This is a genomic window from Arthrobacter sp. 05N425 (genome assembly GCF_056397125.1).
In genome coordinates this window covers 1-55,819 of the sequence record NZ_JBFTMU010000008.1, presented here as the reverse complement: position 1 = coordinate 55,819, position 55,819 = coordinate 1, and the positions used below count along the sequence as shown (strand labels likewise).

Below are 55,819 nucleotides of genomic sequence, written 5' to 3'. Positions count from 1 at the left end.
AAGTGTACTACAGCAGACCTGCCCGAATGGACCGTCTCGGGGTGCCCGCGGAGGGGGCTCCGAGTGTGGCTCCGGCGGGAAATCCACATAGCCTTCGAGGGGACTTTCCGGGCCCGGGCCGGCCGCCGCAGGCTGGCAGCATGAAGGCTTCTCTCTTATTCGCAGCATTGCTGCTAGTCCCGGCCCCGGCAACAGGACAGCCGGCTTCCCCGCCCGGGAGCTGGAGCTGGCCGCTCTCCCCCAGGCCCGCGGTGCTGCGCGTCTTCGACCCGCCGGACCGGCCCTGGCTCAGCGGCCACCGCGGCGTGGACCTGCAGACTGCGTACGACGGCGCTCCGGTGACCTCGCCGGCGGCGGGCACGGTCGCCTTTGTGGGCTTTGTGGTGGACCGGCCGGTGGTCACCATCGACCACGGCAACGGCCTGCGGAGCAGTTTCGAACCCGTCGAAAGCACGCTGCGGCCCGGCGACGCCGTCGCGGAGGGGTCGGTGCTGGGACGGGCGCTGCCCGGCCACTGCGGCGGGACGCCCTGCATCCACTGGGGCGTGCGGCGCGGCGACGATTACCTCAATCCGCTGGCCTTCGTGATGGACCTGCGGCCCTCCATCCTGCTGCCGCCCGTGAATCCCGGTTCGGGACAGGGCGGCTCCGGATGAAGGGCCGCAAGGGTGCTGCGCGGGACGGCCGGCGTGCACGGCCGGCCGCGGACCGATTAGACGATGGCCGAGATCCCCGTGATTGCCCGGCCGGTGACGAGAGTGTTGATCTCGTGGGTGCCCTCGTAGGAGTAGATCGCTTCGGCGTCGGAGAAGATCTTGGCCATCTCGTAGTCCGTGACGATGCCGTTGCCGCCGAGGAGGCTGCGGCCGATGGCGACACTTTCGCGCATCCGCGCCGTGGTGAACGCCTTGGCCAGGGCCGACTGCTCGTCCTTGGCCTCGCCGGCGTCCTCAAGCTGGGACAGGCGGACCATCATGCCCATCGAGCTGACGACGTTGCCGAGAATCTGCACGAGCTGGTGCTGGACCAGCTGGAAGGAGGCGATCGGGCGGCCGAACTGGCTGCGCTCGACGGCGTAGCGGCGGGCGACGTCGAACGCGGCGAGCTGCTGGCCGACGGCCTGCCACGCGACGGACAGGCGGGTAACCTTCAGGACCTTGTTGGTGTCCCGGAAGCTGTTGGCGTTGGCCAGCTTGAAGAAGTCCGGCACCACGACATTCTCGAGGGTGATGCCGGCGTTCTGGACGGTGCGCAGCGAGATCTTGTTCTCGATCTTGGTGGCAGTGTATCCCTCGGTCTTAGTGTCCACGAGGAAGCCCTTTACCTGGTTGTCGGCGAGGTCGCGGGCATAGATGACCACCCAGTCGGAGAAGGTGGCGTTGCCGATCCAGCGCTTGGCTCCGTTGAGGATCCAGCTGTCACCCTCGCGCCGGGCGGTGGTGCGCGTGCCACCGGCGACGTCGGAGCCGCCCAGCGGCTCGGTCAGGCCGAAGGCGCCGATTTTCTTCAGGGAGTAGATGTCCGGCAGCCAGGCGTCCTGCTGCTCCTGCGAGGCGAGCGCCTCGATCGAGCCGGTGAAGAGCCCGTCGTGCACGCCCAAGAAGGTGGCGATCGAGGTGTCCGCACGGGTCGCCTCGGCATGCAGGATCCCGGCGAAGAGGTTCGAGTAGCCCTGGCGCTTGACCGGGCTGACCAGGTCGATCTCGGCCAGCTTCGGGATCAGGTCCATCGGGAACTCGCCGCGGTTCCAGCAGTCCACGGCGATCGGCTTCACCTCACGAGCCAGGAACTCGCGCACCTCCGCCAGCCGGTCCTTCTCCTTGCCGCTGAGCAGCTGTTCGAAAGCGAAGAAGTCGCCATCGGCGTAGGGGAGGTTGTTGATGTCGATTGCAGCTTTGGACATGTTGTTCCTTCACTTGTGATCGGCAGCGATCAAAAGGGCGCGGGCTTCGCGCCGCGGATATGTTACTCGTGAGTAACATATCCCAGCTTTCGGCCGGGTGGCAAGTGACGGGGCACACGGCTGGCTGGCCATGGATCCTCCCGGCAGGAGGCGAGGGGTGCGCCCGGATACCGGGTCGCAGCGGGATGGCTGCCGGATGGCAGGGGGTCGCCGGGCCGGCCGCTGCGCGGGGCCGCTGGGCGCGGTCGCTGCGCGGGGCCGCTGGGCGCGGTCGCTGGACCGGCCCCTGGGCCGGGAGACAAAAAGGGCCGCAGCTGACGAAGGACGTCCGCTCCGGCCCCGGGGACACGGCGTGTCCAGGGAACTGTTGATGATGTAGGGCTACTCGGACTTGAACCGAGGACCTTAGGATTATGAGTCCCGCGCTCTAACCAGCTGAGCTATAGCCCCGTGGGCCGGAACGGTCACGCCCTGACGGGCCCGACCATTCCGGGCAAAAACACTCTAGCAATAGTAGTCGCCCCGGCTCGGGCAACGACCGCCTACGGCGATCCGGGCCGCTTAGACGACCAGGTCGTCGTAGCTGGCGCCGCGGTAGATGTCCTCGAAGGTTTGCAGGGTGCGTTCGATGCTGTGGCTTTCCACCATGCTTCGGCTCGCCTTGCCCATGGCCGCACGCTCGTCCGCCGGCAACGACAGCACGCGTTCGATCTTGGCCGCCAGGTCGTTGCTGTCATTCGGCGTGAACAGGTAGCCGTTCTCGCCGTCGTGGACCAGGTGAGGCAGGGCCATGGCGTCGGCCAGCACCACCGGGGTGGACGCGGACATCGCCTCCAGGGTGACGAGGGACTGCAGCTCGGCGGTGCCGGGCATGCAGAACAGGTCCGCGCTCAGGTAGGCCCGGCGCAGTTCCTCGTCGCTGGCCAGACCAAGGAACTTCACACGGTCTTGCAGGCCCAGCCGTTCCACCCGTGCCTCGAGTGCGGGCCGGACCTCGCCGCCGCCGACGACCTCCAGGTGGACGTCGAGCGCCGCCGGCGTCTTGGCTACGGCGTCGATMAGCACGTCGATGTGCTTTTCTTCGGCGAGGCGGCCGACGAACAGCACGGTGGGGCTGGCGTGCGGCGTTGATTCCTCGCCCGGCTTCAGTTCGTAGGCTGCGGCATCGATGCCGTTGGACAGGGGCAGGACCTTGCGCAGGAAGGCGTGCTGGTGCATGGCCTTGGCGGCGAGCGGCGTCGGCGTCGTGACGACGTCGGCCTGGCCCATGACCTTGCCCATGTCGCGCCACGACACGCGGCCGACGATGTCCTTGAACCACTGCGGGAAGGGCAGGAACGGGTTGAGGTTTTCGGGCATGAAGTGGTTGGTCGCGACGATCCTGATGCCGCGCTTGACCGCCTCGTAGAGGACGTGTTCGCCGATCATGTAATGGCTTTGGATGTGCACGACGTCCGGCTGGATCCGGTCGAACAGCAGGCCTATTTCCTTCTTGATCTCCCACGGGAAGGTGATCCGGAAGTACTCGTGGGTCGGCACCGAGTGCGAGCGGAGCCGGTGCACGGTGGCCTCGTCGCGGAACTCGCTGAAGCTCTTGCCCTTGCTGGGCCGGCACGCCAGGACATGGACGTCATGCCCGCGGCCGGTCATACCCTTGGCCAAGCGGTAGCCGAACTGTGCGGCACCGTTGACATCCGGCGGGTAGGTGTCAGCGGCAATCAGGATGGTCAGCTTTTTGTCGGCTTGGTCATTCTCGGGCATGGTCACGGGGATAGCTCCTGGTGGTCACGGTGCGGTCAGCGGGGCTGTGGTGGCCGGCTGGCCATCGGCACAGGCGGCGGGCCTGCGCCAGAAGTCTGTGGCGCCGCCCTAGGACAGCCGTCCCGCGGCTTTCCGCGCGTCCTTCTTGCGCTTGGTGACCTCGGGGTGGTGCCTTGAAAGGGCGATCACTCCCACGATAGCAAGGAGTGCGGCCGCGCCCATGGCAATCGCCGTCACGGCGTGGACGTCGGGCCGCAACTCCCCCAGGATCACGATGCCGATCGCGATGCCGATAATCGGGTCGATGACGGTCAGTCCGGCGATCACGAGGTCGGGCGGACCTCCGGAGTAGGCGCTCTGCACAAACCATGAGCCCAGCCCGCCGGCGGCAAGGATGGCGACCAGCGTGTACCACTGGACGTTGAGCAGGAACTGCCCGTTCGGGTCGACCAGGTGCTTGCCGATAATGCGGGTCAGGACCGCCACGAAGCCGAACAGGACGCCGGCGCCGAGGATGTACACGAAGGCGCTCATCCGGTGCTTGAAGAGCAGCGCCAGTGTTCCAAAGAGGCTTACGGCCAGGGCCAGCAGCAGCACGATGGTCAGCTCGTCCGAGCCGCTGACGTGGTGGTTTTCCTGGGTGACGTTCACAGCGAGCACCACGAACAGGGCCGAACCGGTGACGCACGAACTGATGGCCACGACGGTGGCCCGGTTCATGCTCAGCCCTTGGTCTTTGGCATTGATGATGGTGGTGATGACGAGGGCGATCGCTCCGATCGGCTGGACCACGGTCAGTGGCGCCGAGACCAGGGCGACGGCATTCATCGCCGTCCCGACGCAGAGCAGCATGAGCCCCAGGACCCAGCGCGGGTTGCGGATCAGGCGGAGCAGTCCGTGGGAACTGAGCGCCAGCCCTCCGGTGTCTGCCTTGACCGCACTCCCTTGCCGTTGGGCGCCGAAGGCCAGGAAGAAGGCGCCAAGTACCGCCAGCACAACCGCAAGCCAGACCATCAGCGGAGGCCGCCGTCGTCGATGTCGCCCTCGCTGGCGTGCTGACCGCGGGCGTTGCCGGCTTTGAGGTCCCGGCCCTTGCGGATGATGGCCCAGAAGTAGTTGTAGGCCGCGATCCAGTGCCCCACGAGGCCCAGCCCCAGGAAGATCCAGGCAGCCACAAAGTAGGCGTCGGTCCCGGGGACGGGCAGCTTGGAGAGCACCAGCAGGGGGGTGCCGACCAGCAGCAGGGCGGTGCGGATCTTGCCGGTCCGGCTCACGGGCAGGTCCGGGTGGCTGTGGAAGTAAAACAGCGAGATGGAGAGCAGCACAAGGTCAGGGACGAGCAGCGCGGTCAGGTACCACCACTCGACGACGCCGGCGATCACGAGGGTGACGGCCACCGCGATGAGCGAGAGCCGGTCCGCGATGGGATCCATGATGCGGCCCAGCTTGGACATCTGGTTGAAACGGCGGGCAATGTAGCCGTCCACCCAGTCGGTGCTGCCCATGACCGCCAGCACCAGGGCGGCGGCGCCGTATTCCTGCTTGGCCAGGACCAGCCAGATGAAGAGCGGGACGCCGAGGAACCGGACCACGGTCAGCAGGTTGGGAACGGTGAAGACCAGGTCGTGATGGATCTGGGGCTGTCCGGGGCGTGTGCCAGCGCCGATGAACTTCATCCGTTCCCCCTTTCCACAGCCGGCAACGATTTAGTGTCGGAGTTCAGGGCGAAGCCTAGCCCTTGAGGAGTCGGCGCAGCAGGAACACGAGCGCCGTTGTGGAAGCTGCAAGGGCGGCGAGCGGCTTCCAGCGCTTGCCGAGTTCGGCAGCGGCTCCAGACCTGTTGGCCGTGGCACCGGGGGTGGCGGCCCTTTCGGCCGAGGCCTTGGCCTGGCTGCGGAACCCGGCGATCTTGTCGTCCACGAGCTCCCTGCCCTCCTCCAGCTTGTGCTGGGTGGCGGTGAGGAGGGCCTGGGCCTGGGTCTTGACGTCGAGTTCCTGGCCGAGCTCGTCGCGCACGCCGGTGAGGTGCCGGCGGCGCGTCTCGAGCCGGCGGCGCAGCTCGTCCTCGGTCGGGGCGGGGCCCAGATCGGGCTGTTCTGCGGCCTTCTTGGCTTCCTTTTCGGCCTTAGCCTTTGCGGCAGCCTCTTCCTTGGCGGCTTTGGCTGCCTTGGCCTGCGGGGAGTTGGGGTCAAGGACGGCGGGGTCGAAGGAAGAGCCTTCCTTCGCAATGCCGAGGTCGTATTTGAGGCCGCGGATGGTCTCCTCGGGGAGCAGCGGCATGGCCTTCTTGAACCGGCCGTAGCCGATCAGGCCCACGATCAGGGCAATTACCAGGAAGGCGGCGCAGACCAGCAGGGCCGCGAGCCAGGCCGGCATGACGGTGGCCAGGCCCATGATGGCCGCCACGATGAGCCCGATCACGAGGAAGGCGACAAAGACGAGGGCGACGCCGAAGAAAGCTGCAGCGACCCCGAGCTGGATGCCCTTGCGCTTGAGTTCGGCCTTCGCGAAGGCAATCTCGTCATTGAGTTGCCGGGGTGCCAGCTTGAAGATCAGTTTCAGGGTCTTGGGCAGCGCGGAAAGGCGCAGCCCCCCGTTTGTCCTGCCGGTGTGCCGTCCGCTCATCGGTTCCGCCTAACTGGTTCCATCTGTGATTCCGCTTCCGCTGGATTGCCGGGTCTGCGCGGCTTCGCGCACTCCCAGGTGTCAAAACTACCATTCAGGGTCCGGCCGGCGTCCCGCGCGCGCCCGTCGGGACGGGCGTGGCGGGCTGGGCCGCCGTGCGGCGGCTTACGACGGCGCCCGGCGAGCACCGCGTCGGCGTCGTCGGGCTGCTTGGTGCGGACGACGTCGGGCTGGGCCGTCCCGGGCAGCGGGCTGCGCCGGGTAGGCGCGACGGGCTGCGCCGGGCGGGCGCCGCGGTCGACGTCGGGCGGGAGCCGCGGTCGACGCCGGGCGGGAGCCGCGGTCGACGTCGGGCGGGCCTAGGATTGACCTCTGTGCATACACACAGCAATCCCGGGGACTCCCTGACCCGCCGTCGGAAGCTCCTCTACATCCTGATGCTCGGCGCCTTGACGGCCCTTGGGCCGTTCACGGTGGACCTCTACCTGCCGGCATTTCCTGCCCTGGAGGCGAGCCTCGGTGTCAGCGAGGCCGCAGTGCAGCTGACCCTGACCGGCACGACGGTAGGTTTCGCCCTGGGCCAGCTGGTGGTGGGGCCGCTGAGCGACAAGTTCGGACGACGTCTTCCCCTGATCCTGGCCACCGCGGTGCACATCGGAGCCTCGCTCGGGGCCGCCCTTTCCACCGACATCGGCACGCTGGGCCTCTTCCGCGTGCTCATGGGCATCGGTGCCGCCGGCGGCGGCGTGGTGGCGATGGCGATGGTGCGGGACCTCTTCAGCGGCTACGCGATGGTCCGGATGTTCTCCCGAATGGCGCTCGTCAACGGCCTGGCCCCGATCCTGGCACCGGTCATCGGATCGCAACTGCTGCTGCTGATGCCGTGGCCGGGCATCTTCTTCTTCCTTGCCGGCTACGGCAGCTGCGTGATCATCGCGGCCGTGTTCGTGGTGCGCGAGACCTTGCCGCGCGAGCTGCGCGGCACCACAGGCCTGACGGTCCGCCAGCGCTACGGCGTCCTTTTCGCCGACCGGATCTTCGTTGGCCTGCTGCTGCTGGGCGGCATGAACTTTGGCGGTCTCTTCACATATCTCTCGGCCTCGCCGTTCCTGTTCCAGGACGTGTACGGCTTCTCCCCGCAGCAGTATGGCCTGCTGTTCGGCATCAACTCGCTGGGGATCGTCGCTGGGGTCCAGACCAGCTCCCGGCTCATCAAGCGCGTCCCGCCGCAGTGGATCCTCGCCTGCTCGACGGCGTGGATGTTCCTCATGGCGGTGCTGATCGTGGTCTTCGACCAGCTGGGCTTTGGCCTGTGGGGCGTCATGGTGCCGCTCTGGTTCTACATCCTGGGCGCCGGATTCACCTTCCCCTGCGTCCAGGTGCTGGCCCTGGCCAAGCACGGCGCCCAGGCCGGAACCGCAGCCTCCCTGCTCGGTGCCGCGACCTTCCTGATGGCCGGCATCATCTCCCCCGTGGTCGGCTGGCTGGGCCTCGGCTCGGCGACGCCGATGGGGGCCGTCCAGGCCGGCTGCATCCTCCTGGCGGCCGCGTCACTCTGGCTCGTGGTCCGGCCGCGGACCGTGCCTTCCATCCACTAGCACCGGCCGCCCTTTGGGGGACATGCCCCACGCACGGCACGCGCGGGTGGGTATGCCCCCTGCGGAGACGACAGGGTGGACATGCCCGGTCCCCGCGACCAAGGGTGGACATAACAGGCATATGTCCATGCTTCGAGGCGCAGTAGGGGCATGTCCGGTGGCAGGCACGGGCATCGCGCATGCTCCCAGGGTGGACATGCCCAGTCCCCGAGACCAAGGGTGGACATAACAGGCATATGTCCATGCTTCGACGCGCAGTAGGGGCATGTCCGGTGGCAGGCACGGGCACCGCACATGCCCCCAGGGTGGACATGCCCGGTCCCCGCGACCAAGAGTGGACATAACAGGCATATGTCCATGCTTCGAGGCGCACAAGGGGCATGTCCGGCGCCGGACGGCACCTAGGGGCATGTCCAGCAGCGGAGGCTGGGCTGGGCTGGGCTGGGCTGGGGCCATGCTGCCCTGTTCGCGGCCTGCGGCTGGCGATAAAGTTGTTGTGTGCCTGACTGGCAGGACCCTCCTCCCCTACCGGCCACGTGGCAGCGGTGCGACGACGGTATTCTGCCTCTGTGGTGGGAGCGGCTGTGCTCGCAGACCAGCCCCCAGTCGGCGGCCCTCTATGCGGCCGGGCTGTTCACTGAGGATCGGCGCCGGCCGATCGCGCAGTGGTACAACCCAGCCTACGACTCAGCCCTGCTGGTGGCCCCCGAGACCTCGCCCGAATGGCCGGTGCAGCGCTTCGGCATCTTCTACGCGCCCCCGCGTGGCGGCTTCACCCGCGTCCATTCGTCGGCCCACGAGTGGCACCCGCGGGAGCCGCGGCAGTCCCCCACGGAGGATGAAGCCTTCCAGGCCGCCGTGGCCGAGGCGGAGCGCTTCCTGCAGGTAGAGATGTTCTTCGTCTAGGGAGCACCGGAGAGGGTATCGAGGCAAGAAAAAAGGCCCCGCAGCCGGTTATTCACCGGCCGCGGGACCTGTCTGCTCCTCCTGCTGGACTTGAACCAGCAACCCTTCGATTAACAGTCGAATGCTCTGCCAATTGAGCTAAGGAGGAATGAAGCAGGTATGACATTAGCAAAGGTTTTACCGCTAGGGAAATCGGCGGCGCGGGAGACGGAGGGCGCGCACTCCGCCCCGACCGCATACCCCCTCCGGGTATACAAAAAGTCCCCGTCCCGGTGACCCGGAACGGGGACTGTGCGCTCCTCCTGCTGGACTTGAACCAGCAACCCTTCGATTAACAGTCGAATGCTCTGCCAATTGAGCTAAGGAGGAATGAAGCGGATATAAGCCTAGCAAACACCGTGCCGGGAAGCGAAATTGGCCGCCCAGCGGGGCAATCAGGAGTCCATGCGGAGCGAGCGCCGCTGCATCTCCAGTTCCATGAGTTCCCGATTCAGCCGCTGGAATGCTTCCGGGTCCGCCGTGGCGTCGAGACGCTGCAGCTGGCCCATCTTGTCGGCCTTGACCCGGGTGATTTGCAGCTCGAACAGCCGCGCCAGAATGTCGCGGCAGTAGCGTTGGACGGCTTCGGCGGTGCTGGCTGGCAGCGGCACGACGGCGAGTTCGGACACGAGCGGCCGGAGCGGTTCAGGGACCTCCTGCAGCAGCTGCTCGACCCACCGCGCAGGGTCACCGATGGAACCCGGACCGGAGGCACGGATCGCTTCGTGGATCGCCAGGTAGGCGGGCGTGGAGAACCGCGCCTCGGAGAAACGCTGCCATGTCGCCCCCTCAAGGGTCGAAGGATGCTGGAGTACCACCTCGAGCGCCTGGCGCTCCATCGCGGCCACCGGATCGCGCGGGTCGGGCCGGTTGAAGGCCGGCAGCGTGGCCGACGGCGGCAGGGGCGCCACGCCCGGGGCGGCACCGGGGGCCGTTCCGGCCGGGCGCGTCGGGTTCTGGCCATGGCCCTGGCCATATCCCTGTCCGGCGCCTCCGGACGTTCCCTGGGCGTTGCGTTTGATCGCGGCGCCAACGGCACGGCTGACTTCCTCGACCGGCATGCCCAGCCACCCCGCCAGTTCGCGGGCGTAGGCGGGCCGGATGCCGGCATCACGGATTTGGGCGACCACTGGAGCCGATTCTCGCAGGGCCGCGATCCGTCCCTCGACGGTGTCCAGGTTGTGCCGCCTCAGGCTGGCGCGGATCGCGAATTCGAACAGCGGCCGGCGGGTGCCGATCAGGTCCCGGACGGCGGAGTCGCCCTTGGCCTGTCGCAGCTCGCAGGGGTCGGATCCGCCGGGTTCCACTGCGACGTAGGTCTGCGCCACGAAGCGCTGGTCCTCTTCGAAGGCGCGCAGCGCCGCCTTTTGGCCTGCGGCGTCGCCGTCGAAGGTGAAGATGACTTCTCCCCCGCTGCCGTCGTCGGAGAGCAGCCGGCGGGCAATCTTGATGTGCTCGGTGCCGAACGCCGTGCCGCAGGTGGCCACCGCCGTCGTGATCCCGGCCAGGTGGCAGGCCATCACGTCGGTGTAACCCTCCACCACCACCAGTTGGCGGTCCTTGGCGATGTTCCGTTTGGCGAGGTCGATCCCGTAGAGGACCTGCGACTTCTTGTAGAGCGCGGTCTCGGGGGTGTTGAGGTACTTGGGGCCCTGGTCGTCCTCGTAAAGCTTGCGGGCGCCGAAGCCGATGGTGTCGCCGGCGATGTCGCGGATCGGCCAGATCAGCCTGCCGCGGAAACGATCGTAGATCCCCCGGCCGCCCTCGGAAAACATGCCGGTGAGTTTGAGTTCCGCGTCGGTGTAGCCGCGGCCGCGGAGGTGCTTGAGCAGCGAGTCCCAGCCCTGCGGGGCGTAGCCGACGCCGAACTGTTCCGCCGCGGCGCGGTCGAAGCCGCGGCCGTAGAGGAAGTTCCGGCCCTCGGTGGCGCCCGGGGTCAGCAGCTGCGCGCGGAAGAATTCGTCGGCGATCTTGTGCGCATCGAGGAGACGCTGGCGGCGGCCGATTTCCTCGCGGTTGGGGCCGGACCCGCCGTCCTCGTAGCGCAGTTCGTAGCCGATCCGGGCAGCGAGCTTCTCCACGGCCTCATGAAAGGTGGTGTGGTCAAGTTTCTGCACGAAGGAGATGACGTCGCCGTCCTCGCCGCAGCCGAAGCAGTGATAGCGGCCCACCTGGGGGCGCACGGTGAACGAGGGCGAGCGCTCATCATGGAAGGGACACAGGCCCTTGAAGGACCCCAGCCCGGCACCCTTGAGGGTCACATAGCCGTCGACAACTTCCTTGATGTCGGTGCGCTGGCGTACCTCGTCGATGTCTTCACGTTTTATCAGGCCGGCCACGGTGCCATCCTAGTACCCGGGTACGACGCCGGTCGGCGGCGTATGGCGCCTGTCACCCGCACCGTCACCACAGCGACGGCAGGCTGCCGACGAGCCGTTCGTACATGGCCAGCGCGGAGCCGTCGGTCAGTGAGGCGACCTGGTCGATGACAACGCGCAGCCGGGCGCCGTCGTCCTCCGCGGCGCGCCAGTCGGCGGCGAACATCGGCTCCAGGTGGCGGTCGCCGCTGGCGCTAAGCGCGGTCACGAGCGCGTGCAGGACCTCGCGCTGGCGTTCGTAGATGGGCTGCCGGTGTTCGGTGGTCATCACGAACGTGGTGGCCAGGCCCTTCATCACGGCGATCTCCATCACGGTCTCGTCCGGGACGATGAGTTCGGCGTTGTAGCGGGTGAGATTTTCCGGGCCGTAGACGGTGCGGGTGGTCTCGAGCGCGCTTTGGCAGAACCGGCCGATCAGCTGGCTGGTCATGTCTTTGAGCGCAGCCATGGACTTGCGGCTGCCGTCGGCCTCGCGGACCCAGACACTCGTGGCCTCCAGCCGGGCCAGGGCGGCGTCGATGGCGGCTGGATCGTTGTGCGGCAGGTACCACTGCTTCGCGTAGCCCACCACCCGGGCGCGGTGGTCGGGATTGTCCATCCAGCGAAGCTGGAAGTGCCCGGCGACGATCGCGTCCTCGACGTCGTGCACCGAGTAGGAGATGTCGTCCGCGAGGTCCATGACCTGGGCCTCCAAGCAGGAGCGCCGCTCGGGTGCCCCCTCGCGGATCCAGTCGAAGATCGGCAGGTCGTCCTCGTAGGCGCCGAACTTGCTGGTCCGCTGGCCGTGGATCACCGGCGCGTTCTCGGCCGACCACGGGTATTTCGCGGCGGCGTCGAGGCTGGCGCGGGTCAGGTTAAGGCCGGCGGGGCGGCCGTCCGGGGCCAGCACCTTGGGCTCCAGCCGGGTCAGCAGGCGCAGCGTCTGGGCGTTGCCTTCGAAGCCGCCGATCGCGTGCGCGACCTCGTTCAGGGCCGACTCGCCGTTGTGGCCGAACGGCGGGTGGCCGAGGTCGTGGCTGAGGCAGGCGGTGTCGACGACGTCGGGGTCGCAGCCCAGGGCGCGGCCGAGTTCACGGCCTACCTGCGCCACCTCGAGGCTGTGGGTCAGCCGGGTGCGGACGAAGTCGTCCGTGTCCGGCGCGACCACCTGGGTCTTGGCCCCGAGCCGGCGCAGCGCCGAGGAGTGCAGGACGCGGGCGCGGTCGCGTTCGAAGTCGGAGCGGTAGGTGCTCTTGGGCGGCTCCTCGACCCAGCGGGCGCAGTCGCGGTCCACGTAGCCGTCCAGCACGGGCGCGCTCGTCCTGGTTTCAGCCACCGGAGACATCCAGTTCGGCGAAGGAGATGTCGCGGGTCTGTTCGGAGTCCAGGCTGCGGTTGAGCAGCCAGTCCTTGGGCAGGGCGGGCTTCTTGGGTGAACCGGCGCGGCCGCGCGGGCCCTCGGCGTCGGCGCCCGGGTAGGGTGAATCAAGGTCCAGTTCGTCGAGGGTGCCGCGGAGCACCTCGAGGCTTGTCACGAGCGCCAGCCGGTTCCTCAGCTCGCTGCCCACCACGTACCCCTTGAGGTACCAGGCCATGTGTTTGCGGATCTCGCGGAGGGCCTTGCCCTCGTCGCCGAAGGTCTCAACCATGAGTTCGGCGTGCCGGTAGATGCTTTCCGCCACCTGGCGGAGTGCGGGGGTGTGGCGGACGTCGCTGCCCTCGAAGGCAGCCATGAGGTCGCCGAATAACCATGGCCGGCCCTGGCAGCCGCGGCCCACCACGACGCCGTCCACGCCGGTCTCGCGGACCATCCGCACCGCGTCTTCGGCGGACCAGATGTCGCCGTTGCCGAGGACCGGGATGTCCGGGAGCGCCTCGCGCAGCCGTGCGATGGCGGACCAGTCGGCCTTGCCGGAGTAGAACTGGGCGGCGGTGCGGCCGTGCAGGGCGACGGCGGCGACGCCGGAGTCGCGGGCAATGCGGCCGGCGTCAAGGTACGTGAGGTGGTCATCGTCGATGCCCTTGCGCATCTTGATGGTCAGCGGGATGTTGCCCCTGGACGCTTCCTTCACCGCGGTCTGGACGATCGAGGTGAAGAGGTCCGTTTTCCAGGGCAGCGCCGAGCCGCCGCCGCGCCGGGTCACCTTGGGCACCGGGCAACCGAAGTTGAGGTCGATGTGGTCCGCGCGGTTCTCCTCGACCAGCATCCGGACGGCCTGGCCGACGGTCACAGGGTCCACGCCGTAAAGCTGGACGGAGCGGACTTTCTCGTCCTCGTCGTGCGAAATGATGCGCAGCGATTCGGGCGTGCGCTCCACCAGGGCACGGGAAGTCACCATCTCCGCCACGTACAGGCCGCCGCCGTATTCACGGCAGAGCCTGCGGAAGGCGGAGTTGGTGATGCCCGCCATCGGAGCCAGGATCACGGGAGTGTCCACCGTGAGGGGACCCAGCTTCAGGGGCGGCAGTTCCAGCTTGGGGGCGGGAGGCGTTGCTACAACAGTCACCCGTCCATTGTCTCAAAGCCGGGCAAATCGGCGGGATCCAGGCCGGCTATGTGGAAATCGCGGCGTGTACCGGGCGGCGCGCAGCGGCCCGGTCAGCCGGGCACGGCGGCGCGTCGGCCGCGGCGGCCCGCCGGCGCCGGTTCCGAGCCCCCGTCGTCGGGCGATCCCCCGTCGGACGAGTCCCCATCAGCAGACCCCCCATCAGCAGAGCCCCCACCGGACGGGCCGGCCTCGACCGGGCCCCCGGCGGGAGCGGTGGCGGGCCGGCCGCCGTCGTCCGCCGCGCTCCCGCCCTTCAGCCCGGTGGCCTTCACGACGAGCACCGCGATCAGCGTGGTCACGGGGATGGCCAGGACCAGGCCGATGGAGCCGACGAGCGTGCGGATCACTTCCTCGGAGAGTTCGGCGCTGGTGAGGGCGTCGCCCAGCGGGCGCTCGTAGAGCATCACGATGATCAGGATCGGCAGGGCCGCCCCGGCGTAGGCGAAGGCGATGGTGTAGACAGTGGAGGCGATGTGGTCCCGGCCGATCCGCATGGCCGCGGCGAACAGCTTCCGCGCGGACGTCCCGGGAGCGAGTTCCCAGAGCTCCCAGACCGCCGAGGACTGGGTGATCGTCACGTCGTTGAGCACACCGAGTCCGGAAATGATGAGCCCGCACAGGATGATCCCCGAGATCGAGATGTGGTCCGAAACGTTGGCGAGTGTGGCGGCGTCATGGTTGCCCACCCCTGCAAGGTTCGCCGCGTCGGTGGCCCAGGCCGCGAGCGCGGCGGTGATGCCCAGGCCGAACATCGTCCCCAGCAGCGCCGTCGAGGTCCGGGCGGTAAAGCCGTGCGCGAAGTAGAGCACGCCGATCATGATCACCGTGGATCCGACCAGGGCCAGCAGCAGCGGCGGTTTGCCTTCCACCAGGCCGGGAAGCATAAACGAGACCAGCACGGCGTAGGCGCCAACAAGGCCGATGAGGGCGCGCAGCCCGCGCCAGCGCGCCACTGCGATCACGACCACGGCGTAAAGCACGGCGAGCAGGATGATGGGCAGCGTCCGGACAAAGTCGACGAACACGTAGGCGGGCACGCCTCCCGCGGCGGCGCCCTGGGCCTTGGAGAGGTTGAGGTAGCGGATGTTGTCGCCGACCTTGACGCCGTGGGACTTGGCGACGTCGGGGTTGATCACCACCTTGACCGGGTTGCCGCCCTTGTCCGGGTCCGTATAGGCGAAGGTGCACTGCGAGCCCTGTCCGGGCCCGGCAGCGGCCGGGGCGCCCGGCTGGGCGGGGCCGTCCATGCAGCCTGCGACGACGAGGCGCTGGATTTTTCCGGTGTCGAAGCTGACGCCTGGCGCGGCCGCATAGGGACTTGAAAGCTTAAGGCCTTCCTTGCTGCCCGAGGGCCACAGCAACACCATGGCCACGATGGTCAGCAGGGTCAGCGGAACCAGGACGGCGGCCAGGATCCAGTTGGCCTTCTTCCGCGCGGCGAGCGCCCGGGGAGTCGGGTCGAGGTGCCCCGGGGTCGTGTGTGAATGTCCGGCGCCCATCAGCAGTTCAACCTCATGCCGAAAACTTTACGGGGTCGGAACCGCCAGCCGGTGCCAGTGCCCTGCCGCCGGGCAGGATCCAAAGTGCCCTGCCCCCCGCGCAACGCCCATCCCCCGGCAACCCGGCCGCGAATGACCTATGGGAATGAGCGTGCAAACCGGCGCGGAAACGCTCACGGGAACGCCGGCGCGCAACTTATTGTTGGTAATTGCAGGGACCAAACGAGGTGGAGGACACTAGCGTGGCCAGACGCATGACAGACGACCGGGAGCACCAGGCAGCCGGGGCAGGCCCGGCGGCCCGCGCCGAGCTCAGCATCGCGGACGCCGCCGGGCAGACGCGCGGCGTCGCCCTGGTGCTGCACGGCGGCCGCGCGGACAGCTTCGAGGCGGTCCGCGCCCGGCACCTCAGCCCGGCCAGGATGCTGCCCTTCGCCCAGGCGCTCCGGAACGAGGGCGCCCCGCACGGCCTGGCCGTCTGGACGCTCAGGAACCGGTACCGGGGCTGGAACGGGCCGGACATGTCCCCGGTCCAGGATGCCCGCTGGGCCCTCGCCCAGATCAGCCGCGAACATCCCGGCGTGCCCGTATACCTGCTGGGCCACTCGATGGGCGGCCTCACCGCGCTCTGCGTCGCGGACCACCCGCAGGTGGAAGCCGTCGTCGCGCTGGCCCCGTGGCTGGACCGGTCCACGCCGGTGGAACCCGTCGCCGGGCGCCGTGTCCTGATCGTGCACGGCAGCGAGGACCGCTGGACGAGTCCCAAGAACTCGCTGGCCTATGCCCGGCGCGCCGAGGGTGTGGCGGCGTCGATCGACTACGTCTCGCTCAAGGGCGCCGGCCACTTCATGTTCCGCCGGGTCCGGCTCTGGAACTCACTTGCCAACGGCTTCATCCTTGACGCCTTCGGCAACAGCGCCGGCACTGAACTCCCTGGCACGGACGCGCTCCGCCAGGTCCTCCCCGCCGCGGCCAGCCTCCCGGTGGTGCTGTGATGCCGTCCTTCCCGCTGGACGCGTTCCTGGCCAGCCTGCCCTGGGTGGCGCTGGGACTGTTGGCGCTGCTGGCCGTGACATTTGCCGTCGCCGTGCGCCAGAGCCGCCACTCGGTCATCGACACTGTCTGGGGCCTCGGCTTTGTGGTGGCAGCCGCGGTCTCCTGGGCGCTGTCCGCAGGCCACGGCGACGACGGCCGCCGCCTCTTGCTGCTGGCCCTCGTTGCGGTCTGGGGCATCCGGCTGGCCGTCCATATCGGCATCCGGGCCCGCGGCGGCCATGAGGATCCGCGCTACGTGGACATGCTCTCCTCCGCCCCCGGCTCCCGCAACACCTACGCCCTGCGCCGCGTGTACCTGCCGCAGGGCATCGTGATGTTCTTCGTCTCGCTCACCATCCAGGTGGGCATGTTCAGCACCGGCACCCTGGGCTGGCTGGCGCTGCTGGGCGTCCTTTTGTGGATTGTCGGTTTCGTCTTCGAGACTGTCGGGGACTGGCAGCTGGCTCAGTTCAAGGCGGATCCGGCCAAGCGCGGCACCGTCCTGGACACCGGTCTCTGGCGCTATACCCGGCACCCGAACTACTTCGGCGACGCCGCCGTCTGGGCCGGCCTGTTCCTCGTCGCCGCGGACTCCTGGCCCGGCGTGCTGACCATCCTCTCCCCCGCGCTGATGATCTGGACGCTGGCCGGCAAGACCGGGAAGCCCCTGACCGAGAAGGCCATGTCCGCCCGGCCCGGCTACAAGGAATACGTCGAATCGACCTCCGGCTTCCTGCCCTGGCCGCCGCGCCGGCCGGCGGAGCGCTGAGATGCGCGGTTCGACGTGAGCTGGCGGCCGGCGCCCAGCGACCGCTTCTACCGCGTCATCGTCCGGACCGGCCAGGCGCTGCGCTGGCTGTTCCGGATCCGGGTCCTCGTCACCGGACGGGAAAACCTGCCTCCGGCGCTCCCGGACAACGCACGCGACAGCGCCCCGCAAGGCGGCTCGCGGCACCCCACCCCGGGGACGGGCGCGGTCGTCGCGATCACCCATTTCGGCTACCTCGATTTTGCCTTCGCCGAGCTGCTGCTGTGGGGGCACAACAGGGCCCAGATGCGCTTCCTGATCACCCAGGGCGCGGGCGACCACTGGTTCGCCGGGCCGGCCGTCAGCGCCGCCGGGCACGTCGTCGTCGGCTATGACACCGGAGCGCACGCCTACGACGCCGCCGTGCAGAAGCTCCGCGAGGGCGAATACATCGCGATCCTGCCCGAGGCCGGGGTGAGCCGCAGCTTCCAGGTCCGCGAGTGCAAGACCGGCGCGGTGCGGATGGCCGCCGAGGCCGGGGTGCCCATCATCCCGGTCTCAGTCTGGGGCGCGCACCGGATCATGACCCGGCACCACGGCTTCTCCCCGCTCCGCGCCTGGCGGGCACCCGTGCGTGTGCACGTGGGCGAACCCCTCACCCCGGCCCCGGGGCTGGACGTCCCGGCGACCACCGAGGCGCTGCGCGAAGTCCTCCAGCGCGGGATCGACGCCGGCATCGCGGACTTCCCTCTGAAGCCGGCACCCGGCGCCTGGTGGATGCCGGCCGCGCTCGGCGGCGGGGCCCCCACCGAGGAGGAGCGCCAGCGGCTGGACGAGGCTGAGGGGCCGCGGCGCGCGCGCAGCCGGCGCCGATAAGCCCGGTTCACCCCCGCGACTTGACTAAACTCCATCGGGTAAAAAAACGCACTCAATGGAGAGGTACCCCTCTGTGGCAAACACAGTCCTGACGAAAAGCCGAATCGGCGAAGAACGCGGTCTCGCCCGAATAGCCCAACGGATGGCCGCGTGGACCGAGAAGTGGTTCCCGGACGCCTACATCTTCGCCCTGGCCGGCGTGATCATCATTGCCCTGGCCGCACTGGCCATTGGCGCCTCACCCCAGTCCATCGCGGATTCCTTCGGCAACGGTTTCTGGGACCTGACCGCCTTCACCCTGCAGATGGCCATGGTGGTCCTCACCGGCTACGTCGTGGCGACCTCCCCGCCGGTGGCGAAGCTGATCAACCGACTGGCCCTCGTCCCGGCCACTGCCCGCACCGCCGTGAGCTTCGTTGCCCTGATGTCGATGTCCGTCTCCTTCCTCAACTGGGGTCTGAGCCTGATATTCGGCGGTCTGCTGGCCCGGGCCATTGCCCGCCGCAAGGACCTCACCGTGGATTACCGGGCCCTGGGCGCGGCCGCTTTCATGGGCCTCGGCGCCGTCTGGGCGCTCGGCCTGTCTTCTTCCGCCGCGCAGCTGCAGGCCACGGCGGCCTCCTTGCCGCCGGCCCTGCTGAAGATCACCGGCATCCTGGACTTCGGCACCACGATCTTCACCTGGCAGTCGCTGCTGACCCTGGCCATCCTGATGGCGCTCACCACGGTGATCGCGCACTTCTCGGCTCCGCAGGGCGGCGCGATCCGCACCGCCGAAGACCTCGGCGTCGACCTCAACGACGAACCGAGCGAGCCGGCGCCGCGGTCCCGTCCGGGCGAGTGGCTCGAATATAGCAAGATCCTGCCCGTCCTGGCCGGCATCCTGACCCTCGGCTGGCTGGTCTCGCAGTTCCTGACCAAGCCGTTCCTGAGCGTGGTCAGCAGCCTCAACGGCTACCTGCTGGTCTTCCTGATCCTGGGCCTGGTGTTGCACGGCACGCCGCGCAACTTCCTGCAGGCCGTCACCAAGGCCGTCCCGGCGACCGCCGGCATCCTCGTGCAATTCCCGCTCTACGCGGCGATGGCGGCGATCCTGACCAAGGCCACCGGCCACGGCGGGATGTCCATCTCGGCGCACCTCGCCGGGTTCTTCTCGGAGATCGGCAGCGGCGGCGGGTTCGCCGTCGTCATTGCGCTGTACACGGCTGTGCTGGGCCTGCTGGTCCCCTCCGGCGGCGGCAAGTGGCTGGTCGAGGCGCCCTACGTGATGCAGTCCGCCACCGATGTGCAGATGAACCTCGGCTGGACCGTGCAGATCTACAACATCGCCGAGGCGCTGCCAAACCTGGTCAACCCGTTCTTCATGCTGCCTTTGCTCGCCGTGCTGAGGCTGCGCGCCCGGGACCTGGTCGGCTTCACCTTCCTGCAGTTCGTCTTCCACCTGCCGGTGGTGTTGCTGCTGGTCTGGCTGCTCGGGATGACCTTCCAGTTTGTTCCCCCGGTCCTCCCCTAGCCGCCCCTTAGACCGAACTGACCCGCAGTTGTTGTCGCATGAAAACGACAACAACTGCGGGTCAGTTGCGTGTTGAAGGCCTAGGCGGGGTCGGAGACGATCAGGGTGTCCGCGCCGGCCTGCCGGGCCTTGCCGCTGTCCAGCAGCGGCTCGACGACGGCGCGCAGGGCCGTCATCGAATCGTCCAGTTCCAGCAGCACCGGGTACTGGTACGCGATCAGCGCCAGCAGGTCCCGCACCGCGGCGCGGGCATCGTCGTCGGACAGCTCCGGATCATGGCCCAGGAACACGTCGGAGGGTTCGCCGGCCTTCGCCGCGTGACCCTCTTCGGGACCGCCCATTTCCGGGCCGCCCTGTGCGTAGCTGACCGCGAATGCCTGCAGCCGGCCCTTCTTGCTGGCCGGCACGCCCGCGCCGAAGGCACTTGCTTTGGGCGCGCGCAACACAATCGCGCCGTGCGCCCCGCTGAGGTCGTCCAGGAAGAGCCGCTGCACGGTGGCGATGCTGAGCTCGCCGGGGCTGTCCCAGTGGTGCACGGCGGTGTAGTACCGGCCCACGACGTCGCTCAGCTCCACCGAGCCGGTGGCCAGGTCCTCCACCTGCTCGGAGGCCGCGGCCTCCGAGCCGTCGCCGAAGACCGGGAGCTTCAGGGAGCCGGGCTCCACGACCACCAGGCGCGAACGCTGGATCGGGGCGAGACCGGCTGCCTCGGCGAAGGCGGCGCCGGGCGTGCCCGGCTCCACCTTGGTCCGCAGCCGGGAGATGCCCGACGGCGACCGTTCGGCCTCGTGCCGGAGCATGCCCAGCAGCGTGGACCCGATACCGCTCCGGCGGTGGTCCCGGGCTACCTCGACGTACACCCAGAGGCGTTCCGGGTGCAGCGAGGCCTCGTGCACCACGCCGGCCGCGACGGGGATGGCGACGCCGTCGACGACGTCCTCGGCCACAATGCAGCGGCGCCACGGGGCGTTGCCCGAGGGCGCCAGGGTGCCGCGGAACTGCCGGGCCTGGTCCGTCTCGGGCCCGCCCCACACTTCCAGCAGCGCGAGGTCGTCGCCCTCACGCCATTCACGGTATTGGATCGCCATGCTCAGGCGCCGATCAGCCGTGCGGCCAGGTAGCCCTCCACCTTGTCCAGGGAGACTCGTTCCTGGCTCATGGTGTCGCGTTCACGGATGGTGACGGCCTGGTCCTCGAGCGTGTCGAAGTCCACCGTGATGCAGAACGGCGTGCCGATCTCATCCTGCCGGCGGTAGCGGCGGCCGATCGCGCCGGCGTCGTCGAACTCGATGTTCCAGTTCTTGCGCAGCTGCGCGGCGAGGTCCTTGGCCTTCGGGGACAGGTCCTCGTTGCGGCTCAGCGGGAGCACCGCCGCCTTCACCGGGGCCAGTCGCGGATCGAGCTTGAGCACGGTCCGGACGTCGACGCCGCCCTTGGCGTTGGGTGCCTCGTCCTCGGTGTACGCGTCGATCATGAACGCCATGAAGGAGCGCGTGAGGCCCGCGGCGGGTTCGATCACGTACGGGGTGTAGCGCTCGTTCGTGGCCTGGTTGAAGTAGCTCAGGTCCTGGCCGGAGGCCTTCGAGTGCGTGGAGAGATCGAAGTCGGTGCGGTTGGCGATGCCCTCGAGCTCGCCCCATTCGGAGCCGTGGAAGCCGAAGCGGTATTCGATGTCCGTGGTGCCCTTGGAGTAGTGGCTGAGCTTCTCCAGGGGGTGCTCGAAGAAGCGCAGGTTCTCCTCGCGGATGCCCAGGCCGGTGTACCAGTCCATGCGCTCCTTCATCCAGTACTGGTGCCACTGCTCGTCGGTGCCGGGCTCGACGAAGAATTCCATCTCCATCTGCTCGAACTCGCGGGTGCGGAAGATGAAGTTGCCCGGCGTGATCTCGTTACGGAAGGACTTGCCGATCTGGCCGATGCCGAACGGCGGCTTCTTGCGCGAGGTGGTGAGCACGTTGTTGAAGTTCACGAAGATGCCCTGCGCGGTCTCGGGGCGCAGGTAGTGCAGGCCCTCTTCGCTGGCCACCGGGCCGAGGTAGGTCTTGAGCAGGCCGGAGAATTCCTGGGGCTCGGTCCATTCGCCGCGGGTGCCGCAGTTGGCGCAGGCGATGTCCTTGAGGCCGTTCTCGGCGGGGCGGCCCTTCTTTTCCTCGTACTCTTCCTCGAGGTGGTCCGCGCGGTAGCGCTTGTGGCAGGAGAGGCACTCCACCAGCGGGTCGGAAAAGACCTCGACGTGGCCGGAGGCTTCCCAGACTTGGCGGGGCAGGATCACCGAGGAGTCCAGGCCGACGACGTCCTCGCGGCCGCGGACCACGGACTGCCACCACTGGCGCTTGATGTTTTCCTTCAGCTCGGCACCGAGGGGACCGTAATCCCAGGCAGAACGGGAGCCACCGTAGATTTCACCGGCCTGGAAGACGAAACCCCGTCGCTTGGCGAGGGAAATGATCTGGTCGAGTACGGATTTTGCTGCCATGGGAACTCCAATTTCTACAGGGCCGCTGGGTGCGGTCCGTGCTGTCAGCCCCGGGTCACCGGCTGGTTGCCGGGCGGGGTGTTGCGAACGGTGTGATGCAAACTCCTAGCCTACCCGCGCTGCTACCTCTTGAGGGCGCCGCGGGACCAGGGCAGGCTGGCCAGGATAATGGCGGCCAGCGTCAGCAGCGTGCCGAGCACGGTGGGCAGCGCGACGACGGTGCCGGGCGCGGGCAGCACCAGGTCGAGGCCGAGCGAGCCCAGCAACTGTCCCGCGATCATGCCCAGCCCGGTGACCAGGACGCCAAGGCCGCGGACCAGGAAGGCGGCGACGCCAATGAAAATGCAGCCCATCGGCCCGCCGAGGTAGTACCACCATTCGCCGGGGAGGGCGTTGCCGGGCCCGGCGACCGCCAGTTTGATCAGCCAGGCAAGCCACAGCACGATGCTGCCGGCGACGAAGTTCACCAGGGTGGCGGTGATGGGCGTGCGGTAGTGCACGGTGGCCGTGCCGTTCATGGCCTGCTGGAAACTCATCAGGAACCCGGCCAGCACCGGCAGCAGCACCGGAACCAGCAGCTGCAGCGGGCCGGCCTCCGTCCCCGAGGGAGCGCCTGCGCCGCCCGCCGCGCTGCCGTCGAAGCGCGGCGAGACGGCCCAGGCGACAGCGGCGACGGTGAGTATGCTGCCGAGCACGCGGATGCCGGTGACGGGTTTCTTGCCCGCCGGGCCGATCCCTATCCGGTCCACCAGCAGGCCGCTCAGGGTCTGCCCGGTGACGGCGGCGACCGTAAACAGGGCGACGCCGAGCAGCCCGACCGTGAAGGACTGGGCGAAGACGAAAAACGCGCCGATGCCGCCGGCGAGCGCGTAGTAGCGCGGAAAACGGCGTTCCCGCAGCGCCGGCAGGACGTTGGCCAATCCGGCGCGTCCCTTCGGCAGGGCCAGGGAGACGACGATCATCAGCGCCAGGCCGACACTGAAACTGACCACCGCGGCGGCGAGTCCGTCGGCCAGGACGGTGCCCAGGGCGCCGTTGATCCGGCCCTGGACGGGGACGAAAAGGCCGGCCGAAACGGCGAGGAGCAATCCGACGGGCAGTGGAAGCCGCGGTGCGTGGGTCATTGGTGCCACCTTTGGTCAGGCATTATTGCTTGTATGAGCAACCCGGAAATTGAAGACATTCCCATCCGCGACGACATGATCCGGCTGGGCCAGCTGCTGAAGCTGGCCAACCTGGTCGAGGACGGGGTGGAGGCTGCCGAGCTGATCAAGAACGGCCTGGTCAAGGTCAACGGCGAGATCGACGACCGCCGCGGACGCCAGCTCCACCACGGCGACACCGTCACCGTGAACGGGCAGACCGTCCGGATCGTCACACCTAACGGAGTTTAACCCGCCGTCGGGGACTACTTGTTGAGGACCTCGTGGGTGAGGAACTCGCCGACGTGGCCGATCTCCTGCTGGTTGATGCCGTGCCACATGCCGGTGTAGAGCACCTTGGTGAGCTTCACGTGCTTGCGCACCCAGCCCATGGTGAACTCAATCTTGTCCGGGGTGATCACGGGGTCCTGCTGGTCGCGGCCCCAGAACATCGGCAAGGTTCCGTCCAGTTCCGCGTCGCGGAAGCTGGGGTCCCCGGCGGCGTCGACGGCAAAGCCGGAGAGCCCGACGACGGCGGCATAGCCGTCCGGGCGCTGCCGCAGCAGGGTCGTGGCCATGGCCATGCCCATCGAGAACCCGAGCAGGGTCACCGAAGGGTGGCTGTCCCTCACCGAGTCGATCCAGTCCTGCGCGTAGGCGGCGGCGTGCTTGACGGCGTCGAGCGAATAGTCGATGGACGCCGTGAGCGGGAACCAGGTGAAGCCGGGACCGGAGACCAGCGGGGCGCGGAGCGAGGCCACCACGAATTCCTCCGGCAGCAGGTCCGCCAGGCTGAGCAGGTCCTGCTCGTTGGCGCCGTAGCCGTGCAACAGCACCAGCAGGGGCCTGCCGGCGCGGTCCTCCTCGGGCCGGGACCACAGAACAACGGGGGCAGGAAAGGCAGCGGGATAGGCAGCGGCTTCAGTCATGGCTCCATTCTTACAGTTACCTATGAGTAACAAGCTACGCTGGCGCCGCTTTGTGGGAAGGGGGCAGGATATGAAGGTGAGTGAAACAGAAGCAACGGAGAACTTCCCGGACCGGACCGTCAACCACCCTTGGACCCGCTACGTGGCGATGGGCGACTCCTTCACCGAAGGGATCGGAGATCCCGAACCGGCGAGCCCGGGCGGGCACCGCGGCTGGGCGGACCGGGTGGCCGAGGAATTGAGCCGCGGCCACGAGGATTTTGCCTATGCCAACCTCGCCGTGCGGGGCCGGCTCCTGCAGCAGATCGTGGACCAGCAGCTGGCCCATTGCCTGTCGCTGAAGCCGGACCTGGTGACCCTGTCCGCGGGCGGGAACGACCTGATCCGGCCCGGCGGGGACCCGGATGTCCTCGCCGAACGGCTTGACTCCGTGGTGCAGATCCTGAGCTTGGGCGGCGCCACCGTGGTCCTGTTCAACGGCCCGGACACGGGCTCGTCGGTGCTGGGCCGGATCCGCAGCAAGGTGGCGATCTACAACGAGAACCTGCGCACCGTGGCGGCCCGGCACGACGCCGTCATTGCCGACATGTGGTCGCTGCGTCAGCTCAACGACCCGCAGATGTGGGACGCGGACCGGCTGCACTTCTCGCCGCTGGGCCACCACACGATCGCGGCCATGGTGCTGGATTCGCTGAACGTCCAGCACACGCTGGAGCCGCTTTCCCCGAAGCCGCTGCCGCAACGCAGCTGGCGAGAGGCCCGCACCGGGGACCTGATCTGGGCCCGCGAGCACTTCGTCCCGTGGGTGGTCCGCCGGCTCCGGCACCGCTCCTCCGGCGACGGCATCACGGCCAAGCGCCCGCTGGCCGGACCGGTGTTCGGCCCCGGGGTCCCGCTCGGCTCGGGCGAGGGGCCGCCCGGCGCCGAGGATGCCCTGCGGTCCTGAACTCCGGGTGCCCGGGGTGCCGGGCGGCCCGGCACCCCGGGCACGGGGTGCGCGTTAAGCTGGAAAGACACCTTTTGAGAGGCGCGGTACCGTGAGTATTTTCTTTTGGATCATCATCTTGACCTTCGTGGTCCCGGCGGCCATTCGTATGTACCGCAAATCGGTCCGCGGACGCGGCCAGGACCAGGGCATGCCCGGCGGCTTCCCGGGCCAGTTCCCAGGTCAGTTCCCTGGCCAATATCCGGGCCAGCAGAGCAACCAGCCGCGGGACGGCTTCACCCAGCGCGACTACTACGGCGGATTCGGCCAGCTGGGTGCGCCGCAGCCCCCGGCCAACCAGCCGCCGGCGAACCAGCAGTACCCGGTCCCCTACGAGGACAGCCCGGAGTACCTGAACAACCCGCCGCAGCCCGCGTCGCCGCAGCAGTGGCAGCCCCAGGCGCCGGCGCCTGGCGCCCCGGAGGTGCCGCCGGTGCCGTCGGGGCCGCAGGGCTACCGCGCGCGCAAGCTCGCCGAGCTGGACCAGAAATACAGCAACGGCGAGCTCGCCATGGAGGACTACATGGCCCAGCGCGCGGAGATCATGAAAGGCTGACCCCCGGAACCTACAAGCAACGCGGGGTCACTTACGGCCCATAATCCACTCGTGGATAGGCCGTAAGTGACCCCGCGTTGCTGTTGTCCGGGAGGGCTGCGCCTAGTCGACCTGCGGGAAACCGAGGTCGATCACCGAGGTGGACGGATCCGGCCAGCGCGTCGTGACGACCTTGCCGCGGGTGTAGAAGCGGATGCTCTCCGGGCCGTACATGTGGGTGTCGCCGAAGAGCGAGTTCTTCCAGCCGCCGAAGGAGAAGGTCCCTACCGGCACCGGGATCGGCACGTTGACGCCCACCATGCCGGCCTCGACGTCGAACTCAAACTGCCGGGCGGCGCCGCCGTCGCGGGTGAAGATCGCCACGCCGTTGCCGAATTCATTGTCATTGACGAGTTTGACGGCGTCGGCGTAGCTCTCGACGCGCACCACCGAGAGGACGGGGCCGAAGATCTCGTCGTCGTAGACCTTCATGCCGGGCTTGACGTGGTCGATCAGGCTCACGCCGATGAAGAAGCCGTTGGAGTCGAATTCCTGCTCCCGGCCGTCGACCACCACGGCGGCGCCCTCGTCTGCGGCGCCGGCCACGTAGGAGGCCACCTTGTCGCGGTGCTCGGCGGTGATCAGCGGACCCATCTGGGAGGCCGGATCCGTGCCGGGGCCGATCTTGAGAGTTGCCATCCGGGTCTTGATCGCGTCCACGAGTTCGTCCGCGATGTTCCCGACGGCGACCAGGACGCTGACGGCCATGCAGCGCTCCCCCGCGGAGCCGTAGGCTGCGGAGACGGCGGCGTCGGCGGCCATGTCCAGGTCCGCGTCCGGAAGCACCACCATGTGGTTCTTGGCCCCGCCGAGGGCCTGGACGCGCTTGCCGTGGTCCGCGGCGCGCTTGTAGATGGACTGGGCGATCGGCGTCGAGCCCACAAAGCTGACAGCCTTGACGTCCGGGTGCTCGAGCAGCACGTCGACGGCTTCCTTGTCACCGTGCACGACGTTCAGGACGCCCGCGGGCAGGCCGGCCTCGGCGAAGACCTGGGCGATGAAGAGGGCGGAGGACGGGTCCTTTTCGCTCGGCTTGAGCAGCACGGTGTTGCCGCAGGCCAGGGCGCTGCCGATCATCCAGAGCGGCACCATGGCCGGGAAGTTGAACGGCGTTATGCAGGCGACGACGCCGACCGGCTGCCGGACGGAGTGGACGTCGACGCCGCCGGACACCTGCTCGGAGCGTTCGCCCTTGAGGGCGTGGGACAGGCCGGTGGCGAACTCGATGTTCTCCAGGCCGCGGGTGATCTCGCCCTCCGCGTCGGAGAGGACCTTGCCGTGTTCGCTGGTCAGCAGGGCGGCCAGTTCGGGGCGGCGCTGCATAAGCAGCTCGCGGACCTTGAAGAAGATGGTGGTGCGCTTGGCCAGGCTCGTGGCCCGCCAGCCGGGCAGGGCGGCACGGGCGGCGGCGATGGCTTCCTCGACCCGCGCGGCGGAGGCGAGCGCCACTTCCTTTTCCTGTTCGCCGGTGGCGGGGTTGAAGACGGGGCCGTAGCGCTCGGCGTCGGACACCAGGGCGCCGTTGATGAAGTGCGGAATGCGTTCCATGGGGAGGATCTCTTTCTAAAAGGTTTGGGGGCTACTTGGCGGACTCGAACGAGCCGTCGACCAGTTTGACGATGGCGGAGCAGTCCGTGCCGGACTGGCCGCCGTCGATGAGCCGCTGGAAGAGCTGCTGGACGTGCTCGCCGATCTCCAGCGGCGTGCCGGTGTCGCGGGCGGCGCTGATGGCCAGGCCGATGTCCTTGTTGGCGAGCTCGGCAGTGAACGTCGGCGCGAAGTCGTTGTTCGAGGCGGCGGTGGGCACGACGCCGGCCACCGGGTACCAGGTGCGCAGCGCCCAGCTGTCGCCGGAGGAAACGGAGGCGATGTCCCAGAAGACCTGCTTGTCCAGGCCCAGGCGGTCCGCAAGCACCGCACCTTCTGCCGTGGAGGCGAGGTTGATGAAGAGCATCAGGTTGTTGCAGATTTTGGCGGCCTGGCCGGTGGTGGCGCCGCCGGTGGGGATGATGTTGGCGGCCATCGGGCGGATGTAATCGGTGGCGTCGGCGACGGCGCCGGCTTCGCCGCCGATCATGAAGGTCAGCGTGGCGGCCTTGGCGCCGCTCATCCCGCCGGAAACGGGCGCGTCGACGAAGCGGAAGCCTGCCTCCGCGGCGGCGTCGTGCAGGGCCTGGGCCGAGGCGATGTCAATCGTGGAGGAGTCCACCAGCAGGGTCCTGGTGTCGGCGTGGGCCAGGACGCCGTCCTCGCCCAGGTAGACGGCCCGGGCGTGCTCGCCCTTGGGGAGCATCGTGAAGACGACGTCGGCGCCTTCCACGGCCTCGGCGATGCTGCCGGCAGGCTTGACTCCCCCGGCCTCGGCAGCCGCGAGGGCCTCCGGGTTGAGGTCGAATCCGCGGACCTCGTTTCCGGCCTTGGCCAGGTTCACCGACATGAACCCGCCCATGTTTCCCAGTCCGATCCAGGCGACAACTGCCATGGCATAAGCTCCTTTGCTTTGCATTGTGTCCGGCGCATTTGCCGGTTGTTCCGTGTCCACCATCACACCCTGTTACAGTGCAATCAAGGGGAAAAAGTGAAGATGCCATGTGCATCAATGCACATCGACGAAAGGCCAATGGTGGACTTAAAGCGGCTCCCCAGCCCGGACGACCTGCTGATCCTGCTGACCGTGGCCCGGCTGGGCCGGTTCAACGCCGTCGCGGAGACCCTGGGCACCACGCACACCACCATCTCGCGCCGGATCCTCGCCCTGGACAAACAGCTCGGCGGCCGGACACTCGAGCGCAGCCCGCACGGCTGGGAACTCACCGAACTTGGATCACTGGCCGTGGCAGCGGCGGAAGCCATTGAGGGAACACTCGGAGCACTGTCCGGCCGGATCGCCCGGACAGAGGACGTGCTCTCCGGCCTGGTCCGGATCAGCACCCCGGACGGATTCGGCGCGGAATTCGTCGCCCCGGCCCTGGTCCGTTTGCAGCAGGAACATCCGTTGCTGAACGTGGAGATGCTCAGCGCCACCCGCAAGGTAAGCCAGAACCGCTCCGGGGTGGACCTGGAAGTGGTGGTCGGCAACCTGGAGGTCAGCAACGCGCAGACCATCTTCCTGTCCAACTACTTCCTGCGGCTGTACGCCAGCCCGGAGTACGCCCGCGAGCACGGGCTCCCGGTGACGCTCGACGACGTCCGGCAGCACGGATTCGTCTCCTACGTCGAGTCGGCCCTGCAGGTCGCCGAGCTCGGCCACCGCTCCACCCAGCTGCCGATGCCGCGCTCCAGCTTCCAGGCCACCAGCATCTTCGCCCAGCTGGAGGCCGTCCGCCGCGCCGCCGGGATCGGGCTGCTGCCGAATTTCCTCGTCGTCGGCAAACCGGGGCTCGTACCGGTCCTGCCGGACGACTTCCAGCGGCAGCTGCCGATCTGGGCAGTTGCGAGATCGGAATCGCTGCGTTCGGCGCCGGTGCAGGCCGTCGTGGCGGCCGTCCGGGCCGAGATCGCCGAACGCCAGGATGTGCTTGCCGGCTGAGCCCGGCGCGCTGCGGAGGCCGCCACAAGATCCCCGGATGACAGCAGCCCCCGTCCCCGCAGCGCGGGAACGGGGGCTGCCTGTTCGTTGGGTTGTGCAGCTGCGTGCTGGTTACCGCTTACCGGCGGCCAGCAGATCGGCGGTGCCCTGGGCGTCGGCGGCGTCGACGTCGTGCAGGGAGATGCCACGGGTTTCCTTGAGGAAGAACACCGCGACGGCCGTGACGGCGCAGGCGATGAGCAGGTAGATGGCCACCGGGACGGAGGACTTGTACTGGCTCAGCAGCGCGACGGCGATGATCGGGGCGAGCGAACCGGCCACGATCGAGGTCACCTGGTAGCCGAGCGAGACGCCGGAGTAGCGCATCCGGGTCGGGAACATCTCGGCCATGATGGCCGGCTGGCCGGCGTACATCAGGGCGTGGAACAGCAGTCCGATGATGACAGCGGCAAGGATCATGAAATCGTTGCCGGTATCCATCATCGGGAAGGCGAAGAAGCCCCAGGTGGCGCCCAGGACGGCACCGGCCATGTAGACGGGCTTGCGGCCGAAGCGGTCCGAGAGACGGCCGACCACCGGCACCGCGGAGAAGTGGATGAAGTGCGCCACGAGCAGGAGCAGCAGGATCCGGGCGGTGTCGGCGTGGACAACGGTCTTGAGGTAGGTGATCGAGAAGGTGACCACCAGGTAGTAGAGGATGTTCTCCGCGAAGCGCAGGCCCATGGCGGTGAAGACGCCGCGGGGGTAGCGGCGGAAGACCTCGGCGACGCCGTAGCCCTTGTTCTCCGTGACAACTTCCTTTTGTGCCTCGAGGAAGATCGGGGCGTCGCTGACCTTGGTGCGGATGTAGTAGCCGACGACGACGATCACGGCGGAGAGCCAGAACGCCACGCGCCAGCCCCAGCCAAGGAAGTCCGCGGAAGACAGCACGGAGGACAGGATGAACAGCACGGCAGTGGCGAGCAGGTTGCCCAGCGGGACGGCGGACTGCGGCCAGCTGGCCCAGAAGCCGCGGGACTTGCTGGGGCTGTGCTCGGCGACGAGGAGGACGGCGCCGCCCCATTCACCGCCGACGGCGAAGCCCTGGGCGAAGCGCAGGAAGACCAGCAGGGCCGGGGCCCAGTAGCCGATCTGCGCGAAGCCCGGGAGGCAGCCCATCAGGAAGGTCGATACGCCGACCAGGATGATGCTGAGCTGCAGCAGCTTCTTGCGGCCGAACTTGTCGCCGAAGTGGCCAAAGACGATGCCGCCGATCGGGCGGGCCACGAAGCCAACCGCATAGGTCAGGAACGCGGCGAGGATGCCGTCCAGTTCCGTTCCGGAGTTGGGGAAAAACATCTTGCCAAAAACCAGGGTGGCGGCGGAGGCGTAGAGGAAGAACTCGTACCACTCCACTACCGTGCCGGCCATGGAGGCCGTTACTACCTTCTTCAGGCCGGACGTCTTGACGTCGGGCTCCTCTGCGCGCCTTGCGGCGGCGTTTTCCGTGCTCATGCGAACTCCTTCGGTGTCGTCGTCGACACCCTGTGGACCATTAGGTTGACTACGTGTGTGTGAGTTGGAACACACGGCGTCATTCTCCACGAGTATGGACTTCGATCGAGGCAAGCTCAACGACTAATCGCGCAGAGTGCGTCTGCAAAAATGCACACACGGCGGTGCCGGCTAGGCGAAGAAGTTGCCCCGGAGCTGCTCGCTGAGCTGGCCGATTTCGGTCAGGAAGCCGTCGTGGCCGATCGGGGCCTCGATGACGTGCACGGGGACCTCCCCCGGCAGGGCGTCGGCGAGCTCTCGGGATTGGGCGGGAAAGTACAGCCGGTCCGAGTCCACGGCCGCCACGAAGAACTCCGCGGTGGCCAGGGAGACGGCCTGCTCCAGGCTTCCCCGGCCGCGGCTCACGTCGTGGCTCGTGAGCGCCTCGGTGATGGCGATGTAGCTGTTGGCGTCGAAGCGTCGCACCAGCTTGTTGCCCTGGTGGTCCAGGTAGCTCTCCACCTGGTAGCGCCCACGGCCGGCCAGCGACCCGGCCTCCAGCGGGGCCTCGGCCGCCTGGGCGTTGCGTCCGAAGCGCCCGTCCAGCTCGGCTGCGGAACGGTAGGTGATGTGCGCGATCCGGCGCGCGAGGGCCAGTCCGGCGTGCGGTTCCGGGCCGCCGTAGTAGTCGCCGCCGTTGAAGTTGGGGTCCTGGCGGATTGCCAGGGTCTGGGCCTGGGCGAAGGCGATCTGTTCGGCGGTGCTGCTGGCGCCGACCGAAATCACGGCGCATCGCTGCACCCGCGCCGGGTAGGTCACCGCCCACTCCAGCGCGCGCGCTCCCCCGAGCGAGCCGCCGAGCACGGCATACCAGCTGCTGATCCCCAGCGCGTCGGCGAGCCGGGCTTCCGCCGCGGTGCTGTCCCGGAGGGTGACCAGCGGGAAGCGCGAGCCCCAGGGCCGGCCGTCCGGGGCCGGCGTGGAGGGCCCCGTGGAGCCGTAGCAGCCGCCGAGGATGTTGATGGAGACCACGAAGTACTTGCCCGTGTCCACCGGGGCGCCGGGGCCTGCCAGTTCCTCCCACCAGCCCGGTTCCTCGCCGGCGCCGCGGGTCACGTGGGTGTCGCCGGTCAGGGCGTGCTCGATCAGCACCGCATTGGAGGCATCGGCGTTCAGCGTCCCCCAGGTCTCGTAGGCGAGGGTGACCTCGGGCAGGGTGGCACCGGATTCAAGGGCCAGGGAACCGATCGGGAGGTACTGCACCGTCCCGTCGGGAACAGCACCGTCGGGAACAGCGCCGTCGGGAACAGTGGAGGGTTTGCTTTCGGGTACACCCGTGCGGGTGACGGCAATCGTCATGTGAGGACCTAACTTCGCGCTTGCCCGCCGTCAGCTGACCGGCAGGCCAGGTCTTCACCCGGGGCACCCCGCCGCAAATGGAGGGTTGCCGGCCAGCAAGCCGGGGCTGTCACTGGCACTCATGACCTGCGTCGATTCTACGAAACACGGCGGCACAAGCGCGAAGATTGTGACGGCTGTGTGACAGCCGGACCCGTCAACACCGCAGTTTCCCCACCTTTGACAGACGCGCCCGGCGGGTCGCCCCGAAGTGTCGGCGATTCCCGGGGCCATCCCCGCAAAGGTGGGGAAATTCGGCGTGCTGCGTGACCTCAGGCGTTCTTGGCCGCCCGGAAGCCGGCATCGAGGTCCGCGATGATGTCGTCGATGTGCTCGAGGCCCACCGAGAGCCGGACCAGGCCGGGATTGACGCCGGCGACCGCCTGCTGCTCCGGCGAGAGCTGGCTGTGCGTGGTCGACGCCGGGTGGATGACCAGTGAGCGCACGTCACCGATGTTCGCCACATGGGAGTGCAGCTCGAGGGCGTCGACGAAGCGTTTGCCGGCCTCCGCTCCCCCTGCGAGGTTGAACGCGACGACGGCGCCGGTCCCCTTCGGGCCGTACTTGCGGCCGCGCTCGTACCAGGGGCTGGACGGCAGCCCGGCGTAGGCGACGGATTCGACGTCGTCCCTGGCTTCCAGCCATTCGGCCACCCGCAGGGCGTTGGCGACGTGCCGTTCCACCCGCAGGCTCAGCGTCTCGATCCCCTGGGCGATGAGGAAGGCGTTGAACGGCGAGACGGCCGAACCGAGGTCGCGCAGCAGCTGGACCCGGGCCTTGAGGATGAAGGACAGGTTCGCTCCCAGCGCCCCGTCCGCCCCGAGGTCGCGGGCATAGACCAGGCCGTTGTACGTGGGATCCGGGGTGTTGAAGCCGGGGAAGCGCTCCGGGTCCTTGCCGAAGTCAAAGTTGCCGGAGTCGACGATCACGCCGGCAATCGCGGCACCGTGTCCGCCGAGATACTTGGTGGCCGAATGCACCACGATGTCGGCGCCCCACTCGATCGGGCGGATCAGGTAGGGGGTGGAGAGGGTGTTGTCCACGATCAGCGGCACCCCGGCGCGGTGGGCGACGTCCGCGACGCCTTCGATGTCCAGCACGTCCTGGCGGGGGTTGGAGACCACCTCGCCGAAGAACAGCTTGGTGTTCGGCTGCACGGCATCGCGCCACTGCTCAAGGTTGTCCGGGTCCTCCACGAACGTCACCGAGATACCGAACTTCTTCAGCGTGTGGGCCAGCAGGTTGTAGGTCCCGCCATAGAGGCTGGGGCTGGCGACGACGTGGTCCCCCGCCTCGGCGATGTTGAGGATCGCGAAGGTTTCGGCGGCCTGGCCGGAACTGAGCAGGAGCGCCCCCAGGCCGCCCTCCAGGCTCGCGACCCGCTGTTCCACCGCGTCCTGGGTGGGGTTGCCGATCCGGGTGTAGATGGGGGCGAGCTCGGCGAGCGCGAACCGGTTGGCGGCGCTCTCCGCACTGGGGAAGACGAACGACGTCGTCTGGTAAATCGGCAGCGACCGCGCGCCGGTGGCGGAGTCCGGCTCCTGGCCGGCGTGGATCTGGCGGGTTTCAAAGGACCAGGCGTTGGACATCGGAGAGCTCCCTAATGACTGGGCACAGGCCGCCCCTGGCCTCTGGGGCCGGAACGGCTCTGGCGCCGCGCTTGCCTGCCGGCGGACGCCGGCGGGCCAGGTCTTCACCCGGGGCACCCCACCGCGCAAGGAGGGTTGCCGGCCAGCAAGCCGGGGCTCGATGCTGGCGCTCATGACCTGGCTTCAGTCTACGAACGCGCCATTACGCCTGGATAGCTTTGTGACGAAAATGAAGAACGGCCCCACCGCCGCCCGGCGCACGCCCGGGAGCCGGAAAGTGCCGTGGTTCTGGCCGGGCAAATCCGCGCGGTGAGCTCGGGAAAATGACATCCCATCACGGTAAGGGCAGCCTAAGCTGAGAGCTCCATCACAAAGTGCCAAGATGAGGGCATGCGCATGGATCACGTCTCTTACGCCTGTGAACAAGATGGCCTGGCTGCCACCACCGAACGTATTGCGACCGCCCTCGGGGTCGAAGCCGTCAAGGGCGGAATACACCCCCGGTTCGGGACCCGCAACATGATTATCCCGCTTGCCGGACACAAGTACCTCGAGGTCGTGGAGGTCCTGGACCACCCGGCCTCCGACAAGGCGCCGTTCGGGCAGGCAGTCCGCGCCCGCTCGGCCGCCGGCGGTGGCTGGATGGGCTGGTGCGTCGAGGTTGACGACCTGGCACCGTTCGAGGAGCGGCTGGGCCGCTCCGCCGTCAACGGCAACCGCAAGTTCCCCGACGGCCGCGAACTGGTCTGGAAGCAGATCGGCATCCTGGGCCTGATCGCGGATCCGCAGGTCCCCTACATGTTGAAGTGGGAAGGCGACCCCGCCCTGCACCCGTCCAACGCCTATGAGAGCAACGTGAAGATGTCTGCCCTCACGATCGCGGGCTCGGCCGAGCGGGTCACCGAGTGGCTGGGTGAACCGGTCGAGAAGCCGCTGGAGGACGTGGACGTGAACTGGCTGGCCCCGCACGGGACGCCGGGAATCCTGTCCGTCACCTTCGAAACCGATTCCGGAGCCGTCACGATCTGACGCTTCCTGCCCGAAAAACTTCGGCCGCCAGCAGCGGGTGCCAATGATGCCACCCACCGCTGGCGGCCGAAACACTTTAACCCGTCGCCGGCGGCGGGCCACTGGAGGCAACGCGGGTTATGCCTGCTCAGCCCAGGCCGATCGCCTTGCCGAAGAGGCTGAATCCGACGAAGGCCACGATGTCCAGCAGCGCATGCGCAATCACCAGCGGCATCACCCGGCGCGTCTTCGTGTAGATCAGCGCGAAGATGACGCCCATGACGGCGTTGCCGATGAACGGCCCGAAGCCCTGGTAGAGGTGGTAGCTGCCGCGCAGCATCGAACTGGCGAAGATCGCCAGCGGCATGCCCCAGCCGAGCTTGCCGAGCCGGTCCAGCAGGTAGCCCACCACGATCACCTCCTCCACGATCCCGTGCCGGATCGCGGAGAGGATCAGGACCGGCACCGTCCACCAGTAGGAGTCCAGTGCGCTGGGGATGATCGCCGTCGTGATCCCCAGCGCCCGCCCGGCCGCGTAGAGGCCGAGCGACGGTATGCCGATCAGGGCAGCGAGGCCGAGGCCCTGGAGCAGGTCCTTGCCGGGCCGGGCGAAGTTGAAGCCCAGCTTCCGGAACGCCGAGCTGCCCGTGCCGGCGGCCATGCCGGCGGGCCGGAGTTCGGTCAGGAAATAGATCACCAGCACCACCGGGACCAGGGCGAAGATGATGTCCAGGAACTGGTACGTGAGGTCGAAATACTCCCGGCTGCTTTGCGAGCGGTTCAGCGTCGAGGTGCCCTGCGCCAGCGGCGCCCTGGTCATCTTGTCCAGCAGCTGCACTACCGAGTACACCGCCGACTGTCCGAGGGACAAGCCCAGGACAATCCAGACTTCTAGCCGCAGCCGACGGCGGGAGGGAACCAACATGGTTCTATCTTGCCTGCCGTTGCCGGGAGTTGACTGCAAGTGCCTATGCTTGGGCTGTGAGTGCGCCCGGGAAAATCATCATGATCCGGCATGGCCAGTCCGCCGCCAACGCCGACACCTCGATCTACAACCGGGTGCCCGATTACCGGATCCCGCTGACCCCGCTCGGCGTCGAGCAGGCCACGGCCGCGGGCGAGCAGCTGCGGCGGGAGCTGGACGGGCAAAGGGTGTGCGTCTACGTCTCCCCCTACCTGCGGGCCTACCAGACCCTCCAGGCGCTCCAGCTGGGCTCCCTGATCGAACGCGTGATCGAAGAGCCGCGGCTGCGCGAACAGGACTGGGCGAATTTCCAGATCGCCGGGGACATCGAGGACCAGAAGGAGCTCCGCAACGCCTACGGCCACTTCTTCTACCGGTTCCGGGAAGGCGAATCGGGCTCCGACGTCTACGACCGGATCTCCTCGTTCATGGAGACCCTCTACCGGCACTGGTCCAAGCCGAACTATGCGCCGAACGCCTTGTTCGTGACGCACGGGCTGACCATGCGGCTGTTCTGCATGCGCTGGTTCCACTGGTCGGTGGAGTACTTCGAGTCGCTGAACAACCCGGACAATGCCGAAATCCGGACCCTGCTGCGCACCCGGCAGGGCAAGTACGAGCTGGACAAGCCGTTCAGCCAGTGGGAGGACCGCCGGGTGGACGAGACCGTGCTGGACGCCCCGCCTATGTTCTTCTAAGGGATGTTCTTCCAGACGCTGTCCGGGGCGGGCCTCAGGGCGATGACCTGGTGGAACTTCCCGCTCGCGCCGGTCTGATCCGGTGCTTCCTCCGCCCGGACCAGTTCCACGTTCGCCAGGCCCTGGGCGGCCAGGAACCCGGACAGCTTCGCCGCCACGTCCTGCCACACCGCGTCCGCCGCGGCGCCCGGCTCCAGCTGGAGCCGCACCCGCAGCGCCGCCGGACCGGACTGGACCAGCTGGCAGCGGTGGACGCCCGGCGCGTCGTCGATGGGGGCTGTGATGGCGAGGGGCAGGACACTCACCGTGCCGCCGCGGCCGTTGTCCAGGTGCAGGACGTCATCGTGCCGGCCGGCCACCCGGATGGCGGGCAGCGGGTTGCCGCACTCACAAGGGCCGGGCTTGGCGACGACGGAGTCACCGAGGTCGTAGCGGATCAGCGGCTGGACCCGGTTGGCGAGATTGGTCAGCAGCACCGTGTGGGACGGCTCCCCCGGGGGCGTGGGACCGTAGTCCTCCTCGACCGGTTCCAGGATGACCCAGTCACTGTTGACGTGCAGCCAGCCGCGGGGGCAGTCCAGGGCGATCGGGGTGAACTCGGAGGCAGCGTAGACATTGTGCACCGCGCCGCCCAGCGCCGCGGCCAGGCGCTCCCGGTCCCCGACGGATTCGCCGCTGGACTCCACAATCACGGGCCGGATGTGCAGCCGGCCCGCGTCCTGTTCCTCGGCCAGCAGTTCGAGGGCGCTGGGGTAGGCCACCAGCAGGGCCGGGTCGAAAGCGTTAAGCGCCTGCACCAGCGTCTCCAGCGGTTGCTGCACGGAGAACATGCGGTAGGCCCGTCGGCGGCCCCGGCTGCGGCGCCGTTCGGACTCGAGCCAGACGGCCCCGGCGAAGTGGCCGCCGGTGCCCAGCACCGCGGCGGCACGGATTCCCCGCCGCAGCATCGCGAGCAGCCGGCGGGCGTCGAGGGCGGTCCCGACGATCCGAACGCCCTGGGCCCGGTAGCAGGCGACGGCGGCCTGGTCGTGCACGAATAATCCGGGGTGGCCCGTGGTTCCGGAGCTGGTGCAGGCGAAATAGCGGCCGCGGTAGCGAGTGCCGACCAGGGACGGGTCGGCGACGAAGCCCTCGAGGTCCGCCCGGGTGATGGCCGGATCGGTCACCCAGTCGTCGAAGCGTGCCATCAGCTGCGACTTCGTGACCGGCGGCAGGTCCCGGAGCGGGATGTCCTCGGCCGGGAGGCCGCGGTAGAGCTCCCGGTAGAACGGGGAGCTCGTGCGGGCATGGGCCACGAGGGCGGCCAGCCGGGCGTCCCGGCGCCGGGCCAGGGCCGGCACTCCGCCGCGCTTGGCCCGCACCAGGTCGATCATGGTGGCGAGTTCCCTGGCGAAGCCGGTCATGGCGTTCCTCCTTGGCCTCCGGTGCGCGCCGGTCAGCGGGCGCGGACCCCGGCGCGCCAGACGGCGTGGGTGAGCGGCATGCCTGGCCGGTATGCCAGATGGGTGGCGGACGGGGCGTTGAGCAGGTGCAGATCCGCCCGGTTGCCCACGGCGATGGAGCCGACCGCCCGCTCGCCGTCGACGTCGTTCCCGGACTCCCGGCCCAGCGCCAGCGCACCGCCGTACGTCGCCGCCCGGACGGCTTCGTGCACGCTGAGCCGCATCTGCAGCACGGCGGTGGTGACGCAGAACGCCATCGAGCTCGTATAAGAGGTGCCGGGGTTGCAGTTGGAGGCGAGCGCTAGCTGGACGCCGGCGTCAAGCAGTTCCCGGGCCGGAGCCAGCGGCTGCCGGGTGGACAGGTCGCAGGCCGGCAGGCAGGTCGCGACGGTGCCGCGCTCGCCCGCGCCGGCCGCTGCCTCCCAGCCGGACCAGCTGTCGGCGAGGGCGTGGACGTCCTCGCGGGAGAGGTAGTTGACGTGGTCCACGCTCGCGGCGCCGAACTCCACTGCCAGCCGCACCCCGGGACCCTCGCCCAGCTGGTTGCCGTGCACGCGCAGGCCCAGTCCGGCGTCCCGGCAGGCCTGGAGCACCCGGCGGGACTGGTCCTCGTTAAACGCGCCGCGTTCGCAAAACACGTCGGCCCAGCGGACGTAGGGCCAGACCGCGGCGAGCATTGGTCCGCAGACCAGCTCCGTGTACTCCTCCGCGTCGAGGCCTTCGGGTACCAGGTGCGCGCCGAGGTAGGTGACCTCGTCCGCGACGGTGGAGGCGATCCTCGCGCTGCGGGCCTCGTTCTCCACGTCCAGGCCGTAGCCGGTCTTGGTCTCCAGGTAGGTGGTCCCCTGGGCGACGGCTTCCGCCACCCGGCCCAGCGCGAGCCGGGTGAGGTCGAAGTCGCCCGTGGCCCGGGTGGCTCCGGTGGTGACGGCGATGCCTCCGGCGCTGTAGCTCTCCCCCGCCATCCGTGCCTCGAATTCCGCGGTCCGGTCGCCGGCGAAGATCAGGTGCGTGTGTGAATCCACCCAGCCCGGCAGGAGCGCGCGGCCGGCGGCGTCGACGGCGTCGTCCGCCGCCGGGGCGTCCGCGGCGGCACCCAGCCAGGCGATGCGTTCGCCCTCGATCACGATGGCCGCATCCTTCAGGACCCGGTGGTCCGCGTCCTGGGTCATCAGTTCGGCGATGTTGGTGATGAGGGTGCTCATGGGTCCATTCTTCAGCCCCGGATAGACATCCGGGTCGCTGCCAGTGCCGCGGCTGTCCGGGATGCCGGACTGTCGGCCGGGAGCGGCTGTGCCGAACCCTGGCCGGCGAGGATCAGCTCCGCGGCCAGCTCCGCGATGCCGGAGGAGGTCTGGAAGCCGTAGCCGCCCTGCCCGGCGAGCCAGAAGAAGCCGGTGGCCTCGGCGTCGAATCCCACCACGGGGATACCGTCGGAGGCCTCGGTCCGCAGCCCGGTCCACGCCCGGCTGACGCTACCGATCCCCATCGTGGTCACCGTGTTGAGCCGCTCGATCAGCGCCTCGATGTCGCCCGGATACGGCTGGGCGTCCTCGGGGCCGCTGGGCACAGTTTCCGACGGCGAGATCAGCACCTGCCGCCGTCCGTCCGGGCGGAAGTAGAAACTGCCGGCCGACGCCACCATCGGGCAGCCCTGCGGGAGGGGGTGCTCGACGTCGACAATCGCCGCGGTGCGGCGGTAGGGCTGGAGTCCGAGCTTCTCGACGCCGCTGAGCACCGCGAATTCGTCCGCCCAGGCGCCGGCGGCGTTGACCACGACCGCGGCTTCGAAACCTTCCTGCCCGGCGCCGAGCTCCCAGCCGGAACCGAGGCGCTGCGCCGAGTGGACCCGTGCGCCGGTGATGATGTCCACGCCGCCCTCGACGGCCCGCTCGCGGTGGTCCTCCAGCAGCAGGGACGCGTTGCAGGCAAACGAACCGGAGTCCAGGCCGGCGGCCGCGAAGGAGTCCGGTTTGAGCGCGGGGCAGATTTCCAGGGCCTCGGCGTGGCTGATCCGGTGCATAAAGCCGCTTGCCTGCTGCCGGACGGCGTCCTCGTCACCGATCAGCATGAAGCGGCGCGGTGAGAGCACGGGTTCGGGCCGGGTACCCTCCTTGGTGCCGATGAGCTCCAGCGTGCGCATGGTGAGCTCTTGGACCACGGGCGGCCCGTAGCTGGGGATCAGCTGCCGGGCCGAGCGCGCGGAGGTGTGGTAGCCCAGCGATTGCTCGGCTTCGACCAGGGCCACGCTGCATTTGCCGGCGAGGGCGGAGGCCAGGGACAGGCCGGCAATGCCGCCGCCCACGATCACGACATCGTATTTAGCTGACATGCCTCCATCCTTGCACCCGGCGGGAGGTCGCGTCAGTACTTTCAGGCCACCGTCTCGCGGCTGCGGACGAACGCCTGGACGCAGCTCTCGACGTCGTCCGCGCTGTGCGCGGCGGAGAGCTGGACCCTGATGCGGGCGGCGCCCTTCGGCACGACCGGGTAGCTGAAGGCGGTGACGAAGACGCCGTTGGCGAGCATTGCGTCCGCGACCTTCGCCGCCATCACTGCGTCGCCGAACATGACCGGGACGATCGCGTGTTCGCCGTCGAGCAGCTCGAAGCCTTCCTCGCCCATCCGGCGGCGGAAGAGTTCCGCGTTGGCGAAGAGCTTGCTGCGCAGTTCGCCGGAGTTCTCCACCAGGTCCAGGGCCTTCAGCGTGGCGGCGACGATGGCCGGTGCCAGCGAGTTGGAGAACAGGTAGGGGCGTGCCTTCTGGCGGAGCATGGCGATGACTTCGCGCCGGCCAGAGACGTAGCCGCCGGAGGCTCCGCCAAGGGCCTTGCCGAAGGTGCCGGTGTAGATGTCCACCCGGTCCGAGACCCCGGCGTGCTCCGGGGTGCCGGCGCCGGTGGCGCCCATGAAGCCGACGGCGTGCGAGTCGTCCACCATGACCATGGCGTCATACTTTTCGGCGAGGTCGCAGATCGCCTCGAGCGGGGCGAGGAAGCCGTCCATCGAGAAGACGCCGTCGGTGACGATGATCTTGCGGCGGGCCGGGTTCTCCTGAGTGGTGGCCTCGATCAGCCGGGACTCGAGGTCCGCCATGTCCTGGTTGGCGTAGCGGAAGCGCTGGGCCTTGCACAGCCGGATCCCGTCGATGATCGAGGCGTGGTTCAGCGCGTCGGAGATGACGGCGTCTTCCGGGCCGAAGAGCGACTCGAAGACGCCGCCGTTGGCGTCGAAGCAGCTCGAGAACAGGATGGTGTCCTCGGTGCCGAGGAACTTCGACACCCGTGCCTCGAGGGCCAGGTGCAGGTCCTGGGTGCCGCAGATGAAGCGCACGCTGGCCATGCCGAAGCCGCGTTCGTCCATGGCCTCCTTGGCGGCTGCGATGATCTCGGGGTGGTCCGCGAGGCCGAGGTAGTTGTTGGCGCAGAAGTTCAGCACCTCCGAGCTGCCCTGGCCGAGCTGGCCCGCCTTGATGTGGCTGGCCTGCGGGGAATCGATGTGCCGTTCGGTCTTGAACAGGCCGGCACCGCGGATCTCGTCGAGTTCGTGCTGCAGCTGGTCCTTGATGGCTGAATACATGGGGTGCGCTCCTGTGCAGGGGTGAATTTTTGTACGGTACCGGAAACGGGCGGGGGCTAGAAGACGGTCCAGTCGAGGACGACTTTGCCGCCGACGCCGGCGCGGGCGATCTCGAAGCCCTTCTCCCAGTCCGAGGCGGGCAGCGTATCGGTGACCACGGCGGAAATGTTCGCGTGCAGCACCGGGTTGGAGGACAGCATGGCGCTCATGGCATACCAGGTCTCGAACATCTCTCGGCCGTAGATGCCTTTCATGGTCAGCATGTGCGTGACCACTTTGCCCCAGTCGATGTCGATGGACTGGCTGGGCAGCCCCAGCATCGCGATCCGGCCGCCGTGGTTCATGTTGTCGATCATCTCAGGCAGCGCCGTGGGGTGCCCGGACATTTCCATGCCGATGTCGAAGCCTTCCCGCATGCCCAGTTCGCGCTGGCCGTCCTTGACCCGCATCCGGGAGACGTCGATCGCGAGGTCGACGCCGAGCCGGCGGGCCAGTTCCAGGCGCGGGGCGGAGACGTCGGTGATGGCGATCTTGCGTGCCCCGGCGTGGCGGGCGACGGCGATCGCCATCAGGCCGATGGGTCCGGCGCCGGTGATGAGCACGTCCTCGCCCACCAGCGGGAAGCTGAGCGCGGTGTGCACGGCGTTGCCGAACGGGTCGAAGATGGCGCCGAGCTCCGGGGTCACGGACGGATCGTGGTGGACCCAGACGTTGGTTTCCGGGATGACGACGTACTCTGCGAACGCTCCGTCGCGCTGGACGCCGACGCTGACGGTGTTGATGCACATCTGCTTGCGGCCGGCGCGGCAGTTGCGGCAGATGCCGCAGACGATGTGGCCCTCGCCGGAAACCCGGTCGCCGACCTTGACGTCCATGACGTCCTCGCCGATCTCCACGACTTCACCGTAGAACTCGTGGCCGGCGATCAGCGGCGCGTTGATGATGCCCTGCGCCCAGGCGTCCCACGACTGGATGTGCAGGTCGGTGCCGCAGATTCCGGTGGTCATGACGCGGATCTTGACGTCCCCGGCCCCGGTCTCCGGCTCCGGGCGGTCGACCAGTTCGAATCCCGCGTGGGCGCCGGACTTGTAGAGAGCCTTCATGGGCCTGCCTAACTGTGCTGGCCGCTCCGGGACGGGAGCGGTGGTGTGGGACAACTCACCTCATTAGACCCGGCGGAAAGCATTAGCACAACCGGATTTTTCTCAATCGACGATTTAGCGCTGGCTTAGCTCTAGGATGGTGGCCATGGAAATTCACCAGCTCGAAATGCTCCGCGAACTCGGCGCCCTGGGCAGCGTCAAGGCCGTCGCGGAAACGCTTCTGGTCACGCCCTCGGCGGTGTCCCAGCAGTTGGCCGCCCTGCAGAAGTCGGTGGACGTGCCGCTGACCCGGAAGGAGGGCCGGAACCTGGTCCTCACCGAGGCCGGCCAGGTGCTCGCAGACGCCGGGGCCGCCGTCGTGAGCGCGATGGCGGACGCCAGGACGGCGATCGGCGCGTACCACGGCTCGCCGGTGGCGCCGGTGTCCCTGAGCGGGTTCCACAGCGCCGGCCAGGCCTTGTTCGCGCCGCTGGCCCGGCTGCTGGCCGGACCCGGGCAGCCGAGGATCCAGCTCTCCGACGAGGACGTGGCCCAGCAGGACTTCCCGGCGCTGACCGCCCGGTATGACCTGGTCCTCGCGCACCGGATGGACCACAGCCCGCGGTGGCCCCAGGAGCGGGTGGCGGTGATCCCGCTCGCGCACGAGCCGCTGGACGTGGCGCTGCCGGCCGGGCACCGGCTCGCCGGGCAGCGGGCGGTGACGGCCGACGACGTCGTTGGCGAACCCTGGGTGACGAGCCACACCGGCTACTCCCCCGCCGACGTGCTCTCCGCCGTCGCGGCCGTATCCAGCCGCGAGCTGAACATCGTGCACCGGATCAATGACTACTCCACGGTGGCGGCGCTGGTGGCGACCGGGAGCGTGATCGGGCTGCTGCCCCGGCACACCGCGCGCCCTGTGCTCAACCCGGAGATCGTGCTCAGGCCGCTGGAGGGGATCAGCACCCGGCGCCGGATCGACATCCTGGCCCGGCCGGAGAACCTTAAACGCAAATCGGTCATGATGGTCTGCGAAGCGCTGCAGACCATCATGACCGATCTAGTGGGCGGCTAGGGCCTAGCCTTCGACGCCGAGGCGCTGCAGGATCAGCTCCTTGACGCGGCCGGCGTCGGCCTGCCCGCGGGTGGCTTTCATGACGCCGCCGACGATCGCGCCGATCGCCTGGAGCTTGCCGGCGCGGATCTTGTCCGCGACTCCGGGCTGCGCGGCGAGGACCGCGTCGATGGCTTCGAGCAGCGGGCCGTCGTCGGAGACCACGGCGAGGCCGCGCTTCTCGACGATTTCCGCCGGGGTGCCCTCGCCGGCGAGGACGCCGTCCAGGACCTCGGAGGCCATCTTGTTGTTGATCTTGCCGTCCTCGACCATCTGGTTCAGTTCCACGATGGTGGCCGGGGCGACGCCGAGCTGGCCGGGGTCGACGTCGGCGTTCTTGGCGCGTCCGACGATCTCGCCCATCCACCACTTGCGGGCCACGGTGGCGGTGGCGCCGGCGGCGATGGTTTCCTCGATCTCGTCCATCACGCCGGCGTTGACGACGTCGCGGAACTCCAGGTCGGAGTAGCCCCAGTCGGCCTGCAGGCGCTTGCGGCGGGCGGCCGGCGGCTCCGGCAGCGTGGCCCGGAGCTCCTCGACCCACTCGCGCGACGCGACGATCGGCACCAGGTCCGGTTCCGGGAAGTAGCGGTAGTCGTCGGCGTCGGACTTGGGCCGGCCCGAGGTGGTGGAGCGGGTGTCCTCGTGCCAGTGCCGGGTCTCCTGGATGACCGGCTGGCCGGACTCCAGCACGGCGGCGTGCCGCTGGATCTCGTACCGGACGGCGTGTTCGACGGCGCGCAGGGAGTTGACGTTCTTGGTCTCGGAACGGATGCCGAAGCGTTCGCGGCCGTGCGGGCGGAGTGAGACGTTCGCGTCGCAGCGGACGTTGCCGCGTTCCATCTTGGCGTCCGAGACGCCGAGGTTCTTGACGATTTCCCGGACCGCGGCGACGTAGGCCTTGGCCAGCTCGGGCGCGCGGCTGCCGGCGCCCTCGATCGGCTTGGTGACGATCTCGACCAGCGGCACGCCGGAGCGGTTGTAGTCCACGAGCGAGTAGTCCGCGCCCTGGATGCGGCCGGCGGCGCCGCCCATGTGGGTGAGCTTGCCTGCGTCCTCCTCCATGTGGGCGCGTTCGATCTCGACCCGGAACACGGTGCCGTCGGAGAGTTCGATGTCCAGGTAGCCGTCGTACGCGATCGGCTCGTCGTACTGGGAGGTCTGGAAGTTCTTCGGGGTGTCCGGGTAGAAGTAGTTTTTCCGGGCGAAGCGGCAGGTCTCGGCGATCTTGCAGTTCAGCGCCAGGCCGATCTTGATCGAGGATTCGATCGCGGTCTTGTTCACCACGGGCAGCACGCCGGGCATGCCAAGGTCCACCTCGTTGACGTTGGTGTTCGGTTCGTCGCCGAAGACGTTCGGGGCGGAGGAGAACATCTTGGTCTTGGTGTTGAGTTCGACGTGGACCTCGAAGCCCAGGACGGGGTCGTACTTCTCCATCGCCTCTTCGAAGCTGAGGGTTGCGTCAGTCATTAGTGTGAACCTCCGTGGCTCGAAGCGGCAGCGTCAGAAAGGGCGGAGCCCGTCAGGGAAGGGGCCTTGTCCAGCAGCGGGCCGCCCCACTGCGCCTCAAGCAGCGACTCGAGCACGGCGCCGACACGGTACAGCCGGGCATCCTGGCGCGCCGGGGCGAGCAGCTGGACGCCCACCGGCAGTCCGTCCTCGTCGGCGAGGCCGCCGGGCAGGGAAAGCCCTGGGACGCCGGCCATGTTGGCCGGGATCGTGGCGACGTCGTTGAGGTACATCGCGAGCGGGTCGTTGAGCTTCTCGCCGAGCTTGAAGGCCGTGGTCGGCGCCGTCGGGGAGATCAGCACGTCGGCCTGGGCGAACGCGGCGTCGAAGTCGCGCTGGATCAGGGTGCGCACCTTCTGGGCCGAGCCGTAGTAGGCGTCGTAGTAGCCGGCGCTGAGGGCGTAGGTGCCCAGGATGATGCGGCGCTTGACCTCGTCGCCGAAGCCGGCAGCGCGGGTGGCTCCCATGACGCGTTCGATCGTCAGCGGGCCCTCTGCGGGCAGCGCCCGCAGGCCGAACCGGACGCCGTCGAACTTGGCCAGGTTGGAGGAGGCCTCGGAGGGCATGATCAGGTAGTAGGCGCCCAGCGCGTACTTGAAGTTGGGGCAGGAGACCTCGACGATCTCGGCGCCGGCGCCCTTGAGCAGCTCCAGCGCCTCGTTGAAGCGGTTTTCGACGCCGGCCTGGTAACCCTCGCCGTGGAGTTCCTTGATGATGCCGATCTTCATGCCCTCGACGTTGCCGGTCCGGGCCGCGGCCACGAGGTCCTCGAGCGGGTCCGGCAGTGAGGTGGAGTCGCGCGGGTCGTGGCCGCCGATCACCTGGTGCAGCAGGGCCGAGTCCAGCACGGTGCGGGAGACCGGGCCGATCTGGTCCAGCGAGGAGGCCATCGCGATGGCGCCGTAGCGGGAGACGCCGCCGTAGGTGGGCTTCACGCCGACGGTGCCGGTGACGGCGCCGGGCTGGCGGATGGACCCGCCGGTGTCCGTGCCGAGCGCGAGCGGGGCTTCGAAGGCCGCGACGGCGGCAGCGGAACCGCCGCCGGAGCCGCCCGGGATGCGCTCCAGGTCCCAGGGGTTGTGGGTGGGGCCGAACGCGGAGTGCTCGGTGGAGGAGCCCATGGCGAACTCGTCCAGGTTGGTCTTGCCCAGGATCGGCATCTTGGCGGCGCGAAGGCGCTCCACCACGGTTGCGTCGTAGGGGCTGTGCCAGCCTTCGAGGATCTTGGAGCCGGCGGTGGTGGGCTGGCCGATGGTGACGATCAGGTCCTTGACCGCGATCGGGACGCCGGCGAGCACGTGCAGCTCTTCGGCAGCGGCGCCGCCGGCGGCGCGGATCGCGTCCACCTCGGCGGCGACGGCGAGGGCTTCCTCGGCGTTGACGTGCAGGAAGGCGTGGACCTGGCCGTCGACGGCGGCGATCCGGTCCAGGTGCGCCTGGGTGACCTCGACGGCGGTGACCTCGCGCGCAGCGAGCTTCTCGGCGAGCGCGGCCGCGGAGAGGCGGAACAGCTCGGGGGTGGTTTCAGTCATGGTCTTAGTCCTCATCCAGGATTGCCGGGACCTTGAAGCGGCCCTCATACGCGTCGGGGGCTCCGGAAAGTGCCTGCTCGGCCGTGAAGGTGTGGCCCACAACGTCCTCGCGGAACACGTTGGTCAGCGGGATCGGGTGGGATGTGGCCGGGACGTCATCACCGGCGGCTTCACTGACGGACTTAACCGAATCGACGATGACGGCGAGTTCGCCGGCCATCCTGTCCAGCTCTTCAGCACTCATCTCGATGTGCGCGAGACGCGCGAGATGCGCGACGTCGTCGCGGTTGATCGCAGCCATGGATCTCCCCTGCAAGTTCGGATTATTTTCCGTCCCAGTCTACGTGGGTTGAACTGCTGTTACCGTCGGACGCCGAGATGACAGTTCGCGGCAATGTTTTGTGCAAACACTGCCGCGAACTGTCATCTCGTGCGGTTTGTCAGCCGATGCCGATGGCTCCGGTGAGCACCCCTACTCCCAGCATGACCAGGGAGATCACGGCGGTGCGCCAGAGGACCTTCTTGTGGTGGTCGCCCAGGTCCACCTTGGCCAGGGAGACCAGGAGCAGGATGGCCGGCACCAGCGGGCTCTGCAGGTGGAAGGGCTGGCCGGTGATCGAGGCGCGGGCCATGTCCGCGGCGCCGACGCCGTAGTGGGCGGCCGTTTCGCTCAAGACCGGCAGGACGCCGAAGTAGAAGGCGTCGTTGCTCATGAAGAACGTCATCGGGATGCTCAGGACGCCGGTGATGACGGCCATGAACGGGCCCATGTCGGCCGGGATGATCGCCACGAGCCATTCGGACATGGCTTTGACCATGCCGGTGCCGTTGAGGACACCGGTGAGGACCGCGGCGGCCATGACCATGCTGACGACGGCGACGATCGAGGGTGCGTGCGCGATCAGCTGGGCGCTCTGGTCCTTGACCTTGGGGAAGTTGACCAGCAGAGCGACGGCGGCGCCCACCATGAAGACGAACGGCAGCGGAATGATGTTGGCGACGAGTGTCACCATCACGGCGACCGTCAGACCCAGGTTGAACCAGAAGAGCTGGGGACGCAGGGTCTTGCGGTTGGGATCCAGCGCGGTGTCCGCCATGGCGGAGTCGCGCTCGTCGACGAGGTCTTCGGTGCGCTCCAGCACGGCGACGGCGGACCCGCCGCCGGCGGCGGGGGCTCCCCCGGCGGGGCCGGTGACCTTGCGTCCGGAGCCGAAGCGGCCGGTGCCGCCGGCTGCACCGGCGCCGGCTCCGCCGTCGAACTGACCGCCCTCGGCCCAGATCTCCGGGGCCACGGTACGCAGCCGGTTGCGTTCCTGCAGGCCCAGCAGCCAGGCGAAGACAAACACGATGACGAGGCCCGCGACCAGCGAGGGGATCATCGGGACGAAGACGTCGGAGACGCTGATCTTCAGCGCGGAGGCGGCGCGGGCGGTCGGTCCGCCCCAGGGCAGGATGTTCATGGTGCCGTTGGCCAGGCCGGCCACGCAGGTGAGGACCACGGGGCTCATCTTCAGCCGCAGGTAGACCGGGAGCATGGCGGCGGTGGTGAGGATGAAGGTGGTGGAGCCGTCGCCGTCGAGCGAGACCGCCGCGGCGAGGATCGCGGTGCCCAGGACCACCTTGGCCGGGTCGTTGCCGAGCTTGCGCAGGATGAACCGGACCAGCGGGTCAAAGAGCCCGACGTCGATCATCAGGCCGAAGTAGATGATGGCGAACATCAGCAGCGCGGCCGTGGACGTCATCGACTTCATCGAGTCGAGCACCATGGGGCCGATGCCCAGGCCGGCGCCGGCGAACAGTCCAAAAACGGTGGGGACGATGATGAGCGCCAGTACCGGCGTCAGCTTCTTCGTCATGATCAGCACCATGAAGACCGCAATCATGGCGAATCCAAGTAATACCAGCACGGCCGGCTCCTTCTTCTGTGTTCCGCACCACTCCGCTGTGATGCGCACTACAGACGTTAGGGTGGCGTGCGTCACGGGAGTGCCTTTGCCTCAATTGATTGGCATACTGCTTGTTGGACGCATTTTGCGCATTTTGCTCACAGCTGYTGAAGTCACCGGATCATCGAAGGAGGGCCGCCGTGGGAGCCCTCAAACGCCGCCCTCCCCTGCGGTTCACGACCCAGACCCTGCTGCTCCAGCTCGGCGTGGTGGCCCTCGTGGTGCTGCTCAGCAGCGCCGTGCACGCCTGGCTGACGTACGAGCGGCTGGGCCGCGAGGCGGAGAACCAGGCACTGACCCTGGCCCGCACGGTGGCGTCGGACCCGGCGGTCCGGGCCGAGGTGCAGCAGATCAGCGCACGGCCCGGCACTCCCCCGCCCGCGGAGCTCCTCGCCGGCCCGCTGATGGCCGCCGCGGAGGGCGCCCGGGCGCGCACCGGCGCGCTGTTCGTCGTCGTCACCGACGAGACCGGACTGCGGCTGGCGCATCCCGACGCCGACCGGCTGGGCCAACGGGTCAGTACCGATCCCTCCGAGGCGCTCTCCGGCAAGGAGGTCACCACCCGGAACACCGGCACCCTGGGCCCCTCGGCCGGCGCCAAGGTCCCGGTCTTCGCGCCGGGCTCGTCCGCCGTGGTGGGCGAGGTCAGCGTGGGCTACTCCACCGAGACCATCGGCCAGAGCCTCGCCCGCGACATCGTCCCGATCGCACTGACGGCGGCCGGCGCGCTGCTGGCCGGCACCCTCGTCTCGTTCCTGCTGCGGCACCGGCTCCGCCGGCTGACCCTGGGGCTGGAACCGGAGGAAATCAGCACCCTGGTCCACGACCAGGTGGCGGTCCTGCAGGGCGTGGACGACGGCGTGATCGGCGTGTCCGCCGACGGCCGGATCAGCGTCTTCAACGCCGCGGCCCGGCGGATGCTGGCCCAGCCGGACCTGGCCGGAACCAGCTGGGCGGCGGCGCCGGTGCCCGTACCGCTCAAGGCCCTGACCAGGCCGGACGCCGCCGAGGGCGACGCCGTGGAGTTCCTGGCCGGCGGCCGCGTGCTGGTGGCGAGCGCCCGCAAGGCCCTGCACGGCCGGGAGGACCTGGGCTGGGTGGTCATGCTCCGGGACCGGACCGAGCTCCAGCAGCTCACCCGCCAGCTCGATGCCGTTGGGACCATGTCCACCGCCCTGCGCGCCCAACGCCACGAGTTCGCCAACCAGCTGCACACGATCGCCGGCTTCATGAGCATCGGGCAGCACCAGCAAGCGCGCGACTACCTGGCCCGGCTGGCGGCCACCGGGCCGTTGAAGTTCCCGGTGGAACAGGCCGAGCTGCTGCAGGACCCCTACCTGCAGGCGTTCCTGGGCGCCAAGGGTGTGGAAGCCGACGAGCGCGGCGTCAGCCTGCGGCTCGGCCCCGAAACCCTGGTCCGCGGCCACGTCATCGAGCCGCAGGAGGTCACCACCGTGCTGGGCAACCTGATCGACAACGCCGTGAACGCCGCGGTCGCCGGCGCCGCGGCCGACCGCTGGGTGGAAGTCGAGGTGCTGGACGCACCCGGCGACGGCGGGGCCGCCGGCACCCTGCACATCATCGTGGGCGACTCCGGCGACGGCCTGCCCGGCGGCGGCGACGGTTTCACGGCTGCCGGCGGCGGCGGTGCCGACGGCGGTGCGGAAGACGTTTTTGCCGAGGGTTTCACCACCTCGGGGCAACCCGCCCGGGCCGGTGCCGGGCAGGGCCTGGGGCTGGCCCTGGCCCGGCAGCTGGCCCGGCGCCGCGGCGGTGACGTGACGGTGCTGGAGCGGGGTGCGCCCGGCGGGCCGGGAGCCGTGTTCATGGCGACCCTCCCCGGGACCATCGCCGACTCGACCGAAGGAGACAACGATGTCTGAAGATTTCCGGGTGCTGATTGTGGACGACGACTTCCACGTCGCCAAGCTCCACGCGGCCTATGTGGATTCCGTGGCGGGCTTCCTGGCGCTGGCGCCCGCCGGGTCGGCGTCGCAGGCCCTGCAGTCCATCCACAGCCTCCGCCCGGACCTGGTGCTGCTGGACGTGTACCTGCCGGACGCCTCCGGGCTGGACCTGCTGCACCAGCTGGATGTGGACACCATGATCCTCAGCGCCGCCTCGGATGCGGCGTCAATCCGGGTCGCCTTCCGGCGCGGTGCCCTGGGCTACCTGCTCAAGCCGTTCACGGCCGAGTCGCTCTCCCAGCAATTGCGCTCCTACGCGCGCTACCGCCGCATCCTGGCCCAGCCGGGGAACCTCACGCAGGAGACGGTGGAACGGGCCAAGCGCGCCCTCATCCCGGGCGACGTCACGGCCTCCGCGCGGCCGCGGTCCGCCACGGAGGCGGCGGTGCTGGAATCGCTGGAACCCGGGGAACAGTATTCGGCGGCGGAAGTGGCCGCCCGCGTGGGCGTCTCCCGGGCCACCGCGCAGCGTTACCTCTCCTCGCTGGCGGACGACGGGGCCGTCGACATCCAGCTGCGCTACGGCACGACGGGCCGCCCGGAGCACCGCTACGGGGTGCCCGCGCTCCCCGGCCGCTAGGAACTCCCTCGACCGGCCGCTCAGCCGGTGATGCTGCGTCCCCTGCGGAAGGCGTTGCGGCGGGCGTGTTCGTGCACGCGGCCCAGGGCTTCGATCTGCGCGTGCCCCTCGGCGGTGAGATCGGCAAATCTGGCGGGATCGAGACCGAGTTCCGGCGCCAGTTCCTCCAGCGTCTGCCAGCCGCCGATCTTGGCCAGGACGGCGGCGCGCATCAGTTCGGATTCCAGCACCAGGGTCATGGGCGAACGGCTCAGCAGCCGGCCGTTGAGCTTGAGCCGGCCCGCATGTTCCGCGAGCCATGCCGCAGCCTGGCGGTGCGGGCGGGTGCGGACGCCCAGCTCGCGGAGCAGGCTGCGGAGCAGCTCGCGCTCGCGGCGGATCTCCGCGGCCACGGTGGCGAGCTCGGTGTGGACCGGGGTATCCGTGAAGTCCTTGACCATCCGCTCGATGCGGCCCAGTCCGGCGGTGGCGCCGGTCAGGTGGTCGGACAGATAGAGGCCGAGCAACTTCTCGTCGATGGTGTCGGGGATGTGCGGTGCCATGGATCCTCCAGCCGTACTCGTGCTGTTTTTCCAGCGTGGGTTTGCGGTGGTGTGCTGGCTGCAACCCTACCCTGAGCGGTCCGAAGCTAGGGGCTGGTTCTAGAGGTCGAGGCGGTAGACGAGCAGTTTGATGTCCGTGCCCGGGACGAACCAGTCGCGCTCGGGGACACGCTGGAAGCCGGTCTTCCGGTACAGGCCGTGGGCGCTTTCCCAGGTCCGGCCGGTGGTGAGGGCGACGCCGGTGATGCCCGGCAGGGACCTGGCGTGCTCGATGATGGCCTGCACCATGGCTTTGCCGGCGCCGCTGCGCTGCACCGCGGGGTCCACCACGAGCATCCGGAACTCCAGCTCGTCCGTCCGGGCGATGTCTGCGTAGGGCTCCCCCGCGACGGCGAGGGTCACCGAACCGACAATCCGGCCGGCGCGCTCCGCCACCCAGATGGTCGCGTTGCCGTGCCGCTGGGCGACCCGCTGGATTTCCTGCATGTACGGGTGGTCCGCGTCCTCAAAGTGGCCCGCGGCCAGGTAGGCGTCCCGGGTGATGCGGGCGACGGCGTCGTAATCGGCCGGGACGGCGGGGCGAATGAGGATCTGCGAATGCACCTGTCTATGGTACGGGCGCCCGCGCAGGGTCAGGGACCAACGGGCGGTTTCCGTGACTGAACTATCAGGCGCCGGGCCGGCTGCGCCAGCCCGGACGTGCCGTCAGAGCGGGAACTTGCCGGAGAGCTCCAGGGGCCCCGCGCAGGTCCATGCCGCGAGCCGCTCGTCGTCGGAGGGCCCGCCGTCGAGCACGCTGGTCAGCCGGGGACGGCGCACCCAGCAGCCGGCCTCCTCGGCGATCAGGGCGCCGGCGGCGAAGTCGTGTTCGTTGAGTCCGCGTTCGCCGTAGGCATCGTGCGTGCCGTCCGCCACCAGGCAGAGATCCAGCGCCGCGGATCCCAGCCGGCGGACGTCCGCGAAGCCGTCCATAAGGCCGCCCAGCGCGGAAGCCTGTTCGGCCCGGACGCCCCTGTCGTAGCTGAAGCCCGTCGCCAGGATCTGGCCGGTCCGGCCCGGCACCGGTCCGTAGAGCTGCGAGCGCTGCCCGCTCTCCTCGAGCCAGGCGCCGTGGCCGCGGGAGGCATAGTAGACGCGCCCCAGCGCGGGCGCGTGGACGACGCCGGCCAGCCAGGCGCCGTCCGGGCCGGCCACTGCCACCGAGGTTCCGTAGTAGACGATGTTGCGGATGAAGTTGGTGGTGCCGTCGAGCGGGTCGATCGACCAGCGGAAACCGCTGGAGTTCGCGGGCAGCACGGTGCCGCCCTCCTCGCCGGTGATCGCGTCCTCCGGCCGGGCCCGGGTGATGACCTCGCGGACGGCGGCCTCGGACGCGAGGTCGAAGGAGGTCACCCAGTCCCCCGAATCACCCTTGTTGCTCACGCCCAGCGCGGCGGCACTCCGGCCGGCCAGCACCGCGGCGCCCGCGGCAGCCGCCTCCAGCGCCAGTTCCAGGAACGCGGCCGGCGCGGGAAATTCTTCCGGGCCGGAGCTCACTCGCCCGCCTCCTGGTGGTCTTCGCCGTCACTCCCGGCGCCGCCGTCGCCGTCGTCGCCCGAGCCGGCGTCGCCGTCGTCGCCCGAGCCGGCGTCGCCGCCCGAGCCGGCGTCGTCGCCGAGCCCGGCCGGGCCGTTAGCGAGCAGCGCGCGGAAGCCGTCCTCATCCAGGACCGGCAGGCCCAGCTGTTCCGCCTTGTCCAGCTTGGTGCCCGCGTTCTCACCGGCCACCACGTAGCTGGTGTTCTTGGAGACCGATCCGGCAGCCTTGCCGCCGCGGACCAAAATCGCTTCCTTGGCCTCGTCCCGGCTGAAGCCCTCCAGGCTGCCGGTGACCACAACGGTCAGGCCCTCCAGGGTGCGCGGGGTCGACTCGTCGCGCTCGTCCTCCATCCGGACTCCGTCGGCGGCCCAGGTGTCCACGATTTCACGGTGCCAGTCTTCGGCGAACCATTCCTTGAGCGCGACGGCGATCACCGGCCCCACGCCGTCGACGTTGGCCAGTTCCTCCTCGGAGGCCTGGCGGATGGCATCCATGGTTCCGAAGGCGGTGGCCAGTGCACGCGACGCCCGCGGTCCCACGTGGCGGATGGACAGCGCCACCAGGACGCGCCAGAGCGGCTGGGTCTTGGCCTTTTCGAGTTCGTTGAAGAGCTTCTCGGTGGTGGCGGTCGGCTTGGACGGGACCTTGGCCGTGCCCTTGGTGTAGAAGTACGGCACCAGCTCGAACTCGCCGGTCGCCACGCCCTTGGAGCGCTTTTCGCGGCGGATCCGGACCCCGGCAAGGTCCTCGGGCGTGAGCCGGAACAGGTTCGCCTCCGTGGTGAGCGGTGCGACGTCGGGCTCGGCCGGCTGGGTCAGGGCGATCGCCGCTTCCCAACCGAGGGCCTCGATGTCGAAGGCGCCGCGGCCGGCCAGGTGGAAGACGCGTTCGCGCAGCTGCGCCGGGCAGGACCGGGCATTGGGGCAGCGGATGTCGACGTCGCCTTCCTTGGCCGGTGCGAGCGGTGTGCCGCAGGCGGGGCATTCGGTGGGCATGACGAAGTCGCGCACCGGCGGGTCCTGGGCGTCGCGGAGGGCCAGCACGGGCCCGACGATTTCCGGGATGACGTCCCCGGCCTTGCGCAGCACCACGATGTCGCCGATCTTGACGCCCTTGGCCTTGACGACCTCCTGGTTGTGCAGGGTGGCCATTTCCACCGTGGAGCCGGCCACCTTGACCGGCACCATCACGCCGTAGGGGGTGACGCGGCCGGTGCGGCCCACGTTGACGGCGATATCGAGCAGCTTGGTGTTGACCTCTTCCGGCGGGTACTTGTAGGCCACGGCCCAGCGAGGGACCCGGGAGGTGTAGCCGAGGGCGCGCTGGGTGGCGAAGTCGTCCACCTTGACCACGATGCCGTCGATCTCATGGCTGAGGCTGTGCCGTTTGTCTCCGTAGCGCCGGATGAAGTCCAGCACTTCCGTCAGGCCGGGCAGCACCTCGAAGTACGGGCTGGTGGGCAGCCCCCAGTCGGCGAGTTGGCGGTAGGTGTCCGACTGGCTGACGGTTTCGAGGCCCTCGCGGGCGCCGATGCCGTGCACGTACATCTTGAGCGGCCGCTTGGCGGTCTCCGCCGGGTCCTTCTGCCGCAGCGAGCCGGCGGCGGCGTTGCGCGGGTTGGCCAGCGGCGCCTTGCCGGCCTCGATCAGCGCCTCGTTGAATTCCGCGAACGCCTTGGACGGGATGAAGACCTCGCCGCGGATCTCCATCTCGGCCGGGAAGTTCCCGCCCTTGAGCTGCTGCGGGATTTCCTTGATGGTCAGGACGTTGTGGGTGATGTCTTCCCCGGTGAAGCCGTCGCCGCGGGTGGCCGCGCGGACGAGCACGCCGTCGCGGTAGAGCAGGTTCACGGCCAGGCCGTCGATCTTGAGTTCGGTGAGCCACGACGGCGGGTTGCCGCCGTTACCGAGCTTGGCGACGCCGGCCTCGGCCTTGGCGATCCAGGCCTCCAGCTCTTCGAGCGAGAACACGTCCTCGAGGCTGTACATCCGGGTCAGGTGTTCGACGGCGGCGAAGGCGGCGGAGACTTCGCCGCCCACCTCCTGGGTGGGCGAATCGTTGGCGACCAGTTCGGGGTGCATGGCCTCGATGGTCTCCAGCCGCCGGAAGAGCTCGTCGAACTCGGCGTCGGAGATGATCGGGGCGTCCTCCTGGTAGTACGCAAAGCGGTGCTTGCGGACCTCCTCGACCAGTTCTTCATACTCGGCGCGGATGGCCTCCGAGGGGACCAGTTCCCCGGCCGGGCTGAGGGTTTCGGTATCTGCTGCTGTCTTCCCTGTGCTCACAGACCTATCCTGCCCTAGATCCCGGACATTGTCCGGTCAGGAGCGGGTCCGGGCGGCGCAGCCTGCCGGTGCCCGGCGGCTTTGGGCGGGCCGCTTTAAACGATCAGCCCGGACGCGGTTGCGTCCGGGCTGATCTGGAGAGGATTCCGGCTAGCGCGAGGAGGCGCTTTCCTGCTCGGTGGCGTTGCGGTTGGCCTGCTGGCTGGCCTGCTGCAGCGCCTGGGACACCCGGGTGAGCGCGGCAACGTGCTCGCCGTTCCACTCGTTGCGGAACTTCTCCGCGTCCGGGCCCAGCCACTGGGTACCGGCCAGGACCTTGGTCAGCATCGACCTCTGGTTGTCGATCTCCTGAGAACCGGCCTGCAGCTTCGTCCCAAGAGTCTTGAGCTGAGCAACATCTGCACCCCAAATAGCCATTCGAAAAAACTCCTTAGTTCACCGGACCCGAAACTCTCGGCATCCCCAGCG

The 55,819-nt window shown here is 68.8% G+C and carries 49 protein-coding genes, 3 tRNA genes and 2 riboswitches; of the genes, 16 read left to right on the top strand and 36 right to left on the bottom strand.

The genetic code is table 11. The features are described from left to right. Positions 1-140 precede the first annotated feature (140 nt). Positions 141-656, top strand: a complete 516-nt coding sequence (locus AC1DGE_RS12230; protein ID WP_476917524.1) for a murein hydrolase activator EnvC family protein — start codon at positions 141-143, stop codon at positions 654-656. Positions 657-712: 56 nt separating this feature from the next. On the opposite strand, the gene AC1DGE_RS12225 is transcribed toward AC1DGE_RS12230, so the two are convergent. The 6 genes from AC1DGE_RS12225 to AC1DGE_RS12200 all read right to left on the bottom strand — a co-directional run bounded on the left by AC1DGE_RS12225 (position 713) and on the right by AC1DGE_RS12200 (position 6,289). Further along, positions 713-1,903: an acyl-CoA dehydrogenase family protein gene (locus AC1DGE_RS12225; protein ID WP_476893529.1), complete on the bottom strand. Its 1,191-nt coding sequence runs from the start codon at positions 1,901-1,903 to the stop codon at positions 713-715. 376 nt (positions 1,904-2,279) lie between these two features. Continuing rightward, positions 2,280-2,353: transfer RNA gene (locus AC1DGE_RS12220), tRNA-Ile, on the bottom strand. A gap of 111 nt (positions 2,354-2,464) precedes the next feature. Then, on the bottom strand, positions 2,465-3,664 hold the full coding sequence (locus tag AC1DGE_RS12215) for a glycosyltransferase (RefSeq protein WP_476893563.1): 1,200 nt from the start codon (positions 3,662-3,664) through the stop codon (positions 2,465-2,467). 108 nt (positions 3,665-3,772) lie between these two features. Then, the gene (locus tag AC1DGE_RS12210; RefSeq protein WP_476893528.1) at positions 3,773-4,678 is read right to left on the bottom strand and encodes a DMT family transporter; all 906 of its coding nucleotides are present in this window, start codon (positions 4,676-4,678) and stop codon (positions 3,773-3,775) included. Further along, positions 4,678-5,340: a CDP-alcohol phosphatidyltransferase family protein gene (locus AC1DGE_RS12205; RefSeq protein ID WP_441419314.1), complete on the bottom strand. Its 663-nt coding sequence runs from the start codon at positions 5,338-5,340 to the stop codon at positions 4,678-4,680. Before AC1DGE_RS12205 ends, AC1DGE_RS12210 begins: the two co-directional genes overlap by 1 nt. Positions 5,341-5,395: 55 nt before the next feature. Then, positions 5,396-6,289: a phage holin family protein gene (locus AC1DGE_RS12200; RefSeq protein WP_476909719.1), complete on the bottom strand. Its 894-nt coding sequence runs from the start codon at positions 6,287-6,289 to the stop codon at positions 5,396-5,398. A gap of 437 nt (positions 6,290-6,726) precedes the next feature. On the opposite strand from AC1DGE_RS12200, the gene AC1DGE_RS12195 reads away from it, so the two are divergent. After that, positions 6,727-7,887: a multidrug effflux MFS transporter gene (locus AC1DGE_RS12195; protein ID WP_476917545.1), complete on the top strand. Its 1,161-nt coding sequence runs from the start codon at positions 6,727-6,729 to the stop codon at positions 7,885-7,887. A gap of 498 nt (positions 7,888-8,385) precedes the next feature. Further along, positions 8,386-8,793 carry a hypothetical protein gene (locus AC1DGE_RS12190; RefSeq protein ID WP_476893526.1) on the top strand — a complete coding sequence of 136 codons (408 nt, stop codon included), beginning with the start codon at positions 8,386-8,388 and terminating at the stop codon, positions 8,791-8,793. Between the two features lie 75 nt (positions 8,794-8,868). Here the strand turns inward: AC1DGE_RS12190 and AC1DGE_RS12185 are convergent. The 6 genes from AC1DGE_RS12185 to AC1DGE_RS12160 all read right to left on the bottom strand — a co-directional run bounded on the left by AC1DGE_RS12185 (position 8,869) and on the right by AC1DGE_RS12160 (position 15,237). Further along, positions 8,869-8,941, bottom strand: a tRNA-Asn gene (locus tag AC1DGE_RS12185). Positions 8,942-9,089: 148 nt separating this feature from the next. After that, positions 9,090-9,162, bottom strand: a tRNA-Asn gene (locus AC1DGE_RS12180). A gap of 65 nt (positions 9,163-9,227) precedes the next feature. Then, the gene (gene dnaG, locus AC1DGE_RS12175; protein WP_441419311.1) at positions 9,228-11,171 is read right to left on the bottom strand and encodes a DNA primase; all 1,944 of its coding nucleotides are present in this window, start codon (positions 11,169-11,171) and stop codon (positions 9,228-9,230) included. A gap of 64 nt (positions 11,172-11,235) precedes the next feature. Further along, positions 11,236-12,534: a deoxyguanosinetriphosphate triphosphohydrolase gene (locus tag AC1DGE_RS12170; protein ID WP_441419310.1), complete on the bottom strand. Its 1,299-nt coding sequence runs from the start codon at positions 12,532-12,534 to the stop codon at positions 11,236-11,238. After that, positions 12,518-13,696 (bottom strand): tRNA dihydrouridine synthase DusB, encoded by a 1,179-nt coding sequence (gene dusB, locus AC1DGE_RS12165; RefSeq protein WP_441419309.1) that lies wholly within the window; start codon positions 13,694-13,696, stop codon positions 12,518-12,520. Before dusB ends, AC1DGE_RS12170 begins: the two co-directional genes overlap by 17 nt. Positions 13,697-13,788: 92 nt before the next feature. Further along, a complete protein-coding gene (locus tag AC1DGE_RS12160) occupies positions 13,789-15,237 on the bottom strand; it encodes a YibE/F family protein (RefSeq protein WP_476917523.1) in 1,449 nt (482 codons plus the stop codon). 254 nt (positions 15,238-15,491) lie between these two features. On the opposite strand from AC1DGE_RS12160, the gene AC1DGE_RS12155 reads away from it, so the two are divergent. From AC1DGE_RS12155 to AC1DGE_RS12140, 4 genes are all read left to right on the top strand, one after another. Next, on the top strand, positions 15,492-16,232 hold the full coding sequence (locus AC1DGE_RS12155) for an alpha/beta hydrolase (RefSeq protein ID WP_476909722.1): 741 nt from the start codon (positions 15,492-15,494) through the stop codon (positions 16,230-16,232). Then, positions 16,232-17,041: a DUF1295 domain-containing protein gene (locus AC1DGE_RS12150; protein ID WP_476917522.1), complete on the top strand. Its 810-nt coding sequence runs from the start codon at positions 16,232-16,234 to the stop codon at positions 17,039-17,041. Before AC1DGE_RS12155 ends, AC1DGE_RS12150 begins: the two co-directional genes overlap by 1 nt. A 15-nt stretch (positions 17,042-17,056) precedes the next feature. Then, complete coding sequence (locus AC1DGE_RS12145; RefSeq protein ID WP_476917521.1) at positions 17,057-17,896, top strand: lysophospholipid acyltransferase family protein; 840 nt, start codon at positions 17,057-17,059, stop codon at positions 17,894-17,896. A gap of 73 nt (positions 17,897-17,969) precedes the next feature. Beyond that, positions 17,970-19,409, top strand: coding sequence for a short-chain fatty acid transporter (locus AC1DGE_RS12140; protein ID WP_476893520.1), 1,440 nt, complete (start codon positions 17,970-17,972; stop codon positions 19,407-19,409). 80 nt (positions 19,410-19,489) lie between these two features. Here the strand turns inward: AC1DGE_RS12140 and AC1DGE_RS12135 are convergent, their stop codons facing one another. The 3 genes from AC1DGE_RS12135 to AC1DGE_RS12125 form a co-directional block, all read right to left on the bottom strand. After that, positions 19,490-20,497, bottom strand: coding sequence for a GNAT family N-acetyltransferase (locus AC1DGE_RS12135; RefSeq protein ID WP_476893519.1), 1,008 nt, complete (start codon positions 20,495-20,497; stop codon positions 19,490-19,492). Positions 20,498-20,499: 2 nt separating this feature from the next. Continuing rightward, a complete protein-coding gene (locus AC1DGE_RS12130; RefSeq protein ID WP_441419523.1) occupies positions 20,500-21,885 on the bottom strand; it encodes a glycine--tRNA ligase in 1,386 nt (461 codons plus the stop codon). 122 nt (positions 21,886-22,007) lie between these two features. Next, the gene (locus AC1DGE_RS12125) at positions 22,008-23,009 is read right to left on the bottom strand and encodes a DMT family transporter (protein WP_476893518.1); all 1,002 of its coding nucleotides are present in this window, start codon (positions 23,007-23,009) and stop codon (positions 22,008-22,010) included. A 33-nt stretch (positions 23,010-23,042) separates the two neighbouring features. Between AC1DGE_RS12125 and AC1DGE_RS12120 the strand changes: the two genes are divergently transcribed. Further along, a complete protein-coding gene (locus AC1DGE_RS12120; protein ID WP_441419521.1) occupies positions 23,043-23,279 on the top strand; it encodes an RNA-binding S4 domain-containing protein in 237 nt (78 codons plus the stop codon). Positions 23,280-23,293: 14 nt separating this feature from the next. Here the strand turns inward: AC1DGE_RS12120 and AC1DGE_RS12115 are convergent, their stop codons facing one another. Beyond that, positions 23,294-23,956 (bottom strand): alpha/beta hydrolase, encoded by a 663-nt coding sequence (locus AC1DGE_RS12115; RefSeq protein ID WP_476893517.1) that lies wholly within the window; start codon positions 23,954-23,956, stop codon positions 23,294-23,296. A 70-nt stretch (positions 23,957-24,026) separates the two neighbouring features. On the opposite strand from AC1DGE_RS12115, the gene AC1DGE_RS12110 reads away from it, so the two are divergent. Further along, positions 24,027-24,902, top strand: coding sequence for an SGNH/GDSL hydrolase family protein (locus AC1DGE_RS12110; protein WP_441419519.1), 876 nt, complete (start codon positions 24,027-24,029; stop codon positions 24,900-24,902). 91 nt (positions 24,903-24,993) lie between these two features. Further along, on the top strand, positions 24,994-25,497 hold the full coding sequence (locus AC1DGE_RS12105) for a hypothetical protein (RefSeq protein WP_476893516.1): 504 nt from the start codon (positions 24,994-24,996) through the stop codon (positions 25,495-25,497). A gap of 102 nt (positions 25,498-25,599) precedes the next feature. Here the strand turns inward: AC1DGE_RS12105 and AC1DGE_RS12100 are convergent, their stop codons facing one another. Then, entirely contained in the window at positions 25,600-27,084 is a 1,485-nt protein-coding gene (locus AC1DGE_RS12100) for a CoA-acylating methylmalonate-semialdehyde dehydrogenase (RefSeq protein ID WP_476893515.1), read from the bottom strand. 31 nt (positions 27,085-27,115) lie between these two features. Further along, positions 27,116-28,018, bottom strand: coding sequence for a 3-hydroxyisobutyrate dehydrogenase (gene mmsB, locus AC1DGE_RS12095; RefSeq protein WP_476893514.1), 903 nt, complete (start codon positions 28,016-28,018; stop codon positions 27,116-27,118). 138 nt (positions 28,019-28,156) lie between these two features. Between mmsB and AC1DGE_RS12090 the strand changes: the two genes are divergently transcribed. Further along, positions 28,157-29,065, top strand: a complete 909-nt coding sequence (locus AC1DGE_RS12090) for a LysR family transcriptional regulator (RefSeq protein WP_476893513.1) — start codon at positions 28,157-28,159, stop codon at positions 29,063-29,065. Between the two features lie 111 nt (positions 29,066-29,176). Here the strand turns inward: AC1DGE_RS12090 and AC1DGE_RS12085 are convergent, their stop codons facing one another. The 3 genes from AC1DGE_RS12085 to AC1DGE_RS12075 all read right to left on the bottom strand — a co-directional run bounded on the left by AC1DGE_RS12085 (position 29,177) and on the right by AC1DGE_RS12075 (position 33,525). Then, positions 29,177-30,559, bottom strand: coding sequence for an MFS transporter (locus AC1DGE_RS12085; RefSeq protein ID WP_441419516.1), 1,383 nt, complete (start codon positions 30,557-30,559; stop codon positions 29,177-29,179). Positions 30,560-30,730: 171 nt separating this feature from the next. Further along, positions 30,731-31,897 carry a homoserine O-acetyltransferase MetX gene (gene metX / locus AC1DGE_RS12080; protein ID WP_476917520.1) on the bottom strand — a complete coding sequence of 389 codons (1,167 nt, stop codon included), beginning with the start codon at positions 31,895-31,897 and terminating at the stop codon, positions 30,731-30,733. Between the two features lie 11 nt (positions 31,898-31,908). Next, positions 31,909-32,024: riboswitch (SAM riboswitch) on the bottom strand. Between the two features lie 184 nt (positions 32,025-32,208). Continuing rightward, the gene (locus AC1DGE_RS12075; protein WP_175323105.1) at positions 32,209-33,525 is read right to left on the bottom strand and encodes a bifunctional o-acetylhomoserine/o-acetylserine sulfhydrylase; all 1,317 of its coding nucleotides are present in this window, start codon (positions 33,523-33,525) and stop codon (positions 32,209-32,211) included. Positions 33,526-33,587: 62 nt separating this feature from the next. Continuing rightward, positions 33,588-33,703, bottom strand: a riboswitch (SAM riboswitch). Between the two features lie 212 nt (positions 33,704-33,915). Between AC1DGE_RS12075 and AC1DGE_RS12070 the strand changes: the two genes are divergently transcribed. Then, positions 33,916-34,554: a VOC family protein gene (locus AC1DGE_RS12070; RefSeq protein ID WP_441419514.1), complete on the top strand. Its 639-nt coding sequence runs from the start codon at positions 33,916-33,918 to the stop codon at positions 34,552-34,554. A 127-nt stretch (positions 34,555-34,681) separates the two neighbouring features. On the opposite strand, the gene AC1DGE_RS12065 is transcribed toward AC1DGE_RS12070, so the two are convergent. Then, entirely contained in the window at positions 34,682-35,458 is a 777-nt protein-coding gene (locus AC1DGE_RS12065; RefSeq protein ID WP_476917519.1) for a CPBP family intramembrane glutamic endopeptidase, read from the bottom strand. An 80-nt stretch (positions 35,459-35,538) separates the two neighbouring features. On the opposite strand from AC1DGE_RS12065, the gene AC1DGE_RS12060 reads away from it, so the two are divergent. Next, entirely contained in the window at positions 35,539-36,195 is a 657-nt protein-coding gene (locus AC1DGE_RS12060; protein WP_476917544.1) for a histidine phosphatase family protein, read from the top strand. On the opposite strand, the gene AC1DGE_RS12055 is transcribed toward AC1DGE_RS12060, so the two are convergent. From AC1DGE_RS12055 to tdh, 5 genes are read right to left on the bottom strand one after another with little or no spacing between them, the layout of a single operon-like run. After that, positions 36,192-37,598 carry a phenylacetate--CoA ligase family protein gene (locus AC1DGE_RS12055; RefSeq protein ID WP_476893510.1) on the bottom strand — a complete coding sequence of 469 codons (1,407 nt, stop codon included), beginning with the start codon at positions 37,596-37,598 and terminating at the stop codon, positions 36,192-36,194. The genes AC1DGE_RS12060 and AC1DGE_RS12055 overlap by 4 nt on opposite strands. A 32-nt stretch (positions 37,599-37,630) precedes the next feature. Further along, on the bottom strand, positions 37,631-38,842 hold the full coding sequence (gene hutI / locus AC1DGE_RS12050) for an imidazolonepropionase (RefSeq protein WP_476917518.1): 1,212 nt from the start codon (positions 38,840-38,842) through the stop codon (positions 37,631-37,633). Between the two features lie 11 nt (positions 38,843-38,853). Then, complete coding sequence (locus tag AC1DGE_RS12045; RefSeq protein ID WP_441419510.1) at positions 38,854-39,969, bottom strand: NAD(P)/FAD-dependent oxidoreductase; 1,116 nt, start codon at positions 39,967-39,969, stop codon at positions 38,854-38,856. Between the two features lie 41 nt (positions 39,970-40,010). After that, a complete protein-coding gene (locus tag AC1DGE_RS12040; RefSeq protein ID WP_476893509.1) occupies positions 40,011-41,216 on the bottom strand; it encodes a glycine C-acetyltransferase in 1,206 nt (401 codons plus the stop codon). A gap of 56 nt (positions 41,217-41,272) precedes the next feature. Beyond that, entirely contained in the window at positions 41,273-42,319 is a 1,047-nt protein-coding gene (gene tdh / locus AC1DGE_RS12035) for an L-threonine 3-dehydrogenase (RefSeq protein WP_476893508.1), read from the bottom strand. A gap of 145 nt (positions 42,320-42,464) precedes the next feature. On the opposite strand from tdh, the gene AC1DGE_RS12030 reads away from it, so the two are divergent. Next, complete coding sequence (locus AC1DGE_RS12030) at positions 42,465-43,373, top strand: LysR family transcriptional regulator (protein WP_441419507.1); 909 nt, start codon at positions 42,465-42,467, stop codon at positions 43,371-43,373. Positions 43,374-43,376: 3 nt separating this feature from the next. Here the strand turns inward: AC1DGE_RS12030 and gatB are convergent, their stop codons facing one another. From gatB to AC1DGE_RS12010, 4 genes are all read right to left on the bottom strand, one after another. Beyond that, on the bottom strand, positions 43,377-44,882 hold the full coding sequence (gatB, locus tag AC1DGE_RS12025; protein ID WP_441419506.1) for an Asp-tRNA(Asn)/Glu-tRNA(Gln) amidotransferase subunit GatB: 1,506 nt from the start codon (positions 44,880-44,882) through the stop codon (positions 43,377-43,379). Further along, positions 44,882-46,453, bottom strand: a complete 1,572-nt coding sequence (gene gatA, locus AC1DGE_RS12020) for an Asp-tRNA(Asn)/Glu-tRNA(Gln) amidotransferase subunit GatA (protein WP_476917517.1) — start codon at positions 46,451-46,453, stop codon at positions 44,882-44,884. Before gatA ends, gatB begins: the two co-directional genes overlap by 1 nt. 4 nt (positions 46,454-46,457) lie before the next feature. Further along, positions 46,458-46,754, bottom strand: coding sequence for an Asp-tRNA(Asn)/Glu-tRNA(Gln) amidotransferase subunit GatC (gene gatC, locus AC1DGE_RS12015; protein ID WP_175323093.1), 297 nt, complete (start codon positions 46,752-46,754; stop codon positions 46,458-46,460). Between the two features lie 139 nt (positions 46,755-46,893). Continuing rightward, entirely contained in the window at positions 46,894-48,360 is a 1,467-nt protein-coding gene (locus AC1DGE_RS12010; protein ID WP_476917516.1) for a CitMHS family transporter, read from the bottom strand. Between the two features lie 179 nt (positions 48,361-48,539). Here AC1DGE_RS12010 and AC1DGE_RS12005 point away from each other — a divergent pair, with 179 nt between their 5' ends. Next, complete coding sequence (locus tag AC1DGE_RS12005) at positions 48,540-50,282, top strand: sensor histidine kinase (RefSeq protein WP_476917515.1); 1,743 nt, start codon at positions 48,540-48,542, stop codon at positions 50,280-50,282. Continuing rightward, positions 50,275-50,946, top strand: coding sequence for a response regulator (locus AC1DGE_RS12000; RefSeq protein WP_441419502.1), 672 nt, complete (start codon positions 50,275-50,277; stop codon positions 50,944-50,946). The genes AC1DGE_RS12005 and AC1DGE_RS12000 overlap by 8 nt, the downstream gene beginning before the upstream one ends. Before the next feature lie 20 nt (positions 50,947-50,966). Here the strand turns inward: AC1DGE_RS12000 and AC1DGE_RS11995 are convergent, their stop codons facing one another. The 5 genes from AC1DGE_RS11995 to AC1DGE_RS11975 form a co-directional block, all read right to left on the bottom strand. Then, a complete protein-coding gene (locus AC1DGE_RS11995; protein ID WP_476917514.1) occupies positions 50,967-51,488 on the bottom strand; it encodes a hypothetical protein in 522 nt (173 codons plus the stop codon). Between the two features lie 99 nt (positions 51,489-51,587). Beyond that, positions 51,588-52,091 (bottom strand): GNAT family N-acetyltransferase, encoded by a 504-nt coding sequence (locus tag AC1DGE_RS11990; RefSeq protein ID WP_476917513.1) that lies wholly within the window; start codon positions 52,089-52,091, stop codon positions 51,588-51,590. A 102-nt stretch (positions 52,092-52,193) separates the two neighbouring features. Then, complete coding sequence (locus AC1DGE_RS11985; protein ID WP_441419499.1) at positions 52,194-53,024, bottom strand: inositol monophosphatase family protein; 831 nt, start codon at positions 53,022-53,024, stop codon at positions 52,194-52,196. Then, on the bottom strand, positions 53,021-55,351 hold the full coding sequence (gene ligA, locus AC1DGE_RS11980; protein WP_476917512.1) for an NAD-dependent DNA ligase LigA: 2,331 nt from the start codon (positions 55,349-55,351) through the stop codon (positions 53,021-53,023). The genes AC1DGE_RS11985 and ligA overlap by 4 nt, the downstream gene beginning before the upstream one ends. Before the next feature lie 150 nt (positions 55,352-55,501). Continuing rightward, a complete protein-coding gene (locus tag AC1DGE_RS11975; protein ID WP_476909561.1) occupies positions 55,502-55,768 on the bottom strand; it encodes a hypothetical protein in 267 nt (88 codons plus the stop codon). Positions 55,769-55,819: the final 51 nt, after the last annotated feature.

What these genes read in the sequence shown, in the direction of transcription:
- AC1DGE_RS12115 (WP_476893517.1), bottom strand. Translation starts at nt 23,956, where the DNA reads ATGACTGAAGCCGCTGCCTATCCCGCTGCCTTTCCTGCCCCCGTTGTT.
- AC1DGE_RS12210 (WP_476893528.1), bottom strand. Translation starts at nt 4,678, where the DNA reads ATGGTCTGGCTTGCGGTTGTGCTGGCGGTACTTGGCGCCTTCTTCCTG.
- hutI (WP_476917518.1), bottom strand. Translation starts at nt 38,842, where the DNA reads ATGAGCACCCTCATCACCAACATCGCCGAACTGATGACCCAGGACGCG.
- AC1DGE_RS12065 (WP_476917519.1), bottom strand. Translation starts at nt 35,458, where the DNA reads ATGTTGGTTCCCTCCCGCCGTCGGCTGCGGCTAGAAGTCTGGATTGTC.
- AC1DGE_RS12100 (WP_476893515.1), bottom strand. Translation starts at nt 27,084, where the DNA reads ATGGAACGCATTCCGCACTTCATCAACGGCGCCCTGGTGTCCGACGCC.
- AC1DGE_RS12205 (WP_441419314.1), bottom strand. Translation starts at nt 5,340, where the DNA reads ATGAAGTTCATCGGCGCTGGCACACGCCCCGGACAGCCCCAGATCCAT.
- AC1DGE_RS12155 (WP_476909722.1), top strand. Translation starts at nt 15,492, where the DNA reads ATGACAGACGACCGGGAGCACCAGGCAGCCGGGGCAGGCCCGGCGGCC.
- gatA (WP_476917517.1), bottom strand. Translation starts at nt 46,453, where the DNA reads ATGACTGAAACCACCCCCGAGCTGTTCCGCCTCTCCGCGGCCGCGCTC.
- AC1DGE_RS12230 (WP_476917524.1), top strand. Translation starts at nt 141, where the DNA reads ATGAAGGCTTCTCTCTTATTCGCAGCATTGCTGCTAGTCCCGGCCCCG.
- AC1DGE_RS12225 (WP_476893529.1), bottom strand. Translation starts at nt 1,903, where the DNA reads ATGTCCAAAGCTGCAATCGACATCAACAACCTCCCCTACGCCGATGGC.
- AC1DGE_RS12090 (WP_476893513.1), top strand. Translation starts at nt 28,157, where the DNA reads ATGGTGGACTTAAAGCGGCTCCCCAGCCCGGACGACCTGCTGATCCTG.
- AC1DGE_RS12045 (WP_441419510.1), bottom strand. Translation starts at nt 39,969, where the DNA reads ATGTCAGCTAAATACGATGTCGTGATCGTGGGCGGCGGCATTGCCGGC.
- AC1DGE_RS12195 (WP_476917545.1), top strand. Translation starts at nt 6,727, where the DNA reads ATGCTCGGCGCCTTGACGGCCCTTGGGCCGTTCACGGTGGACCTCTAC.
- mmsB (WP_476893514.1), bottom strand. Translation starts at nt 28,018, where the DNA reads ATGGCAGTTGTCGCCTGGATCGGACTGGGAAACATGGGCGGGTTCATG.
- AC1DGE_RS12055 (WP_476893510.1), bottom strand. Translation starts at nt 37,598, where the DNA reads ATGACCGGCTTCGCCAGGGAACTCGCCACCATGATCGACCTGGTGCGG.
- AC1DGE_RS11995 (WP_476917514.1), bottom strand. Translation starts at nt 51,488, where the DNA reads ATGGCACCGCACATCCCCGACACCATCGACGAGAAGTTGCTCGGCCTC.
- AC1DGE_RS12070 (WP_441419514.1), top strand. Translation starts at nt 33,916, where the DNA reads ATGCGCATGGATCACGTCTCTTACGCCTGTGAACAAGATGGCCTGGCT.
- AC1DGE_RS12150 (WP_476917522.1), top strand. Translation starts at nt 16,232, where the DNA reads ATGCCGTCCTTCCCGCTGGACGCGTTCCTGGCCAGCCTGCCCTGGGTG.
- metX (WP_476917520.1), bottom strand. Translation starts at nt 31,897, where the DNA reads ATGACGATTGCCGTCACCCGCACGGGTGTACCCGAAAGCAAACCCTCC.
- AC1DGE_RS12060 (WP_476917544.1), top strand. Translation starts at nt 35,539, where the DNA reads ATGATCCGGCATGGCCAGTCCGCCGCCAACGCCGACACCTCGATCTAC.
- AC1DGE_RS12085 (WP_441419516.1), bottom strand. Translation starts at nt 30,559, where the DNA reads ATGAGCACGGAAAACGCCGCCGCAAGGCGCGCAGAGGAGCCCGACGTC.
- tdh (WP_476893508.1), bottom strand. Translation starts at nt 42,319, where the DNA reads ATGAAGGCTCTCTACAAGTCCGGCGCCCACGCGGGATTCGAACTGGTC.
- AC1DGE_RS12170 (WP_441419310.1), bottom strand. Translation starts at nt 12,534, where the DNA reads ATGTCTCCGGTGGCTGAAACCAGGACGAGCGCGCCCGTGCTGGACGGC.
- AC1DGE_RS12000 (WP_441419502.1), top strand. Translation starts at nt 50,275, where the DNA reads ATGTCTGAAGATTTCCGGGTGCTGATTGTGGACGACGACTTCCACGTC.
- AC1DGE_RS11975 (WP_476909561.1), bottom strand. Translation starts at nt 55,768, where the DNA reads ATGGCTATTTGGGGTGCAGATGTTGCTCAGCTCAAGACTCTTGGGACG.
- AC1DGE_RS12200 (WP_476909719.1), bottom strand. Translation starts at nt 6,289, where the DNA reads ATGAGCGGACGGCACACCGGCAGGACAAACGGGGGGCTGCGCCTTTCC.
- gatC (WP_175323093.1), bottom strand. Translation starts at nt 46,754, where the DNA reads ATGGCTGCGATCAACCGCGACGACGTCGCGCATCTCGCGCGTCTCGCG.
- AC1DGE_RS12030 (WP_441419507.1), top strand. Translation starts at nt 42,465, where the DNA reads ATGGAAATTCACCAGCTCGAAATGCTCCGCGAACTCGGCGCCCTGGGC.
- AC1DGE_RS12160 (WP_476917523.1), bottom strand. Translation starts at nt 15,237, where the DNA reads ATGGGCGCCGGACATTCACACACGACCCCGGGGCACCTCGACCCGACT.
- gatB (WP_441419506.1), bottom strand. Translation starts at nt 44,882, where the DNA reads ATGACTGACGCAACCCTCAGCTTCGAAGAGGCGATGGAGAAGTACGAC.
- AC1DGE_RS12125 (WP_476893518.1), bottom strand. Translation starts at nt 23,009, where the DNA reads ATGACCCACGCACCGCGGCTTCCACTGCCCGTCGGATTGCTCCTCGCC.
- AC1DGE_RS12120 (WP_441419521.1), top strand. Translation starts at nt 23,043, where the DNA reads ATGAGCAACCCGGAAATTGAAGACATTCCCATCCGCGACGACATGATC.
- AC1DGE_RS12075 (WP_175323105.1), bottom strand. Translation starts at nt 33,525, where the DNA reads ATGTCCAACGCCTGGTCCTTTGAAACCCGCCAGATCCACGCCGGCCAG.
- AC1DGE_RS12040 (WP_476893509.1), bottom strand. Translation starts at nt 41,216, where the DNA reads ATGTATTCAGCCATCAAGGACCAGCTGCAGCACGAACTCGACGAGATC.
- AC1DGE_RS12135 (WP_476893519.1), bottom strand. Translation starts at nt 20,497, where the DNA reads ATGGCGATCCAATACCGTGAATGGCGTGAGGGCGACGACCTCGCGCTG.
- AC1DGE_RS12110 (WP_441419519.1), top strand. Translation starts at nt 24,027, where the DNA reads ATGAAGGTGAGTGAAACAGAAGCAACGGAGAACTTCCCGGACCGGACC.
- AC1DGE_RS12130 (WP_441419523.1), bottom strand. Translation starts at nt 21,885, where the DNA reads ATGGCAGCAAAATCCGTACTCGACCAGATCATTTCCCTCGCCAAGCGA.